General features: G+C 66.1%; 48 protein-coding genes (1 of these 48 cut by a window edge). 13 read left to right on the top strand and 35 right to left on the bottom strand.

What is annotated here, in order from left to right; genetic code table 11:
• The 11 genes from RSO68_RS00740 to RSO68_RS00690 all read right to left on the bottom strand — a co-directional run.
• Positions 1-665, bottom strand: partial view of a cytosine permease gene (locus RSO68_RS00740; RefSeq protein WP_315585073.1) — the 5' portion only. It extends 589 nt beyond the left edge of the window; only the first 665 of its 1,254 coding nucleotides appear in the window; it begins with the start codon at positions 663-665; its stop codon lies off the left edge, out of view.
• Complete coding sequence (locus RSO68_RS00735) at positions 662-1,051, bottom strand: allophanate hydrolase-related protein (RefSeq protein ID WP_089848716.1); 390 nt, start codon at positions 1,049-1,051, stop codon at positions 662-664. The genes RSO68_RS00740 and RSO68_RS00735 overlap by 4 nt, the downstream gene beginning before the upstream one ends.
• Positions 1,044-2,018: a carbamate kinase gene (locus tag RSO68_RS00730; RefSeq protein ID WP_315585072.1), complete on the bottom strand. Its 975-nt coding sequence runs from the start codon at positions 2,016-2,018 to the stop codon at positions 1,044-1,046. The genes RSO68_RS00735 and RSO68_RS00730 overlap by 8 nt, the downstream gene beginning before the upstream one ends.
• 9 nt (positions 2,019-2,027) lie before the next feature.
• Positions 2,028-3,437, bottom strand: coding sequence for a YlbE family protein (locus RSO68_RS00725; RefSeq protein ID WP_315585071.1), 1,410 nt, complete (start codon positions 3,435-3,437; stop codon positions 2,028-2,030).
• A 46-nt stretch (positions 3,438-3,483) separates the two neighbouring features.
• Positions 3,484-5,019, bottom strand: coding sequence for an acyl-CoA synthetase FdrA (fdrA, locus tag RSO68_RS00720; RefSeq protein WP_315585070.1), 1,536 nt, complete (start codon positions 5,017-5,019; stop codon positions 3,484-3,486).
• A 24-nt stretch (positions 5,020-5,043) separates the two neighbouring features.
• Positions 5,044-5,892, bottom strand: a complete 849-nt coding sequence (locus tag RSO68_RS00715) for a DUF2877 domain-containing protein (RefSeq protein WP_315585069.1) — start codon at positions 5,890-5,892, stop codon at positions 5,044-5,046.
• Between the two features lie 9 nt (positions 5,893-5,901).
• Positions 5,902-6,564: a cysteine hydrolase family protein gene (locus tag RSO68_RS00710; RefSeq protein WP_315585068.1), complete on the bottom strand. Its 663-nt coding sequence runs from the start codon at positions 6,562-6,564 to the stop codon at positions 5,902-5,904.
• Positions 6,565-6,850: 286 nt separating this feature from the next.
• A complete protein-coding gene (locus tag RSO68_RS00705) occupies positions 6,851-7,753 on the bottom strand; it encodes a LysR substrate-binding domain-containing protein (RefSeq protein ID WP_089852499.1) in 903 nt (300 codons plus the stop codon).
• A gap of 265 nt (positions 7,754-8,018) precedes the next feature.
• A complete protein-coding gene (locus RSO68_RS00700; protein WP_315585067.1) occupies positions 8,019-8,822 on the bottom strand; it encodes a universal stress protein in 804 nt (267 codons plus the stop codon).
• On the bottom strand, positions 8,806-11,244 hold the full coding sequence (locus tag RSO68_RS00695) for a Lon protease family protein (RefSeq protein WP_315585066.1): 2,439 nt from the start codon (positions 11,242-11,244) through the stop codon (positions 8,806-8,808). Before RSO68_RS00695 ends, RSO68_RS00700 begins: the two co-directional genes overlap by 17 nt.
• A 53-nt stretch (positions 11,245-11,297) precedes the next feature.
• Entirely contained in the window at positions 11,298-11,882 is a 585-nt protein-coding gene (locus RSO68_RS00690; RefSeq protein ID WP_315585065.1) for an anti-virulence regulator CigR family protein, read from the bottom strand.
• 147 nt (positions 11,883-12,029) lie between these two features.
• Between RSO68_RS00690 and RSO68_RS00685 the strand changes: the two genes are divergently transcribed.
• A complete protein-coding gene (locus RSO68_RS00685; protein ID WP_315585064.1) occupies positions 12,030-12,875 on the top strand; it encodes a glycine betaine ABC transporter substrate-binding protein in 846 nt (281 codons plus the stop codon).
• A gap of 145 nt (positions 12,876-13,020) precedes the next feature.
• Here RSO68_RS00685 and RSO68_RS00680 read toward each other — a convergent pair whose 3' ends face one another.
• The 5 genes from RSO68_RS00680 to ppsA form a co-directional block, all read right to left on the bottom strand.
• Positions 13,021-13,650 carry a nucleotidyltransferase family protein gene (locus RSO68_RS00680; protein WP_315585063.1) on the bottom strand — a complete coding sequence of 210 codons (630 nt, stop codon included), beginning with the start codon at positions 13,648-13,650 and terminating at the stop codon, positions 13,021-13,023.
• On the bottom strand, positions 13,647-14,657 hold the full coding sequence (locus tag RSO68_RS00675) for an XdhC family protein (RefSeq protein ID WP_315585062.1): 1,011 nt from the start codon (positions 14,655-14,657) through the stop codon (positions 13,647-13,649). Before RSO68_RS00675 ends, RSO68_RS00680 begins: the two co-directional genes overlap by 4 nt.
• Positions 14,658-14,758: 101 nt before the next feature.
• Complete coding sequence (locus RSO68_RS00670; protein WP_315585061.1) at positions 14,759-17,080, bottom strand: xanthine dehydrogenase family protein molybdopterin-binding subunit; 2,322 nt, start codon at positions 17,078-17,080, stop codon at positions 14,759-14,761.
• A complete protein-coding gene (locus RSO68_RS00665) occupies positions 17,067-17,597 on the bottom strand; it encodes a (2Fe-2S)-binding protein (protein WP_315585060.1) in 531 nt (176 codons plus the stop codon). The genes RSO68_RS00670 and RSO68_RS00665 overlap by 14 nt, the downstream gene beginning before the upstream one ends.
• A gap of 216 nt (positions 17,598-17,813) precedes the next feature.
• Complete coding sequence (ppsA, locus tag RSO68_RS00660; RefSeq protein WP_315585059.1) at positions 17,814-20,186, bottom strand: phosphoenolpyruvate synthase; 2,373 nt, start codon at positions 20,184-20,186, stop codon at positions 17,814-17,816.
• 321 nt (positions 20,187-20,507) lie between these two features.
• Between ppsA and ppsR the strand changes: the two genes are divergently transcribed.
• Complete coding sequence (gene ppsR / locus RSO68_RS00655; protein WP_089850851.1) at positions 20,508-21,341, top strand: posphoenolpyruvate synthetase regulatory kinase/phosphorylase PpsR; 834 nt, start codon at positions 20,508-20,510, stop codon at positions 21,339-21,341.
• Here the strand turns inward: ppsR and RSO68_RS00650 are convergent.
• The 6 genes from RSO68_RS00650 to RSO68_RS00625 form a co-directional block, all read right to left on the bottom strand.
• Positions 21,338-22,531 (bottom strand): CaiB/BaiF CoA transferase family protein, encoded by a 1,194-nt coding sequence (locus RSO68_RS00650; protein ID WP_315585058.1) that lies wholly within the window; start codon positions 22,529-22,531, stop codon positions 21,338-21,340. The two genes, ppsR and RSO68_RS00650, sit on opposite strands and share 4 nt — an antisense overlap.
• Positions 22,532-22,794: 263 nt before the next feature.
• Positions 22,795-23,976 (bottom strand): acyl-CoA dehydrogenase, encoded by a 1,182-nt coding sequence (locus RSO68_RS00645; protein ID WP_315585057.1) that lies wholly within the window; start codon positions 23,974-23,976, stop codon positions 22,795-22,797.
• A gap of 138 nt (positions 23,977-24,114) precedes the next feature.
• Positions 24,115-25,503 carry an MATE family efflux transporter gene (locus tag RSO68_RS00640; protein ID WP_315585056.1) on the bottom strand — a complete coding sequence of 463 codons (1,389 nt, stop codon included), beginning with the start codon at positions 25,501-25,503 and terminating at the stop codon, positions 24,115-24,117.
• Positions 25,504-25,605: 102 nt separating this feature from the next.
• A complete protein-coding gene (gene mmsB, locus RSO68_RS00635) occupies positions 25,606-26,517 on the bottom strand; it encodes a 3-hydroxyisobutyrate dehydrogenase (protein WP_089850860.1) in 912 nt (303 codons plus the stop codon).
• 66 nt (positions 26,518-26,583) lie between these two features.
• Positions 26,584-27,750 carry an enoyl-CoA hydratase/isomerase family protein gene (locus tag RSO68_RS00630; protein ID WP_089850862.1) on the bottom strand — a complete coding sequence of 389 codons (1,167 nt, stop codon included), beginning with the start codon at positions 27,748-27,750 and terminating at the stop codon, positions 26,584-26,586.
• A 37-nt stretch (positions 27,751-27,787) separates the two neighbouring features.
• On the bottom strand, positions 27,788-28,954 hold the full coding sequence (locus RSO68_RS00625) for an acyl-CoA dehydrogenase family protein (protein ID WP_315585055.1): 1,167 nt from the start codon (positions 28,952-28,954) through the stop codon (positions 27,788-27,790).
• Positions 28,955-29,233: 279 nt separating this feature from the next.
• On the opposite strand from RSO68_RS00625, the gene RSO68_RS00620 reads away from it, so the two are divergent.
• Both RSO68_RS00620 and RSO68_RS00615 read left to right on the top strand, forming a co-directional pair.
• A complete protein-coding gene (locus tag RSO68_RS00620) occupies positions 29,234-29,677 on the top strand; it encodes a MerR family transcriptional regulator (protein WP_315585054.1) in 444 nt (147 codons plus the stop codon).
• 89 nt (positions 29,678-29,766) lie between these two features.
• Complete coding sequence (locus RSO68_RS00615; RefSeq protein WP_315585053.1) at positions 29,767-31,482, top strand: AMP-binding protein; 1,716 nt, start codon at positions 29,767-29,769, stop codon at positions 31,480-31,482.
• A gap of 90 nt (positions 31,483-31,572) precedes the next feature.
• Here RSO68_RS00615 and RSO68_RS00610 read toward each other — a convergent pair whose 3' ends face one another.
• Positions 31,573-32,148, bottom strand: coding sequence for a hypoxanthine-guanine phosphoribosyltransferase (locus RSO68_RS00610; RefSeq protein WP_089850869.1), 576 nt, complete (start codon positions 32,146-32,148; stop codon positions 31,573-31,575).
• Positions 32,149-32,203: 55 nt separating this feature from the next.
• Positions 32,204-33,217, bottom strand: a complete 1,014-nt coding sequence (nagZ, locus tag RSO68_RS00605; RefSeq protein WP_315585052.1) for a beta-N-acetylhexosaminidase — start codon at positions 33,215-33,217, stop codon at positions 32,204-32,206.
• Positions 33,218-33,362: 145 nt separating this feature from the next.
• On the opposite strand from nagZ, the gene RSO68_RS00600 reads away from it, so the two are divergent.
• The 4 genes from RSO68_RS00600 to RSO68_RS00585 all read left to right on the top strand — a co-directional run bounded on the left by RSO68_RS00600 (position 33,363) and on the right by RSO68_RS00585 (position 36,061).
• Positions 33,363-34,214 (top strand): prepilin peptidase, encoded by an 852-nt coding sequence (locus RSO68_RS00600; protein WP_245781548.1) that lies wholly within the window; start codon positions 33,363-33,365, stop codon positions 34,212-34,214.
• A gap of 85 nt (positions 34,215-34,299) precedes the next feature.
• Entirely contained in the window at positions 34,300-34,914 is a 615-nt protein-coding gene (coaE, locus tag RSO68_RS00595) for a dephospho-CoA kinase (protein ID WP_315585051.1), read from the top strand.
• Positions 34,915-34,955: 41 nt separating this feature from the next.
• A complete protein-coding gene (gene yacG, locus RSO68_RS00590; RefSeq protein ID WP_089850877.1) occupies positions 34,956-35,189 on the top strand; it encodes a DNA gyrase inhibitor YacG in 234 nt (77 codons plus the stop codon).
• Positions 35,186-36,061 carry a DNA replication terminus site-binding protein gene (locus RSO68_RS00585; RefSeq protein ID WP_315585050.1) on the top strand — a complete coding sequence of 292 codons (876 nt, stop codon included), beginning with the start codon at positions 35,186-35,188 and terminating at the stop codon, positions 36,059-36,061. Before yacG ends, RSO68_RS00585 begins: the two co-directional genes overlap by 4 nt.
• Before the next feature lie 15 nt (positions 36,062-36,076).
• On the opposite strand, the gene RSO68_RS00580 is transcribed toward RSO68_RS00585, so the two are convergent.
• From RSO68_RS00580 to RSO68_RS00540, 9 genes are all read right to left on the bottom strand, one after another.
• Positions 36,077-36,391, bottom strand: a complete 315-nt coding sequence (locus RSO68_RS00580; RefSeq protein ID WP_089850881.1) for a hypothetical protein — start codon at positions 36,389-36,391, stop codon at positions 36,077-36,079.
• A 233-nt stretch (positions 36,392-36,624) separates the two neighbouring features.
• Positions 36,625-37,005 carry a histone-like nucleoid-structuring protein, MvaT/MvaU family gene (locus RSO68_RS00575; protein ID WP_315585049.1) on the bottom strand — a complete coding sequence of 127 codons (381 nt, stop codon included), beginning with the start codon at positions 37,003-37,005 and terminating at the stop codon, positions 36,625-36,627.
• Between the two features lie 378 nt (positions 37,006-37,383).
• Positions 37,384-39,057 carry a 30S ribosomal protein S1 gene (gene rpsA, locus RSO68_RS00570; protein WP_089850885.1) on the bottom strand — a complete coding sequence of 558 codons (1,674 nt, stop codon included), beginning with the start codon at positions 39,055-39,057 and terminating at the stop codon, positions 37,384-37,386.
• A gap of 182 nt (positions 39,058-39,239) precedes the next feature.
• Positions 39,240-39,929, bottom strand: coding sequence for a (d)CMP kinase (gene cmk / locus RSO68_RS00565; RefSeq protein WP_315585048.1), 690 nt, complete (start codon positions 39,927-39,929; stop codon positions 39,240-39,242).
• Positions 39,926-42,259 carry a bifunctional prephenate dehydrogenase/3-phosphoshikimate 1-carboxyvinyltransferase gene (locus RSO68_RS00560; RefSeq protein ID WP_315585047.1) on the bottom strand — a complete coding sequence of 778 codons (2,334 nt, stop codon included), beginning with the start codon at positions 42,257-42,259 and terminating at the stop codon, positions 39,926-39,928. Before RSO68_RS00560 ends, cmk begins: the two co-directional genes overlap by 4 nt.
• A gap of 2 nt (positions 42,260-42,261) precedes the next feature.
• Positions 42,262-43,353 (bottom strand): prephenate dehydratase, encoded by a 1,092-nt coding sequence (gene pheA, locus RSO68_RS00555; protein ID WP_089850892.1) that lies wholly within the window; start codon positions 43,351-43,353, stop codon positions 42,262-42,264.
• 4 nt (positions 43,354-43,357) lie between these two features.
• Positions 43,358-44,476 (bottom strand): 3-phosphoserine/phosphohydroxythreonine transaminase, encoded by a 1,119-nt coding sequence (serC, locus tag RSO68_RS00550; RefSeq protein ID WP_315585046.1) that lies wholly within the window; start codon positions 44,474-44,476, stop codon positions 43,358-43,360.
• Between the two features lie 15 nt (positions 44,477-44,491).
• Positions 44,492-47,215, bottom strand: a complete 2,724-nt coding sequence (gene gyrA / locus RSO68_RS00545) for a DNA gyrase subunit A (RefSeq protein WP_315585045.1) — start codon at positions 47,213-47,215, stop codon at positions 44,492-44,494.
• A 106-nt stretch (positions 47,216-47,321) separates the two neighbouring features.
• Positions 47,322-47,741, bottom strand: coding sequence for an acyl-CoA thioesterase (locus tag RSO68_RS00540; RefSeq protein ID WP_315585044.1), 420 nt, complete (start codon positions 47,739-47,741; stop codon positions 47,322-47,324).
• Positions 47,742-47,917: 176 nt separating this feature from the next.
• Here RSO68_RS00540 and RSO68_RS00535 point away from each other — a divergent pair, with 176 nt between their 5' ends.
• From RSO68_RS00535 to RSO68_RS00515, 5 genes are all read left to right on the top strand, one after another.
• Positions 47,918-48,850 (top strand): recombination-associated protein RdgC, encoded by a 933-nt coding sequence (locus RSO68_RS00535; RefSeq protein WP_315585043.1) that lies wholly within the window; start codon positions 47,918-47,920, stop codon positions 48,848-48,850.
• A gap of 26 nt (positions 48,851-48,876) precedes the next feature.
• Positions 48,877-50,043 (top strand): 1-acyl-sn-glycerol-3-phosphate acyltransferase, encoded by a 1,167-nt coding sequence (locus RSO68_RS00530; RefSeq protein ID WP_315585042.1) that lies wholly within the window; start codon positions 48,877-48,879, stop codon positions 50,041-50,043.
• Between the two features lie 67 nt (positions 50,044-50,110).
• Positions 50,111-51,262 carry a cation diffusion facilitator family transporter gene (locus RSO68_RS00525; RefSeq protein ID WP_315585041.1) on the top strand — a complete coding sequence of 384 codons (1,152 nt, stop codon included), beginning with the start codon at positions 50,111-50,113 and terminating at the stop codon, positions 51,260-51,262.
• A gap of 99 nt (positions 51,263-51,361) precedes the next feature.
• On the top strand, positions 51,362-52,078 hold the full coding sequence (locus RSO68_RS00520; RefSeq protein ID WP_315585040.1) for a transglutaminase-like cysteine peptidase: 717 nt from the start codon (positions 51,362-51,364) through the stop codon (positions 52,076-52,078).
• 3 nt (positions 52,079-52,081) lie between these two features.
• Entirely contained in the window at positions 52,082-53,998 is a 1,917-nt protein-coding gene (locus RSO68_RS00515) for a bifunctional diguanylate cyclase/phosphodiesterase (protein WP_315585039.1), read from the top strand.
• Between the two features lie 66 nt (positions 53,999-54,064).
• Here RSO68_RS00515 and RSO68_RS00510 read toward each other — a convergent pair whose 3' ends face one another.
• Both RSO68_RS00510 and RSO68_RS00505 read right to left on the bottom strand, forming a co-directional pair.
• Positions 54,065-54,403 carry a tryptophan synthase subunit beta like protein gene (locus tag RSO68_RS00510; protein WP_315585038.1) on the bottom strand — a complete coding sequence of 113 codons (339 nt, stop codon included), beginning with the start codon at positions 54,401-54,403 and terminating at the stop codon, positions 54,065-54,067.
• 91 nt (positions 54,404-54,494) lie between these two features.
• The coding region (locus RSO68_RS00505) for a BapA/Bap/LapF family large adhesin (protein WP_315585037.1) at positions 54,495-57,671 on the bottom strand (3,177 nt) is incomplete at its 5' end.

The raw sequence follows: 57,671 nt of genomic DNA, 5'->3' as shown, positions 1-57,671 counted from the left end.
ATGATGGCGTGCTTGCGGTTGTGGACGAAGGCGCCAAAGTCCGGCGAGGTGGCCACCAGCACGATGATAGTGCCCACGATGGAAGACACTGCGGCACCAAAGCTAAGATCACTGACTTTTTCCGCGATGGCCGGCGGCACCTCGCTGGTCAGCGCCAGGTACAGGATGTAGAACATCAGCAGCGCGATGATGGGCACCGCGAACCTGGCCACCTTGCCAAGCGCCTCGAAGCCGAAAGCGGTGGAGGCGACAAAGATCACGCAGCCGAAGGTCACGATGGCGGGTATTGGCAGCTCCAGGCCAAACTGGCGCGCCAGCAGATCATGGGCGCTATGGCCAAAGGTGTTGGCGGTGACCGCAATCCAGCCAAACAGGCTGATGGCCATCAGAATATTGATGGCAACCGCGCCCTTTCTGCCGAACGAGTATTTCACAATACCGTAGGTGGGCATTCGTGCCCGCTCACCAATGGAAATATTGATGGCCGCCAGCAACGCCAGGATGATGCTGCCGGCGGCGATGGCGATGGCCGCCGTCCCCAGGGTGAGCTGGCTGCCCAGGCTCGAGGACGCCAGCACCACCGGCGTCACCAGTATACCCAGCAGAATAAGGGCGACCTGAAAGCCGGAGGCGGAATTACCGGTTGCTTCTGTCGCGCGGCTCATATTCCCTCTCCTTCGGTATAGCGACGCCAGCCGCCGGTGTCGGTGATTTCACGCTGGCCCTCCACCAGCCAGGGCTCGCCCAGGACACCCAGCACTTCGCTGCCGTCGGCCAGTTTCACCTTACCGATGGAGAGACCCGCCGGTTCGTTGCTGAGCACGGCGGCAAAGGCCGCCATCGGCAGCTCCCACACTTCCAGTTCCACTTGCGCGGCAGGTTCCAGGGTGCGGATCATCGCCGGATGGTCGTCGTTGATGGACCACAGGCGGTAATAACCGTCGGTTTTGTCTTCTCGCACGAAGCGGCCACCGGCGTTGGTCAGATTCGGATTCAGTTTCAGACCGCGCATCAAAGTGCCGTTCACGGCCAACAGGGCTGTCTCAGTCATGGTGCTTCTCCATCGGGTTGGTGCCAATCCAGGTGCCGGTGTGACGATCCATCGCCTGCATCAGGGTGCTGGCTTTGGTAATCAGGCCGCTGCCGTCAGGGTTGCCCTGCAGGAATTTCAGCAGGGCGTCCACCTTCGGTTTCATCGAGCCTTCGCCAAACTGGCCCTGCTCACTGAGGGCGCGAGCATCTGCCGGGGTCAGGCTGTCCAGCCACTGCTCGTCGGGTCGGCCGAAATTGATCGCCACTTTTTCCACACCGGTGGGAATAATCAGCATGTCGGCGTGCAACTCGCTGGCCAGCAGGGCCGAGGCAACGTCCTTGTCGATCACCGCTTCCACGCCGCGCAGGTTGCCGTCGTCGTCGCGCTCAACCGGAATACCGCCACCGCCGCAGGCAATGACCAGCGAGCCACTGTCGACCAGGCTGCGAATGCTCTCCAGTTCGATGATCTCCTGGGGCTGCGGGCTGGCCACGCAGCGCCGCCAGCCACGTCCGGAATCTTCCATGATGTGCCAGCCCAGCTCCGCAGCGCACTGCTCGGCGGAGGCCTTGTCCATGAACGCCCCGATGGGCTTATTGGGGGTGGCAAAGGCCGGATCCTGCCGGCTGACTCGGGTCTGGGTGACCAGCGTCACCACCGGGCGCTGCAGGTTACGACGCTGCAGCTCGTTCACCATGGCCTTCTGGAACATGTAGCCGATGGCGCCCTGGGTATCGCCCACCGCGTAGTCCACCGGCACCGGGGCCACCTCGGGAGCGGCCAGCTCTGAGCGTCGTAAAATGAAGCCCACCTGGGGACCGTTGCCGTGGGTCAGCACCAGCGACCAGCCCTGCTCGATCAGGTCCACCAGATAGCCCACGCTGTTGCAGACCATCTGGTACTGGTCGTTGATGGAGCAGTGAGCGTCGTCGTCAATCAGCGCGTTACCACCGAAAGCAACGATCGCAAGCGGTTTTCTGGTCATGATGTTCTCCTAGCGGCTGATCTGCCGAGCCAGTGCGTTCAGGGCATCAACGAAACAGGACATGGGAGCAGTGGTGATGCCGGCGCCAATCTGGCCGACACCGGCCTCCTTGTGGGCGATACCGGTGTTGATAATGGGCAGTACCGAGCTGTCCAATACCTTGCGCGCATCAATCCCCGCAGCGGTGGGCGCAAAGTTCAGCGCCGGCAGAGTGAATGCCGGGTTGCTGCCCAGGGTGACGTGCTGCATGGAGCGGCTGTTCTGAGTAGCATCGGCGGGAGTTCCGCCAACGAATTTCACGATGGCGGGAGATGAGGCCATGGCAAAGCCACCCACTCCGGCGGTTTCGGTGATGGCGCTGTCGCCGAGATCGGCGGCAGCATCGTCGACGCCATAGCCGGGGAAGAACAGGCCGTCCACCGGATTCGCCGGCGCCTGGAACCAGGTGTCACCGGTGCCGGACAGGCGAATGCCGAAGTTCACGCCGTTGCGCGCCATCACCGTGACCATGGTGCTGCCGGGCACGCCTTCGGCGGCCTTGAGCATGCTCTTGCACGCCGCCATGGACAGGTTCAGGAAAAAGTGGTCGTTGGCGGTAATGAAACGGATGGCGCGCTGGATCTGCTCTATTGGTAACGCGGTGCTAAGCAGCGCCGGCAGTAGCTGCTTCAGCAGCAGGCCGGTGGCGGCAATGTTGCGGTTGTGCACTTCGTCGCCCATGTGCAGTGCCTGGGCCATGATCGGCTTCAGCTCAATCGGGCCGGATTCTGCCAGCATGGCTTTCATGGCCTCAGCCAGTTCGGTTCCCATCCAATGCAGGCGTTCAATCACTACATCGCCGTTGGCACCAAACCGCAGCACCTTGCCCAGGCCTTCGTTGAAGTTGCTGTACACACGCTGACTGTTTTCGGTGTTCTCGACCACCCACAGGGGCATCGAGCGGCTGATGATGCCGGCCATGGGGGCCACGGCATCGTAATGGTGGCAGGGCTCAAAGCTGACCTCGCCCTGTTCAATCAGCGCTTGCGCCTGCTCCAGGGTGTCGGCCCACTGCTCGTAGAGGATGGCCCCGAGAATGGCGCCCTGCACCGGGCCGCACATATCGTTCCATGCAATGGGCGGGCCCGCGTGCAGGATGCGCTTGTGCTTATCCAGGGCCGGTATGGCTTCTCCAGCGCGCATGACGTCAACCAGCATCGGCTGGGCGGCCAGATACTGCGCCATGGCCTGTTCATTGGCCGCTTCAATCTGCGGATGATTCAGCAGGCTAGCCAGCACCATGCCACCTTCGCGGTCGCCGCCGGCCGGGGGCTGCCAGCTCAGCGCGACGGCCTCGCCGCCGGCGCAGGTGATGTTATCGGCAAAGCTTTGCAAACCGGCGTTCAGAACCGTCAGTTGCTGAGTAAAAAGTGCGTTCACTGTGCTCACCATCTCGCTAAAAAAATTAAATCAGGGCAAAGCGCGATTACAGACTGGCCACCAGGCTGGCGGCCAGATGCGACGCGTGAGCGTTGCTGTCGGCCAGTTGCACGCCGGCGTCACGCAAGGCCATTTGGATCTGCTGACGGGATTGCGGGTCGGCATCGGTACCACATACATGGGCGATAAATACCGGCGGCGCCGTCTGTTGCCGAGCCTGTTCGATCACCGTCAGCAGGTCGGTCAGCGGCTCTTCCGCAGCGCCGTAGCCCAGCACCAGATCAAACAGCACAGCCGCGGTTTCCGGGTCTTGCGCCTCCTGCAGTAAACGCTGGTTGCGCAGCGTGGGGTCGATCATTGGATGCGGACATCCCTGGGTGAAGGCGTCATCTCCCAGGTCCACGATGGTGTGGCCCTGGCTACGCCAGAGATCGGTCAGTTCGCTGTTACCTTTCGACGGCGTGTTGGAACTTGCCCGCAAGTCATAGCTCGCGGCAATGATCTGTGCCTCATAGCAGAAGGTGCCGCCGGCAAACACGCCGCGAATATAGCGCTGGGCGTCGCTCAAGCCCGCCGCAAGCCGCGATACGGTGTCGCTATCGGCCTGGCTGCACGACTGTGCGGCCGGCTCCATCTGGTTGCGGTAAAGCGCCACGGCCACCTCGGCCGAGTGGGCCAGTGAGTCGGCGAAGTAAACGCCGTCCATTACCGTTGCCGGACTGCCCTGCCCCAGGAAGTTGACCACCACCGGTTTGGTGATGGAGGCGGCCCTGGCAAGAATCTTGTCGGCGATGGCCTGTGCGGGGGGTTTAGAAATGAGCACGACGACATCGGTTTGCGGGTCGTCTGCCAGCGCTTGCAGCCCATGCAGCATGGACAGTCCTCCCACGTCCTGATGCAGGTCGTGGCCGCCGGTGCCCAGCGCCTGCGACACGCCCTCACCCAGCTGATGAATGCGGCAAGTGGCTTCCTGCAGGCCGGTACCAGAGGCAGCCACCACGCCAATCGCGCCACGGCGCACCACATTGGCAAAGCCCAGGGGAATGCCGTTGATGATGGCGGTGCCGCAATCCGGCCCCATTACCATCAGGTTCTTTTCCTGGGCCAGATGCTTGATGGTCCGTTCGTCGGCGATGGAGACATTATCGCTGAACATCATCACGTTAAGGCCACAGTTAAGCGCTTTGATGGCCTCCGCCGCGGCGTACTCCCCGGGCACAGAAATCAGTGCCAGGTTGGCCTGCGGATGCTGCTCCAGCGCCAGGGCAAAGCTGCGCACAGGCTGGGCAGTGGATACACCGTCACCGCTGTCATCGGGCTTTGCCGCCAGGGCCTGCTCAGCGGCAACCATGGCAGCATCGCAGGCGGCGGCGTCGCCCTGCACCGCAATCACCAGGTCGCTGGGCTTGGCGCTGATGCTCTCACCAAAACCGGCGTCCGCTATGCGCGCCAGATTGGCCTCGGTACCCATCACCACGGACGCACCTTCGATGCCGTCCATCTGATCCAGTCGGGAAGAAACCTGCATCAGCGATACCGAATCCTGATACAGGTTTTTAAATACTTTGTGTTGCGTTGCCATAGGAAACCCCGTTCTTTCTAAGTTTCAAAGCGCTGACAGCTGATGGATGGCATAAACAATGCCGGCGCATGTGTCGGCGCCGGAACTGGCGCCAATGGCCAGGGTGGCGTGCAGCGAATGCTGTAACGTTGAGTCGTCAGTACCGTGCAGCAGGTGGTACACCAGCCACTGCACCGGTTGCGAGAAATGCCCGGCCAGCGCCAGCTGCAGGTAATGGGCGCTGACATCGGTGGTCCGACAGGTGTTGAGCAATCCCGGTGTGGCCAAGCGCTGAAACACCTGGTCCGCCTGGGGCCATAAGGGCCGTAAACAGTGGGCTGCAGCCAGCACGCCCAGCAGGAAATCATCGCCGGCCGGCGTCAGCCCCTGGCCCTTTCCCAGGTTGCCGAACAGCGCTTCAGGACGCGCCCCAAGCTGCGCGGGCACGCTCAGCCCGGCGGCATTCAGATAGTCATCCAGACTGGCATCGGGTCGGCCCGACACCGAGCTCACATGCCCAAGTAACGCCTGCTCGAGCGCTGCCAGATTGTGTTGCAGCCGTGAATCATCCAGTGCGGCGATCGATGGTGCCCGCTGCCAGGGCTGCGCCGTGACCGTATTCACCTGCACCCCCCGTGACGGCCTGAAGCGGATGACACCGCCGCGCATGAACGCCCCGTCGCCCGCCCGTAGTGCGGTCGCCAGATTGCCAAACGTCATTAGAGCGCCCTGGAAGGCAGTGGGTGTGGCGGGCAACGAAGTGTCCAGAATCGACAGCCAGGGTGTAGCGCGCAGGCCGGTAACGATATTCACCGAGCGCTCGAATACGCTGTGCACCTGGCCATCAAATGACTGGCGGGGGCACAAATAGCCGCAGCTCTGGGCGATGATCATCGTATCGGTCTACTTCAGTCCGGCAATGATGTTGTCGGCGCTGGTTACCCAGCCACAGATGGCGCCCTGGGCCTTGATCATCTCCAGCGCGTACTTATGGAATTTCGGGAAGTAGGAGCCGGTGCAGTCTTCCGGAATGATGCACTCGTAGCCGCGATCGTTGGCTTCACGCACGGTGGTGTTCACGCACACCTCGGTGGTTACACCGCAGACAACCAGGGTTTTGATGCCGCGGCTTTGCAGGATCAGATGCAGATCGGTCTGATAGAACGCGCCCTTGCCCGGCTTGTCGATAATCGGCTCGCCGGCCACCGGGTAGAGCTCCGGAATGATGTCGTGGCCATTCTCACCACGCACCAGAATGCGGCCTTTGGGGCCTTGCTCGCCGATAAACGTTTTACCACCGCGGGTCAGTTTGGCCGGTGGGCAGTCGGTCAGATCCGGGCGATGACCTTCACGGGTGTGAATCACCATCAGACCGGCGTCACGGGCAGCTTGCAGAACACGGCCACAGGGCTCGATGGCACCGCGTACCAAGGAGACGTCGTTACCCAGGGCTTCTCCGAAACCGCCTGGTTCAACGAAATCTCGCTGCATGTCAATCACCACCAGTGCGGTGGTTCGCGGATCAAAATCCAGGGCAAACGGATCGGCTTGGAATGTTTTCTTCATGATGCAATTCCCCTTCGGCTATGGGTGAAAGTGGCTCGTCGTCAAGAGCTGAAAACGATACTAGACCCGCCGATACAGCGGCAAAAGTGAGCAAATCTGAGTGGTGAGAACAATTAATTTGATGAATGACGAGGGAAGCTGACAACAGGGGGGAACTTAGAGCGGAGTGAAACAGGGGAAGATCAGAGTCGAGCTTGATTCGACCGTATCATCGAATCTTTTGATCGTTGGTTTCGACTTTTTTGTCTAGTGCAGTGGCAATAAGCTGATCCAGATCACGAGTGGATCACTGGCACCAGCGCAGCCGGTTCTCGCTGCGGGTCAGATAGTCAGTGCACCATTGCAGAACCGGACTTTCGCGATTGGCGTGCCAGGCATAAAACAGCTGGGTAGGCTGCTTGTGTTCGACGATCGCTTTTTTGAGCAGCCAGCCTTCGTCCAGCCATTCGCGAATACGGTGATGGGGCACGTAGCCGATGCCAATGCCCCGCTCGATCATGTTAATGGCAACGGTCAGATCCGGCGCATAAATGATTTTCTGCCCCGCCAGGGACCAGGTATCCTGCGGCAGGATATGCAGCGAGGTATCTTTCACCACAATCGCCGGATAGGCTCGCAGCGCCTCGGCGCCGAGCACTGCCGTGCGCCGGGCCAGCGGATGCTGACGGGACACCACAAAATCCCAGTCAATATGGCCAATCGACTGGTGCACGATACCCTCGAGTTTCGGCGCAGCGTGTGGCGCACCAATCACCAGGTCAGCTCGGCGGTCGTAGAGCGCGTCCCAACAGCCGTTGTACACCTCAGTTTTCACGCTGATACGGGTGGCGGGAAACTGACGGTCCAGCTGCTCGATAAAATCCACCAGCCCTTCCCGGTTGACGATGTTATTGATGGCCACCGAGAACGACACCTCTGCGCCAGCGCTGATCATCGCCGTATTGCGCACCAGTTCGTCGTACGAATCCACCAGCCATTGGCTCTGGTCAATAAAATACTGCCCGGCATCGGTCAGGCGCGCCTGGCGGCCGCTGCGGTCAAATAGCGGAAACCCCAGCTCGTCCTCTAGCTTTTTAACCGTGTAACTCACAGATGACGGCACCCGGTTCAGGCGCTCGGCGGCCACAGCGAAACTGCCACATTTGGCAATCAGGTGAATGGTGGTCAAAACGTCGCGGGAAAAGGGCATAGGATAGATAGCATCGCATCAGTTGAAATGGCACCCGGCTGACGGGATGTGAACCAGTGCGCCATTATGGCAGCTATTACTGTGCCGAACAGCGGGCGGCCAACAGCCAGTCCGCGCGCCCCTATCAACAGCAAGTATGTCATCCCGATCGGTTCCCGCATCGCCTGTTCAGGGGGCGCCATCTTGCCGAATTCCCGCCGCCCTGTGGGGCGGTATCGTTCAGGACAATGCCTGGGCCACTGCGACGTCGCTCAGGGCACCGCGATCAGGGCACCACAATCAGGGGAATCGGCAGCCGCGCCAGCAGGTCGGGGTCCTGCTCGGCCAGCCGCGCGAGCCGAGGGCGATGCAGCAGCAGCGCGCCGCTGGTCGCCCGTCGGAGCCGGTGCTCGAGCTCACGCGCATTACTCGCCTCCAGGACCTCCTCGCCCTCGAACAGCCGCGCCAGGACCTCGGGGACCTCCATGCGGGAGGGCGCCTGCGCTTCCGCTTCGGCCAGGGTGCGCAAGGGGCCGTGAGCCAGCGGCAACCGCTCATCCCAGATGATCACCGTGCAGGGCGCCTCCAGCATCAGGGCGCGGCTGGTGGAGCCCAGCCGCACGCCCCAGTGGCTCGAGAAGCCTGCCTTGCCGAGCATCAGCACGTCCCCTGGCCCGGCCAGGGCCTGCGCCTCGCTGACGATGGCGCCACGACTGATCCTGAGCTCGTGGCGAAGCTCCCGACCGGACACCGCGGCCTCCAGCGCCTCGGCCACACGGCGGGCCTGGCGCGCCTGGCCGACCACGAGGTCGTCGCGAGAGCGCCGGCGCGCCCGCCCGGAGACCGCCCCGATCTCCCGGGCGAAGGGGAAGCCGGCGCTGCTCACGAGCTCCTGATCCTCGACGAACAGCGCCACCAGCTCGGCGTGGGGGGCCACGGCAAGATCCACCGCGGCGGCCAGCGCGGCCAGGCTGTGGCGCGAGGCATCGAGCAGGGTCAGCACCCGGACGACCCTGACCGCCTGGCCGGCCGAGCTGGGGCCCGGATCGTCTCCGAGCGGCGGTCGCGCCTCGTCAGGGGGCATCGTCATCCTCCTCGTTCTCTTCCTCTATCTTTTCCTCTTGCGCGGCCTCGCCGTCGGCAAGGCCGCGCTCCGCCCGCCGGGCGTGCGTCACCGCTTCGCGGAACTGTGCCAGGCGCTCGGCCACCCGCGCCTCGAGACAGCCTTCGGGGAAGCGCCCCTGTGCGTCGAGTTCGCCGATGGGCAGCCCGGTGAGCAGTGACAGGGCCTCGTCCATTCGGGAGATCGCGAAGACCCGGAAGCGCCCCTGCTCAATGGCTGCACGCACCTCGGCCTTGAGCATCAGGTGCTCGACGTTGGTCCTCGGCAGGATCACCGCCTGACCCGACAGCGTGCCGCGGGAGCGGCAGACATCGAAGAAGCCCTCGATCTTCTCGTTCACCCCGCCCACCGCCTGGACCCTGCCGTGCTGGTCGATGGAGCCGGTCACGGCGAAGGCCTGGTCGAGCCCCACGCCGGCGATGGCCGAGACCAGGGCACAGGCCTCGGCCACCGAGGCGCTGTCGCCCTCGACGCCCCCGTAGGACTGCTCGAAGGCGAGACTCGCCGAGAGCGACAGCGGCTCCAGGGCGGCGTAGCGGCTGGCCAGGTAGCGGGAGAGGATCATCACCGCCTTGGCATGGATCCGCCCGCCGGTGCGCGCCTCGCGCTCGATATCGACCACCCGGCCCTCGCCGGGACGCGCCGTGGCGGTGATGCGCGTGGGCTGGCCGAAGGCGGACTCGCCCAGCTGCATCACCGCGAGGCCGTTGACCTGGCCGACCACGTGTCCCTCGGTCGCGACCATCAGGGTGCCGCGGGTGAACAGCTCGTGGCTGCGCTCGCGCAGACGCCCCGCCCGCCAGAGCTGCTGCGCCACCGCCTTCTCGACATGGGCACGATCGATCACCCGGTCCTCCGCCTCGCCGGCCCAGTGATCGGCCTCCAGCAGCAGGTCATGGAGGTCGCGGTGGCGCGCCGTCAGCTTGCGCTGGTCGCCGGCCAGGCGGCTGGCGCGTTCGATCACCGCGGCCACGCCCTCGCGGTCCAGGGGGCGAAGCGCCGCGGTGCGCGCCAGGGTCGCCACCATGCGGGCGTAGAAGGCCTCGTGCTCAGGGTCACGATCGAGCTCGTCCTCGAGGTCGGCCTGCACCTTGAACAGCTCGAGAAACTCCGGGTCATGCTCGCAGAGCAGGTAGTAGAGCAGGCGGTCGCCGAGCAGCACGATCTTGACGTCCAGCGGAATAGGCTGCGGCTCGAGGGTCACGGTGCTGATCAGGCCATAGGCCTGCTCGAGGGACTCGGTGCGGATCTCGCCGGCCCGCAGCACCCGCTTGAGTGTCTCCCAGGCCCCCGGCTGGGTGAGCACGCCACGCACGTCCAGCACCAGGTAGCCGCCGTTGGCGCGATGCAGGGCACCGGCGCGGATCAGCAGGAAGTCGGTGAGCAGGGTGCCGTTGTGCACGTGGTGCTCGATGCGTCCCACCAGGTGCTGATGGCTGGGCAGATCCTGATGGATCACCGGCGCTCCCTTGGCCTCGGCGTTGTCCACCAGCAGGTTGATCTGGATGCGGCTGTAAAGCGCCTCCGCCGGTATCTCGGGGTCCTCCTCGATGAAGGACTCGGCATTGAACAGGATCGCCTCGCGAATCGCCTCGAGATGGGTGATGACGCCCGGCTGGGCGGCGTAGCGCTCATTTAGCTCTTCAAGCGGCGCGTCGATGGCCGATTCGAGCATCTCCGCATTGAGCGCACTGGCCTGCTCGCGCAGCTGCTTGGCCAGACGGGGCATCCGGCGAATCGCCAGGGTGAGCGTGCGCTGCAGCTCCTCGACCTTGTGCTCGATGCGCTCGCGCTCCTCGGCGGGGAGTGCCTCGAAGGCTTCCGGAGCCATCATCTTGTCGCCATCGGCCGGCGCGAACGTGAAGCCGTTGGGGGTGGAAAGCAGCAGGATGCCGTGCTCGCGGGCCTCGCCACGCACGCTCTCGACGGCATCGCGCTGTCGCTCGCCCATGGCCTGCTTCAGCTCGTGGAGGCGGTTCTGGTACTCCTCGCTCTCGAAGACTGCGGGAATGGCGCTACTCAGCTCCTCGATCAGGCCGTCCAGATCCTCGCGCAGCGTGCGACCCATGCCGGCCGGCAGGGAGAGCACCAGCGGCACGGCCGGATCATCGAAGTTGTAGCGAAAGCACCAGTCCCCGGGCGCGGGGCCACGCTTGGCCCGCTCGGCGAGAAAGCGCCCCACCAGGCTCTGCCGGTCGTGTCCAGGCGACCCCAGCACGAAGAGGTTGAAGCCGTCGCTGCGCATCGCGGTGCCGAAACTCAGCGCGTCCCGGGCTCGCTCATGCCCGCTGAGCAGGTCCAGCGACTCGAGTTCGCTGGTGATCTCGAACGCGAAGGCCTCGGTGGCACAGCGTCGATAGACCTGGGTGACCTCCAGGGGCTCCAGCATGGTCGCTCTCCTCTACCCTTCCCCCTTATAACTGGCTCGCCGTCATCGCGCCGTCAGCGCAGGATGTCGTGGATCACCTCACGGATGATGTCGTTGGTGATATCGACCAGCACGGCATCGGCCCCCACGCGACGCCACTCGTACCCCTCGTAGTAAGGCAGTTCGCGGCGCAGGCGCGGGTCGAAGTTCTTGGCGATCCCCGGCGGCAGGGGCTTGCCGCGCGCGAGGTTCTTGCGAATACCAGGCGGCAGGCGATCGCGCTCATCCAGATCGAGAGCATCGCGACGGCGATGGAAGATGTCGCGGATCTCGCGCTCATCGATGCGCAGGCGGCGAGCTTCCCGAACATCACGGTCGCGGTCCTGCTCTCGATCCCGGCCTCGATCCCGGTATCGATCGTCATCACGCCTCGCCTGGCGGTAGCGCTCGTCGGACCGGCCCTGACCCCGCTGGTCCTGCCCGTGCTGGCTCCGTCCCTGTCTACCCTGAACCGTCTCCTGACCCTGGCCCCTTTGCTGAACGCCGCCCTTGCCGACACCCTGTCCGTTGCCGGGTTGCGCCAGCAGCGGCGCGGCGACGAGCGCCAGCCCCAGGGCGGTGACGAACGCCAGTAAAGAGCCACAGCCGGCATATCTCATGAGACAACTCCTGATTGAGAAACGTACCCAGAGTCTAGTCACACCGGGCGCAGAACACGGGTAGAGACGGATTCGTCATCGTGCGAGAACAGGTATCATGTCAGCGATCCGAAATCGCTTTCCCTGCCTCTGCTGGAGATGTTTGAGATGATTCTGCGTTCGCTGCTCGCTTCCACCGGCCTGCTGCTCGGGGCCGTCAGCCCGCTGGCCCAGGCCGACACTCTGCGCCTGGGCATCGGCGAGTGGGCCACCGGTCAGGCCAGCACCTATGTGCTCAAGGCGGTACTCGAGGACGCCGGCCATGAGGTGGAGATCCGCTCGGTGAGCCTGGCCGCGATCTGGCAAGGGCTCTCCGTCGGCGAGCTCGATGCCTTCACCGGCGCCTGGCTGCCGGTCACCCAGGCCAGCTATTACGAGGGCCTGGCCGATCAGATCGATGATCTCGGCCCCAACCTCAACGACGCCCGCGTCGGCCTGGCCGTGCCCAGTTACGCCGAGGCGACCTCGATGGCGGACCTGGCCGAGGCCGGCGACGCCTTCGGCGAGCGTATCCACGGCATCGACCCGGGCGCCGGCATCATGGCCCTGACCGAGCGGGCCATGGAGGCCTACGGTCTCGACGACTGGCGACTGATCGCCGGCAGCGATGCCGCCATGAGCAAGACCCTGGAGACCGCGATGGGCCGCGAGGAGCCGATCGTCGTCACCGCCTGGGCGCCGCATCCGGTGTTCTCGGGGCAGTCGCTGCGCTACCTGGAGGATCCCGAGGGCCTCTACTCCCAGGACGAGCGCATCCACACCGTGACGCGCCAGGGGCTCGCAGAGGATAAGCCGGCGATCACCGCGATCCTGGATCGCTTCGCGTGGAGTGCCGATGACGTTCAGGGCCTGATGGAGGCCAATCAGGCCAACGGCGACTACGAGGCCAACGCCCGCGCCTGGGTCGAGGCGCACCCCGAGCTCGTCGCCGAGTGGCTGGGCGAGAACGACTGAACCCGCCCCCTCTGGTACGCGGGTCTGCCCGACGCGACACCAACAGCACCGCTTAACGACATCGCCCGGCCACACTGGCCGGGCGATGTCGCATCTGGCAATCGCCTACCGGCGCGGCCGCATTGGCGGCGCCGTCACGTTACCCTCAGGGGGTGCCGGGCTGGCTTGCAAGCATCGCCGGTGTATCGATATCCCGGTGCACGCCGTCGTCCTCGACCTCGATCTCCCGGCAGGCTTGGGGGTGGTCGGCGATCACGCCGCGGGCGCCCTGCTCGCCAGCCAGCCTGGCCAGGTGTGGCCAGAAGGCCCGGCCGAAAATCACCGGGTGTCCGGGACGCCCGCCGTGGCGGGGCCGCACGATGCGTTCAGGCGCTGCGGCCGCTGCCAGGCGCCGGCAGGTCCAGGGCGCGATGGCCGGCATGTCACCCAGCCACACCGCCGCCGCCTCGACGTCGCGCATGCCGGGATCCTCGAGCAGCCGCGTGAAGGCATCACCGAGACTCGCCCCAAGCCCCTCGTCGGCTCGCGGGGCGACCAGCAGGCCAAGACTCGCAGGCTCGTGAGCGTCGAGCGCCAGCGAGGCGAGGCTCTCGCCGGCCCGCACGACCAGCACGCGCCGCGGCGACAGGGCGAGGCTTGCCTGAAGGCTCGCCGCCAGCAGGGGCCGACCACCCGGCAGGCGTGCCAGCCGCTTGTCGGCGGGCCCGAAGCGCCGCGAGCGCCCCGCCGCCATCATCAGGATGACGAGGCGGTTCGCGTCGTGATTCGCCCTCACAGGTCATCCCGGGCGCGGCCGCGGCGTACCCGTACGATATCGGCCATCACCGCCAGGGCGATCTCCGCCGGCGTCTTGCTGCCGAGCCCCAGGCCGATCGGCATGTGGATGCGTGCCAGCGCCGCCTCATCGAGGCCGCCGCTGCGTTTCAGGCGCTCGGCGCGGGCGGCAGAGGTCTTGTACGAGCCCATCACGCCGATATAGAAGGCCTCGCTCGTCACCGCCTCGATCATCGTCAGGTCATCGAGGCGGGGGTCGTGGGTCAGCGCCACCACCGCGGTGGCCGCATGGCAGCCGCCGTCGGCAATGTAGGCCGAGGGCAGCGTCGCGACCCGCTCGACGCCGGGCAGGCTGAGCGCGTCGAGCGCCTCCGATCGCGGGTCGCAGACGATGACCTCGAATCCCAGCCGCTGGGCGAACTCGGCGCAGGCCTCGGCGACCGGCGACATGCCCGCCAGCACCAGCCGCGCCACGGGTCCGACTCTCAGCTGCACATGCCCCGGCCGGGCGCGGCCCGGCGCCTCGCCGTTCGACGCGGGCGGCCAGATCACCCGCTCACCGAGGCCCGCATCGTCTTCGAGATACGCCGCGCCGCCTGTCAGGTAGACGTGACGCAGCGCCGGCCGCTGGCCGGTCAGCGCCGCCTCCAGGGCCGAGAGATGCGCGAGTGTCTCCTCGCCGGGCGACAGGCGTTCGACCAGCACCTCGAGGAGGCCGCCGCAGGGCAGCGTGACCCCGGGCCCGTCGAACTCTCCGCCCTCGCCATAGCGCACCCGCTGCACCGGCGACTCGAAGGCACCCTCGGCGAGGCGCTCGAGAAAATCCTCCTCGACGCAGCCCCCGGAGAGCGAGCCCACGTGGGCACCATCGCGGCGTGCCACCAGCCAGGCACCCGGCTCCCGGGGCGAGGAGCCGAAGGTCGAGAGCACCGTGCATAGCCACAGCGTCTCGCCCTGCCGCGCCCAGGCCAGCGCCTGGCGGATCACCGTCAGATCAAGGTGTTGCATGAAAGGTCTCATTCAAGAGGCCCCACCCCGGAGGCTCCGGGGCGGGGCGTGACAGCACGGGGGCGCTGCCCTGATGGAAGGCGGTCCGAGAGAACGCCCCTCTAGAGCGCGGCCTTGAGCGCCTCGGCGCGCATCGGCATGTCGCGCAGGCGCACGCCGACGGCATGCTGGATGGCGTTGGCGATGGCGGGCGCCACCACCGTAGTGCCCGGCTCGCCCAGGCCCACCGGCATGGCGTCGCTGTCGACGAACTCCAGGTCCATCTGGGGCACCTGATCCATACGCAGCGGCGTGTAGGCGTCGAGGTTCAGCGCCTTGGGCTTTCCCTTCTCGATCTCGGTGCCCTCGTAGAGCGCCATCGAGAGCCCCCACAGCAGCGAGCCCTCGAGCTGCGCCATGGCACCGTCGGGGTGTGCCAGGGTGCCGGCATCGGCCACCGTGGTCAGTCGCTCGACCTTGACCGTGCCGTCGCCGCGATCGACCCGGACTCGGGCGATGCAGGCGACCCAGGTCGGCATGCTGCGCTCCTGGCCGAAGGTCAGGGCCACGCCCATGCCGACATCGTCGGGCAGGCTGTCGCGGTCGTCCCAGCCTGCCTTGGCCATGGCCCGCTCGAGTACCGCCTTCAAGCGCTCGGCGCCGCCGAGGCTATGCGGCGCCTGGCCGGCGTTGCGGCCCTCGGCCTTGAGCAGGTTCAACCGGAACCGCGCGGGATCCTCGCCGGCGGCCAGCGCCAGCTCGTCGATGTGCTGCTCCACGGCCCAGGTCGTCCAGCCCGGCCCCACCGAGCGCAAGTAGCCCGGCACGAACACCTCGTGGGCCTTGTGGTTCTGCTGGGCCCAGACGCGCTGATCACCGACGTCGTACCAGTGATCGGCGCCGCTGATGGCGAAGGAGTCGACCTTGCCACCGTTCTCGACCGTTTCGGCGAGAAACGCCGGCGCCATGGCGGCCGACGGCCAGCCGGCGGCGGCGGCATGCTCGGAGGCTACCACGCGGCCGCTGTCGTCGAGCCCGGAGCGCAGGCGCTGCACCGAGGGCGAGCGCACGCAGTCGAAGCGGGTGTCGTCGGGACGCGTGAAGAGCATCTTCACCGGGCGCCCCAGCGCCTTGGCCGCCAGCGCCGCCGGGATGGTGTAGTCGCCGTAGAGACGCCGCCCGAAGCCGCCGCCCAGGTAGTACTGGTGCAGGGTGACCTGGCTCTCATCGACCTCCAGGGCCTTGGCCAGCATCCCCACCGCCAGCGTCTGCTGCTGGTTGCCGCAGTGCACGTGCCAGTGGCCGTCTTCCTCGACCACGGTGGCGTTGACCGGCTCGAGCTGGAAATGCAGCACGCTCGAAGTGGTGTAGGTGGACTCGACCACCCGGCTCGCCCCCTCGAGGCCGGCGGCGGCGTCGCCGATGTCGACGAACAGCGAGCCGTTGTCGCGGCTCGGTGCCTCGACCAGGGCATGGCCCTGCTGCTGGATGTCTGCCTCGGTGACGACATAGCTGTCGCCGCGCTGCCACTCGACCTTCAGGGCGTCGGCGGCGCGCATCGCCGCCGAGGTGCTGTCGGCGATCACCGCGAGCCAGCCCTGGCAGACGCCGGAGGGGTCGTTAAGCTCGATGGTCTGGCGATAGCCCTCGATCTGCTTGGCGGCGCTGTCATCCACCGAGGTCGGCTTGGAGCCGAAGCGGGTCGGCGGCAGCACCGGGCGCGCATGGAGCATCCCCTCGACGCTGACGTCGATGCCGTAGATCGCCTCGCCGTTGACCTTGGCCGGCACGTCCAGGGCGCCGCCCTTGGTGCCGAGCACCCGGCGCTCGGCGGCGGGCTTCAGGGAGATCTGCTCGAGCTCTTGCTCTGTGAAGGTGCGCTCGAGCCCGGCCTGGGCGACGATCTCGCCATAGCCGATCGACTGGTCACCGCTGATGACCCGGCCATTGCGCGCGCGGCAGTCGGCCGCGTCGACGCCGAGCAGTTTGGCACCGGCCTCGATCAGCGCCATACGTCCGGCCGCGCCGGCCCGGGACAGCGGTAGATAGCTGTGATGCACCGACCAGCTGCCGCCGGTGACCATGTAGCCCCACTTGGGGTCGCTGTCGACGTAGACCACCTCGATGGAGGACCAGTCGGCCTCGAGCTCCTCGGCGACCAGTCGCGCCAGGCTGGTAGCGACGTGCTGGCCCATCTCGGCCTTGGTGATATGCACCGTCACGGTGCCGTCGGGCGCAATGGCGTACCAGATCGTCGGCTCGTAGCGCCCGGCGGCCAGCGCCTCGCTGGCGGAGCCGCTCGCCGCGCCGGCGATGCCGGAGAGACCGAAGGCGAGCATCGCCGAGCCGGCCATGGTGCCGATCAGAAAGCCGCGGCGCGAGATGCCCCGCGCGTCGTCCTGGCGCGCCTCGACGGCCGCCAGCTCATCGTCAAACCTGGCCATGGGTCACCTCCTCTGCGCGGGCCGGATCGAAGACGCCGACACCGGCGGTGCTCGCCTCGCGGGCCTGAGTGATCTCGGCGGCGCGCTTGACCGCCCGATGAATACGCCGGTAGGCCATGCAGCGGCACAGGTTGCCGGCCATCGCCTCGGTGATCTCGTCGTCGTCAGGATCGGCGTTGCGGCTCAGGAAATCGGCCGCCTGCATGATCTGGCCCGACTGGCAGTAGCCGCACTGGGGCACCTGCTGCTCGCGCCAGGCCTGCTGCAGGGGATGGTCGTCGTCGGCCGACAGCCCTTCGATGGTGACGATCTCGGCGCCTTCGGCGGCGGAGACCGGCAGCACGCAGGTACGGGTGGCCGCGCCATCGAGATGCACAGTACAGGCGCCGCACTGGGCGATGCCGCAGCCAAACTTGGTGCCGGTCATGTCGAGATGATCCCGCAGCACCCACAACAGGGGGGTCTGGGGGGATACATCAACGCTGACCGGCTCGCCGTTCAGGGTAAAACTGGCCAAGGGACTTCTCCTCAGGTGGTCGACAGGGCGGCGACTGGCGCCGCGCATGCGCCGTGAGCCGGCGTCTCTTGTAGGAAATTGATCAGGGTCAATGTTAGCAGGCTGACAATTCATGTCGAATCCGCCCCGAAATCACCCTCAACGCCTCGCTCACGCGCCCATGAAAAACCCCGCCTCGAGAGGCGGGGTCGGTGACCGCGAAGAGCAGACGATGGCCTAGCCGAGTGTCTCGCCAGCCAGCATGAACCAGGTCTCGAGGACCGCGTCCGGGTTCAGGGACACCGAGTCGATGCCCTGCTCCATCAGCCACTTGGCGAGGTCCGGGTGATCCGACGGCCCCTGGCCGCAGATGCCGATGTACTTGCCTTGGGCGCGGCAGGCCTGGATAGCCATGGAGAGCAGCTTCTTGACGGCCGGGTTACGCTCGTCGAAGAGGTGGGCGACGATGCCCGAGTCGCGATCAAGCCCCAGGGTCAGCTGGGTCAGGTCGTTGGAGCCGATGGAGAAGCCGTCGAAGTGCTCGAGGAACTCGTCGGCCAGCAGGGCATTGGCCGGCAGCTCACACATCATGATGACCTTGAGGCTATTCTCGCCGCGGACGAGGCCGTTGTCGGCCAGCAGCCCCACCACCTCGCGAGCCTCGTCGGGGGTACGCACGAAGGGCACCATGATCTCGACGTTGTCCAGGCCCATCACCTCGCGGACTCGCTTCAGCGCCCGGCACTCCAGCTCGAAGCAGGGGCGGAAAGACTCGGAGATGTAGCGCGCCGCGCCACGGAACCCAAGCATGGGGTTCTCTTCGCCGGGCTCGTAGAGCTTGCCGCCGATCAGGTTCTCGTATTCGTTGGACTTGAAGTCCGACAGTCGCACGATGACCCGCTGCGGATAGAAGGAGGCGGCCAGGGTGGCGATGCCCTCGACCAGCTTCTCGACGTAGAACTCGACCGGGTCCGGGTAGCCGGCGGTGCGCAGGTCGATGGTCTGCTGCAGATCGGCGGGCAGGGTGTCGTATTCGAGCAGCGCCTTGGGGTGCACGCCGATCATGCGGTTGATGATGAACTCGAGGCGCGCCAGGCCCACGCCGGCGCTTGGCAGGCTGGCGAAGCTGAAGGCGCGATCCGGATTGCCGACGTTCATCATGATCTTGAAGGGGATCTCGGGCATGGCATCGACGCTGGTCACCCGGCGGTCGAAGTCCAGCAGCCCCTCGTAGACGTGGCCGGCGTCGCCCTCGGCGCAGGAGACGGTGACGTCGCGGCCGTCGGCCAGCACCTCGGTGGCATCGCCGCAGCCGACCACGGCGGGAATGCCCAGCTCGCGGGCGATGATCGCCGCGTGGCAGGTGCGTCCGCCGCGGTTGGTGACGATGGCGGAGGCCCGCTTCATGATCGGTTCCCAGTCCGGATCGGTCATGTCGGTGACCAGCACGTCGCCGGGATGGACCTTCTGCATGTCGTCCGGGGAGAAGACCACCTTCACCGCCCCGCTGCCGATGCGCTGGCCGATGGCCCGGCCGGAGACCAGGGTGCGGCCCTTCTCCTTGAGCTGGAAGCGCTCGAGCTTGCCGCCCTCCTGCTGGGAGACCACGGTCTCGGGACGCGCCTGGACGATGTAGAGCCTGCCGTCATCGCCATCCAGCGCCCACTCGATGTCCATGGGACGCTCGTAGTGCTGCTCGATGGTCATCGCCTGGCGGGCCAGGTCCATGATCTGCTCGTCATTGATACAGAAGCGCCCGCGGTCGGCCAGCGGCACGTCGACGGTCTCGACCGACTTGCCGGCGCTGGTGTCGTCGGTGTAGATCATCTTGATCAGCTTGGAGCCGAGGTTACGACGCAGCACCGCCGGACGCCCCGCCGCCAGGGTCGACTTGTGCACGTAGAACTCGTCGGGGTTCACGGCGCCCTGCACCACCGTCTCGCCCAGGCCCCAGGAGGCGGTGACGAAGACCGCGTCGCGGTAGCCGGACTCGGTGTCCAGGGTGAACATCACGCCCGCGGCCCCCGTCTCGGAGCGCACCATCTTCTGGATGCCCGCCGACAGCGCCACGTTCTCGTGGGCATAGCCGCGGTGCACGCGGTAGGAGATGGCCCGGTCGTTGAACAGCGAGGCGAACACCTCGTGGACGGCGCGCTTGATGTTGTCGAAGCCCTCGATGTTGAGGAAAGTCTCCTGCTGGCCGGCGAAGGAGGCGTCGGGCAGGTCCTCGGCGGTGGCCGAGCTGCGCACCGCCACCTTGAGGTTGGGGTGCATGGCGGAGAGCTTCTCGTAGCTCTCGCGCAGATACTGCTCAAAGGTCGGCGGCAGCGGGGTATCGATGACCCACTGGCGAATCTGGGCGCCCACGCGGGCGAGCTCATTGACGTCGTCGACATCCAGAGTCGAGAGGGCCTGGTTGATGCGATCGTTCAGCCCCTCGTGGGAGAGGAACTCCCGGTAGGCATGCGCCGTGGTGGCGAAACCGCCGGGGACGGTGACGCCCGCTCCGGCCAGGTTGGAGATCATCTCGCCCAGGGAGGCATTCTTGCCGCCGACTCGCTCGACATCGCCCATGCCCAAGTGCTCGAACCACTGAATGTAATCGTCCATGAGACCTCCCAGAAAAATCGTCGACGAGTGCATCACGCCGGTGGGACCGCTCGCGGGACCGACTCACAGGTCCAGCTCGCGGGCTCCCTCGCAGGTCTCCCTCGAGGCACCGGGACATGATGGGATGTTGGCGACTCTACCAGCGACCTTCCATATTCGCCATTGGTCTAACATCGAAGTCACTGGAGGATTTTTACAACAGCGGCCCCATCGGCCCGTTTCCTGTAGTGGCGGGCCTCAGGAGCCACATCTCCGGGCCTTGTCGCGGCCGCGACCAGCGCCGACAATGGAGCTTCACTCGACCGGACGACAGCGACCGCCATGACCCGCACCGCCTTCTTCATCTCCGACGGGACCGGCATCACCGCCGAGAGTCTCGGCCGCAGCCTGCTGGCTCAGTTCGAGAGCGTCGAGATCCGCATGCTCACCAAGCCCTACATCGACTCTCTCGAGAAGGCCCGCACCCTGGTGGCGATCATCGAAGCCACGGCGGTGCGCGACGGCGAGCAGCCGATCATCATCGACACGGTGGTCGACGAGCAGATCCGCGCGGTGATCCGCGAGGCGCCGGGCTTCAAGGTCGACATCTTCTCGACCTTCCTGAAGCCGCTCGAGGAAGAGCTGGAGGCCCACTCCTCCTACAGCGTCGGGCGCACCCACGCCATCGGCCGCGACGACGTCTACATGGACCGCATCCACTCGGTGCACTTCGCGCTGGACAACGATGACGGGGCGCGCACCCACCAGTACGACCAGGCGGACATCATCCTGGTCGGGGTCTCACGCTGCGGCAAGACGCCGACCTCGCTCTACCTGGCGCTGCAGTTCGGCATCCGCGCCGCCAACTACCCGCTCACCGAGGACGACCTGGACGAGGACGGCAGCCTCAAGCTGCCCAAGGTGCTGGCCCAGCATCGCCACAAGCTGTTCGGCCTGACCATCGATCCGCGGCGGCTGGCGGCGATCCGCCACGAGCGGCGTCCCAACAGCCGCTACAGCTCCATGGATCAGTGCGTCCAGGAGGTCGAGCAGGCCGAGGGGCTCTACCGCCAGCTGCACGTGCCCTACATCGACACCACCCGCTTCTCGGTGGAGGAGATCTCCACGCGGATGATCGCCGAAACCGGCCTGACCCGGCGCTTCTCCCCGCGCTAGCGGATCACCCCTTCCCGCCTCAACCGGGCGATGTCCTCCGTCGTCAGCCCCATCTCGGCCAGAATGGCATCGCTGTCCTGGCCGAGCCGGGGCGGTGCGACGTCGCTGGTCAGCGCCTCGCCGTCGAAGCGCAGCGGATTGGCGACCTGGGGCACGCCGTCGACCTGACGCGCCATGCCGCGGTGGCGCACCTGGGGATCGTCGAACACCTCGGTCAGGGTATTGATGGGCCCCGCCGGAATGCCACGCACCTCCAGCTCGGCGAGCCAGTCGTCGCGGTCGCGGCCGAGCAGCCGCGACTGGATCATCGCCACCAGCACCTCCCGATTGCCGACCCGAGCGGCATTGGTGGCATAGGCGGGATCATCGGCCCATTCGGGATGCCCAAGCAGGTTGGCCAGGCGGGCGAACTGGGCATCGTTGCCCACGGTGAGCACCAGATGGCCGTCGGCGCAGGCGAAGGCCTGATAGGGCACGATATTGGGATGGGCGTTGCCGTGACGCCGTGGAGATGAACCGCTGGTCAGCGCATTGAGGGCCTGGTTGGCCAGGGTGGCGACCTGGACATCGAGCAGCGCCACGTCGATGTGGCGCCCCCTCCCCGTCCGCGCGCGCTCATGGAGAGCCGCCAGCACCCCGACCGTGGCGTAGAGGCCGGTCATCACGTCGGTGATCGCCACGCCGGTCTTCATGGGCATGCCGTCGGGCTCGCCGGTGAGGCTCATCAGGCCGCCCATGGCCTGGATCATGAAATCGTAGCCGGCGCGATGCGCATAGGGCCCGTCCTGGCCGAAACCGGTGATCGAGCAGCCGATCAACCGCGGGTTGAGTGCCTTCAGGTTCGGGTAGTCGAGGCCGTACTTCGCCAGTCCCCCGACCTTGAAGTTCTCGAGCAGGATGTCGGCGCCCTTGGCCAACTCCCTGACCAGGGCCTGGCCGCCCTCGCTGGCGATGTCCACTGCCAGCGACTGCTTGCCGCGGTTGGCACAGAGATAGTAGGCCGCCTGGCGCTCGGCGCCGTGATCGCCCTCCAGCCAGGGGGGGCCCCAGCCGCGGGTATCGTCGCCGCGGGTGGGATGCTCGATCTTGATCACCCGAGCGCCCAGATCGGCCAGCTGCTGGCCGGCCCAGGGGCCGGCCAGTACCCGCGACAGATCCAGCACCACGATGCCATCCAGCGGTCCGCTCATCTTGAGCTCCTTGCTCACTCTCACTCGGGGCTGATCCGGCAACAAGCCCCGGTGTGCCATACCATCGAGGAGGCGCTGTGAATACCTCCCTGTACGCTACCGACGCCCTGCGGCGCTCTCGCATCCTGCGCCGCTTGCAGGGCCGGTGCTGGCCATCCATGGCCAGCCCGTTCGGAGCGGTGCTCCTCACCCATGGCGTAGGACCTCCCCTTCGGCTTGTTCCCGACGCCCCTCGTGAGACGCATGTCATGTGGCCTACCGGGTCAGCCAGTAAAGGCCTGGAGGCCGGTCTGAGCGCGCCCGAGGATCAGGGCGTGGACGTCGTGGGTGCCCTCGTAGGTATTCACCGCCTCGAGGTTCATCATGTGACGGATGACGTGATACTCGTCGCTGATGCCGTTGCCGCCGTGCATGTCGCGGGCCATGCGGGCGATATCCAGCGCCTTGCCGCCGTTGTTGCGTTTGATCAGCGAGACCGCCTCGGGCACCAGCTGATCCTCGTCGATCATCCGCCCCACCCGCAGCGCGGCCTGCAGTCCCAGGGCGATCTCGGTCTGCATGTCGGCGAGCTTCTTCTGGATGAGCTGGTTGGCGGCCAGGGGGCGGCCGAACTGCTTGCGCTCCAGGGTGTAGTCGCGGGCGGCATGCCAGCAGGCCTCGGCGGCGCCCATGGTGCCCCAGGCGATCCCGTAGCGCGCCCGATTGAGGCAGGAGAACGGTCCCTTGAGTCCCTTGACGCCGGGCAGGCGGGCATCGTCGTCGACCTCCACGTCCTGCATGGCGATCTGACCGGTGACGGAGGCGCGCAGGCTGAACTTGCCCTCGATCTTGGGCGCGGAGAGGCCCTTCATGCCCTTCTCGAGGATGAAGCCGTTGACCACGCCCTCCTCGTCCCGGGCCCAGACCACGAAGACGTCGGCGATGGGCGAGTTGGTGATCCAGGTCTTGGTGCCGTTCAGCCGCCAGCCGCCGTCGATGCGGGTGGCGCGGGTGCTCATCCCGCCCGGGTCGGAGCCGTGATCCGGCTCGGTAAGGCCAAACGCCCCCACCCACTCGCCGCTGGCCAGCTTCGGCAGGTACTTCTCGCGTTGAACCTCGCTGCCGAAGGCGTGGATCGGATACATCACCAGGCTCGACTGCACGCTCATCGCGCTGCGGTAACCGGAATCGACCCGCTCCACCTCGCGGGCGATCAGGCCGTAGCTGACGTAGTTGAGCCCGGCGCCGCCATAGCCGTCGATGGTCGCGCCGAGCAGGCCCAGCTCGCCCATCTCGTTCATGATCTCGCGGTCGAAGCGCTCGTGACGGTTGGCCTCGAGCACCCGCGGCAGGAGCTTCTCCTGGCAGTAGTCATGGGCCGTCTGGCGGACCATGCGCTCCTCTTCGCTGAGCTGGTCGATCAGGCGGAGGGGGTCGTCCCAGGTGATAGGGGTGATCTGACTCATGGGGCATCCTCGAAAGGGGTGGCATTAATTTCTACATTTTCGACAAATGTAGACCAATAGTGCCTTGCTGCCAAGCCCGACGCACCTGCCACCCTCCCTTTCAGCGCCTGCTTATCGGCGCCCCGGTCGGCGCATGCGTCAGGAGGCCCGCGGCGGCAGCTGGCGACGAATCTGCCACCAGGCCAGCAGCCCGACCAGCAGATTGGCCGCGAGCAAACCGGCAAACACCCCGCTGCTGTCGGCCAGGCGACCGCCCACCCAAGCCAGCGGCACGGTGAGCACGAACAGCCGGATCACCGACAGGCGCATGGCCAGCGCCGGCCGATGCAGGGCATTGAGCGACGAGACGGCCAGGATCACCACGCCCTGGGCGCCCAGCCCCAGGGGCACTAGCCACAGGAAGCTGCGCAGCACCCCGGCCACCTCATCCGTTTCGGCATAGCCCGCCACCAGCCAGGGCGCCAGCCCCTGCAACGCCCCCCAGATGAGCAGCTGCCAGGCCAGCACGAAGACGAAGCAGCCGAAGATTGCCCGGCGCACCCGGTCGTGCTGGCCGGCCCCGGCGTTCTGGCTGACCAGCGGCGACAGGGTCATCGAGAGCGCCAGCACGACGATCTGGGAGATCGCCTCGATGCGGCTGCCGACGCCGTAGCCCGCCACGGCGGGGTGACCATGATCGGCGATGATGCGGGTCACAAGTCCCAGGGCGATAGGCGTGAAGACGCTGGTGAGCGCCGCCGGGCCGGCGATGCGACCGAGCTCCCGCCAGGAGTCGGCAAGTCCCTTCGCATCGAGGCCGGCCAGGTCGAAGAGCGCACGCAGCTCGCGATGAAAGGCCAGCACCATCGCCATCAGGCCCCAGCTGAGCACGGTGGCGAGCGCCGCGCCGCTGACGCCGAGCGCCGGGAAGGGCCCTGCCCCGAAGATCAGCCACCAGTCGAGCAGCACGTTGATGCCGGCGGCCAGCGCCATCATCAGCCCCTGGGTGGCGGTGTTGCCGTGGGCGCGCAGGATGCTGTTGAGCACCCGTGGGACGATCATGGCGGCCGCGCCCAGGTACCAGATGCCCATGTAGTCGCGGATATGCGGCATCAGCACGTCGTCGGCGCCCATCAGCCGAAACAGCGGCTCCAGGGTCGCGAGGCCCAGCAGCGTCATGGCGACGCCCACCACCACGGCCAGCAGCGCCGCATCGGTGGCACGGCGGCGTACCGTGTCGAGCTCGCCCCGCCCCAGCCGACGGGCCACTACCGCCGAGGTGCCGATGCCCAGGCCAATGGCCAGGCTGATCACCGTGAACACCACCGGGAAGGTGAAGGAGACCGCCGCCAGCTCCTCGGTGCCAAGCCGGGAGATGAACCAGGCATCCACCAGGTTGAAGCTCATCATGGCGAGCATGCCGACCACCACCGGCAGGCTCTTGCGCAGCAGGGTGGCGGCGATAGGGCCCTCGAGCAGCTCGCGACGCACGGGGCGCGACGACTGGGGAGCGGAGGACGAGGAGGGGCTGGAAGGCGGTGCGCTCATGGGGACTCTCGACGAGAAACGGGCACGAAAGTGTGCCCGTTTTCGCCATGACCGTGTAGGCATGGGGGCGCGGAATGCCCCTGGCGGTGTGACCCGCGCGTGCTACTTCTTGCCCTGCTCCTCACCCTGGCGATAGAGGGTCTGGATGCTGGAGAAGTCGCGCTGGCCGCTGCCCTGGGCGCTGTGCAGGGCGAAGAGATTGCGCGCCTGGGAGCCCATCGGCACGCTGGACTTCGAGCCCAGCGCCAGTTCCCAGGCAAGCCCCAGGTCCTTGGCCATCAGGTCGGTCAGAAAGCCGCCCTGGTAGTCACGGGAGGCCGCCGAGCCCTCCATCACCCCCGGCCAGGGGTTATAGACGTTGAGCGCCCAATTGCCGCCGCTGCTCTGCTTCATGATCTCGGAGAGCACCGCGGGATCCATGCCGTTCTTCACGCCCAGCGCCAGCGCCTCGGCGGTGCCCGACATCAGGATGCCCAGCAGCATGTTGTTGCAAATCTTGGCCACCTGGCCGGCGCCCGACTCGCCGGCATGAAAGATGTTCTTGCCCATCGCCTCGAGCAGCGGCTTGCCCTGCTCGAAGCCGGCCTCATCCCCGCCGACGATGAAGGTCAGGGTGCCGGCCTTGGCGCCGCCCACCCCGCCGGAGACCGGGGCGTCCAGGTAGGTGAAGCCGCGCTCGGCGGCGGCGGCGCCCACCAGGCGAGCATCGTCCGGCGCGATGGTCGAGGAATCGATCAAAAGCGGCCTGCTGTCCAGGGCATCGAGCAGGCCCGGCGCGCCGTCGCGCCCGAGATAGAGGCTCTGCACGTGGGCGCCGGCCGGCAGCATGGAGATGACCACCTCGGCGCCCGAAGCCGCGACCTCGGCGCTTTCCGCGCGGCTGGCACCCTCGGCTTCAAGGGCCTGGATGGTCTCCTCCACCAGATCGAAGACGATCACGTCGTGCCCGGCCTTGAGCAGATTGATGGCCATGGGAGCACCCATGTTGCCGAGGCCGATAAAGGCGATGTTCATTGGCGTGGCTCCTGTTTCATTGTGAGTTGTTCAGGACAAGCGTTCATGTGAGTCGATCACGGGGCCTCAGCCCACGCGATGGCCCGAGTCGATGGGATGGCCCAGATCGCGCAGCGGGTGTGACTCGGCGGACCAGCGCGTGCTCATCAGCGACTGGATATCGGCCTCGGGCACCTCGGCCACCGTGGCGTGAGACCAGCGCGGCGCCTTGTCCTTATCGATCAGCAGGGCGCGCACGCCCTCGACAAAGTCCCCCTCGCGGCAGCACTGCACCGAGAGACTGAGCTCCTCGCGGAAGGCGTCGGCGAGGCCGGTGTGCGCATGGCGCTCGAGCATGCGCCACACCAGCTGGGCACTCACCGGACAGCCGGCCTCAAGCCGCGCGCGGTTGGCGGCGAGCCAGGCATCCTCGGTGGTGTCGCGCAGGATGCGCTTGACGGCGCACGCGGCGTCGACGCGTCCCACCAGCGACTGAAGGTGATCCAGATGCGGCCAAACCTGCGCCGGCGGGGCCGCTCCGCGATCCTCATGATCATCGAGTACCGACTGCACGCCGGCACGCAGGGCCCGCGGGGCGCGGTCGCCGTAGTCGGCCTCCTGCAGCGCGCCTAGCAGCGACTCGCGACGCTCGCGCGGAATGAAGCGATCGGCCATGCCCAGGTCGAGGGCGTCCCGGGCATTGAGCTGGGCGCCGGTGAGGCCCAGATAGGCACCCACGCCCGGCGGCATGCGCCCCAGGAACCAGCTCGCGCCGATATCGGGATAGAGGCCGATGGTGATCTCGGGCATGGCGATGCGGGTGGTCTCGGTCACCAGGCGCTGGAAGCCGCCGGCCATCAGGCCCAGCCCCCCGCCCATGACGATGCCGTCGCCCCACACCATCAGCGGCTTGGGGTAGGTGTGGATGCGGTGGTCGAGGCGATACTCCGCCGTGAAGTAAGTCTCGGCGAAGAGGCCGTCGCGCCCGGCGCCACGATTCTCCCCCTCCTCGGTCAGCGAGCGGTAGAGGGCCACCACGTCGCCACCGGCGCAGAAGGCCTTGTCGCCGCTGCCCTCGAGCCACACGGCCACCACGCTGCGGTCCACCGCCCAGGCGTCGAGCTTGGCCTCGAGCTGGCGGATCATCTCCAGCGACAGGGCGTTGAGCGACTTCGGGGCATTCAGGGTGGCCACGCCGATACGGCCGCCGTCGCGGGTGGGCAACTCGTCGAAGAGCACTGCGAGGTCCGACATCCGGGGATCTCCTGGATCTGATAAAGGGGTGTAACGGTTACTGGAGCGACTCGATGACGCCGTCGGCCAGCAGGCGGCGGGCGACGATCAGGCGCATGATCTCGTTGGTCCCCTCGAGGATCTGGTGCACGCGGGTGTCACGCACCAGTCGCTCCAGGGGGTATTCACGAATGTAACCATAGCCGCCGTGCAGTTGCAGGGCCTCGTTGCAGACGTTGAAGCCCATGTCGGTGGCGAAGCGCTTGGCCATGGCGCAGTGGGCGGTGGCCTCGGGGTCATTCTGGTCGAGGCGCCAGGCGGCGTGGCGCACCATCAGCCTGGCGGCGGTGAGCTCGCTGGCCATGTCGGCAAGCTTGAACTGCAGGGCCTGGAAGCTCGCGAGGTCGCGACCGAACTGCTTGCGCTCGGACAGATAGTCCCGAGACAGGGTCAGGGCCTGCTGAGCGGCGCCCAGCGAGCAGCTAGCGATGTTCAGACGCCCGCCGTCGAGGCCCTTCATGGCGAACTTGAAGCCCTCGCCTTCCGCCCCGAGGCGATGGGTGACCGGCACCCGCACGCCATCGAAGCTCACCAGGCGGGTCGGCTGGCTCTTCCAGCCCATCTTCTCCTCGTTCTTGCCGTATTCCACGCCCGCGGCATCCGCCGGCACCACGATCGCCGAAACGCCGCCGGCGCCGCTGTCGGGCGCGCCGGTGCGGGCCATCACCACCAGCACCTCGGTGGCGCCCGCGCCGGAGATGAACATCTTGCTGCCCGAGATGACGTAGTCGTCGCCGTCGCGGACGGCCTTGGTGCGCAGGCTGGCCGCGTCGGAGCCGGCGCCGGGTTCGGTCAGGCAGTAGGAGCCCAGCGCCTCACCGGCTACCATGGCGGGCACCCAGGCCTCGCGCAGGGCGTCGTCGCCCCAGCTGGCGATCATCCAGGTGACCATGTTGTGGATGGTCAGATAGGCGGTGGTGGCGACGCAGCCCTGGGAGAGCTGTTCGAAGATCAGCGAGGCCTCGAGCCGCGAGAGGCCGAGGCCGCCGTGTTCCTCGGGGGTATAGATGCCGAGAAAGCCGGCCTCGCCCGCCCGGCGGATGACGTCCACCGGGAAATGGGAGGTCGCGTCCCAGTCGGCCGCATGGTCGGCCAGCTCAGCGCGGGAAAAGTCGGCGGCGGCCGCGGCCAGCGCCTTCTGATCATCGGTCAGGGAGAAGTCCATGGGGGAGTCCCTCTTGTTTAGCTATGAATGAGTTCGGATATGAATGGATAACGGTTCGAGGTGGTGGTCCGCTCCGCGCTGCCCGAGGGCCGGTCGTCGCGGCGCCCGACGGGCGCCATCGACCAATCCAGCCGGTTGGACCCCAACCTAGCACTTGCTAGGTTTATCCCATATCACCCCATGGTCGAACAAGCACTTTACGTTAACGTCAACCTCGTCTAGTGTTTCCAGACGAGGTGGGAAACCGCCGGTTCACCACCCGGTCACAGGATCAACGTCATGACACAATCAACCTCCCCGGACACCGCGAGCGGCCAGGACGCTCTGCCGCGCCAGCACCGCCAGTACACCATCGGTGAGCTGGCGAGGATGTTCGAGGTGACGCCACGCACCATCCGCTTCTATGAGCAGGAGGGTCTGCTGGCCCCGCACCGCGAGGGACAGAAGCGTATCTATCACGAGAAGGATCGGGTTCGTCTGAAGCTTACCCTGCGCGGCAAGCGCCTGGGATTCTCGCTGGGCGAGATCCGCGAAGTGGTGACGATGTATGACGCCATGCCCGACGGTAATGCACGCCAGCTGCGGCGCCTGCTGGAGATACTGGCCGACAAACGCGCCAACCTCGAGCGCCAGCTGGAAGACATCCGCCTGATGCGCATGGAGCTCGACGACGTGGATCACCGCGCCCGGGAGGTACTGCGCGGCCTCGGCCACGAGGCCTGAGCGCCCGGCCCCGATCGAACACTCACCACGACGTCATCCTGCGTTTCACGTACCCCGTCACAGGCCAACAACAAGAGACGAGACACTTCATGACACGCCAACACCCTTCGATCAGCTACGTCAGCGGTATCAGCGACACGCCCCTCAAGGGTCAGACAATCGGTGACTGCTTCGACGACACCGTGACGCGCTTCGCCGAGCGAGACGCCCTGATCAGCCGCCACCAGGGGCTGCGCTACAGCTGGAGAGAGCTTCAGCAGGCCGTCGACCGGGCGGCCCGCGCCCTGATCGCCCTGGGGGTCACGCAGGGCGAGCGCGTCGGCATCTGGTCGCCCAACTGCGCCGAATGGACGATCACCCAGTTCGCCACCGCGAAGATCGGCGCCATCCTTGTCAACATCAACCCCAGCTACTGCACCCATGAGCTCGACTATGCGCTCAAGCAGTCCGGCGCCACGACGCTGATCCTGCAGGGCGCCTTCAAGAGCTCCGACTATGTGGCGACGCTGGCGGAGCTGGTTCCGGAGCTCCATGAAGAGCGGGCGCCGGAGCTGCGCGAGGGAAGCCCCGACACCTTCAAGAGTGCCAGGCTCCCCGCGCTCGAACGGGTGGTGTGCCTGGATGCCGACCGCGCCCTGCCCGGCATGTTCAGCTGGCAGTCGATGCTGGACCACGCCGACAAGGTCTCCGCCGAGCGCCTCGCCGAGGTTCAGGCCGGCCTGCAGTTCGACGACCCGATCAACATCCAGTACACCTCGGGCACCACCGGTGCGCCCAAGGGCGCCACCCTCTCCCACCACAACATCCTCAACAACGGCTTCTTCGTGGCGCGCACCATGAACCTCGACGAGACCGATCGCATGGTGATCCCGGTGCCGCTCTATCACTGCTTCGGCATGGTGATGGGCAACCTCGGCTGCGTGACCCACGGCGCCACCATGATCTATCCCGGCGATGGCTTCGAGGCGGGCGAGACGCTGCGTGCGGTGGCCGAGGAACGCGCCACCACCCTCTACGGGGTGCCCACCATGTTCATCGCCGAGCTGGAGCACCCCGAATTCGAGAGCTTCGACCTCTCCTCCCTGCGCACCGGCATCATGGCCGGCTCCATCTGCCCCATCGAGGTGATGCGCAAGGTCATCGACAAGATGCACATGCAGGACGTGACCATCTGCTACGGCATGACCGAGACCAGCCCGGTGAGCTTCCAGACTCAGACCGATGCCCCGCTCGAGAAGCGCGTCACCACGGTCGGCACCATCCACCCGCACCTCGAGGTCAAGCTGGTCAGCCCGGACACCGGCGCCGTGGTGCCGCGTGGCGGCACCGGCGAGCTCTGCACCCGCGGCTACAGCGTGATGCTCGGTTACTGGGAGAACGAGGAGGCCACCGCAAAGGCCATCGATGCGGCGGGCTGGATGCACACCGGCGACCTCGCCACCATGGACGACGAGGGCTATGTGGCGATCGTCGGGCGCATCAAGGACATGATCATCCGCGGCGGCGAGAACATCTACCCGCGCGAGATCGAGGACTTCCTCTACACCCACCCGGCCATCTCCGACGTGCAGGTGATCGGCGTGCCCGACGAGAAGTACGGCGAGGAGGTGATGGCCTGGGTCAAGCTCAGCGAGGGCGAGAGCCTCGACGAGGAGGGCCTCAAGGCCTTCTGCAAGGGCCAGATAGCCCACTACAAGGTGCCGCGCTACGTGAAGTTCGTTGACGCCTTCCCGATGACCGTCACCGGCAAGATCCAGAAGTTCAAGATGCGCGAGGAAGCCACCCACGAGCTGGGATTGGCGTAAGCGCCGAGCAGGATATTCCGCGCATTACGAGAAAACCTCCAGCAGATCAGTCTGCTGGAGGTTTTTCTTGGCCGCTTGGCTGCTTAGCGCTTACAGCCCCTTGGGCGCGTAGATGCCCGGGGCGTTGCGCCAGTAGCCCTTGTAGTCCATGCCGAAGCCGAACACGTAGCGGTCGGCGACCTCCAGGCTGCAGTAGTCCGCCTTGAGCCCCGGCACCGCCTTGCGCTCGTGCTGCTTGTCGACCAGCACCGCGGTGGAGATGCTCGCCGCCCCGGCCTCGCGGCAGTAGTCGAGGATGGCGGCGAGGGTCGAGCCTTCGTCGAGGATGTCGTCGACGATCACCACGTGGCGCCCGGCCATGGGCACCTCCGGGGAGACGCGCCAGAACAGCTCGCCGCCGCGGATGCCACCGCGATAGCGGGTGGCGTGGAGATAGTCGACCTCGACCGGAAAGCCCAGGCGGGTGAGCAGGTGGCCGGTGGTGATCAGGCCGCCGTTCATCACGCAGTAGAAGACCGGCAGTTTGTCACCCAGGTCACGGGTGATCTCGTCGGCCATGCGGTCCAGGGCGAGCTCGACCTCGGACTGCGAGATCAGGCAGTCGGCGTTGTCCATGAGCTCGCGCATGTCGTCCAGCGACGGATGGAAGGTATCGAGTGTAGGCATCGGTTAGCGACTCGTCATCGGCAAGTGGAATCGGTGGTGTAGAAGCGGTATAGCGTCAGCTGGCCGCCAGAGCTTCCAGGCGGGCATGAACGCGGCGCCAGCGCGACAGCGCGCCCAGTGCCTGAAGATCGGGCCGAGCGCGGGCATAGCGCAGCCGGGACAGGCGCCGTGCCTGTTGGCCCTGGCAGGCCTCGATGACCTCCAGCGCCGCGGCGCGGTCGTTGCACACCAGCAGCATGTCGCAGCCCGCGGCCAGCGCCGCCCGAGCCCGCTCGCCGGGCGTGCCGGCGAAGGCCGCGCCGGCCATGCTCAGATCATCGGAGAAGATCGCGCCCTTGAACCCCAGGCTTTCGCGCAGCATCCCCAGCCACGCCGGCGAGAAGCCGGCCGGGCGATGATCGAACCCGGAATAGACCACATGCGCCGGCATCAACGCGTCGAGGCGCGGGGCCAGCCGAGCGAAGGGCACCAGGTCATGCTCGTGCAGCGCTTCTAGCGGCCGCGCATCCACCGGAAGCTCATGGTGGGAGTCGGCGGCGACCCCTCCATGGCCCGGGAAGTGCTTGCCGACGCCGACCATGCCCGCCTCGTGCAGGCCGTCGAGGAAGGCACGTCCCATGCTCGCCACGGCCTCGGGGTCGGCGGAGAAGCTGCGATCCCCGATCACGCTGGACGTGCCGCCATCGACATCGAGCACGGGCGCGAAGGAGAGATCCAGGCCGCAGGCGGCCATCTCCATGCCCAACAGCCAGCCGGCATCCTGGCAGAGCCGCAGGGTGACCTCGGGCTGCGCGGCGAAATCACGCCCCAGGCGCCCCATGGCCGGCAGGCGCGTCACGCCCTCGCGCAGGCGCTGTACGCGCCCGCCCTCCTGGTCGACCGCCAGCAGCAGGTCGGGACGGATACGGCGAATCTCGTCGCTCAGGGCGCGGACCTGAGCCGCGGAGGCGATGTTGCGGGCGAACAGGATCACCCCGCCGACCTCGGGACGCGCCAGCAGCTCGCCCTCTTCGGGCGTCAAGCTCTGGCCCTCCAGATCCAGCATCACCGGTCCGAGCATCTGGGTCATGATCGTGCCCCTGGAAGTAGAAAGGGAGCAGATTCTAGACCAAAGCCGAACGCCAGGACAGCCCGGGCGCGACGCCGGAAGCCGGGCATTCGATGCCATCCCCCGATACAATGGCGCTTTGGAACCGACCGGACAGGAGTCACCCTTGCTCGCCGACCTCCCCCCCTCGCTGCTCTGGCCGCTCGCGGCCGTCCTGGGCCTGTGCCTGGGCAGTTTCCTCAACGTGGTGATCACGCGGCTGCCGGTGATGCTGATGCTGGGCTGGCGCGCCGAGGCCCGAGAGGCGCTGGAGTTCGAACCGGAAGAGACGCCGCGCTTCAACCTGCTCACCCCCCGCTCGCTCTGCCCGCGCTGCGAGGCCCCCATCGCCTGGCACGACAACATTCCGCTGCTGGGCTGGTTCAAGCGCCGCGGGCGTTGCGCCAGCTGCGAGGCGCGCATCAGCCCCCAGTACCCGCTGGTCGAGCTGGCCGGCGGCGTGCTGGCGCTGGCGGTACTGGCGCTCTTCGGCCCGACGCTCGAGGCCCTGTTCATCCTCGGTGCCTGCCTGGCGCTGCTGGCCATGGGGGTCATCGACCTGCGCACCCAGCTGCTGCCGGACCTGCTCACGCTGCCGCTGCTGTGGGCGGGCCTGCTCTACCAGCTGCTGTTCCAGCCGCTGCTGCTGCCCTCGGCGGTGATCGGCGCCATGGCCGGCTACCTGGTGCTGTGGAGCTTCTACTGGCTGTTCAAGCTGGTCACCGGCAAGGAGGGCATGGGCTATGGCGACTTCAAGCTGCTGGCCGCTCTCGGCGCCTGGCTGGGCTGGCAGACCCTGCCGCTGGTGCTGATCCTCTCCGCCGGGGCCGGCGCGCTGGTGGGCATCCTCATCCAGCTGGCGGTGCCGCGTCTGCGCGGCGCCCCACTGCCCTTCGGGCCCTGGCTGGTGATGGCCGGCTGGCTCGCCCTTCTGGCAGGTGAGCCGCTGATGGCGCTCTATACTGGGCTGCTCTATTGATAACGGGCGTATTGGTACCGGGACCATTGATGCCGGACTCATCCATCCGGCCCTCGAGACCCACGATGAATCACGGGAGACGACGATGATCATTGGCGTGACGGGCGGCATCGCCTCGGGCAAGTCCACGGTGGCGCGCGCCTTCGCGGCGCTGGGCGTTCCCTGGGTGGATGCCGATGACGTGGCCCGCGAGATCGTCGAACCCGGCGAGCCGGCCCTGGCCGAGATCGCCGCGCATTTCGGCGCCAATGTCATCGCCGCGGATGGCCGCCTCGATCGCCGCGCGCTGCGCGCGATCGTCTTCGACGATGACGCCGAGCGTCACCGGCTCGAGGCTATCACCCACCCGCGCGTCCGGGAGCGGCTCATCGCTCACCTGGCAAGGCTCGAGGCCCAGTCGGTGCCCTATGTGCTGCTGGTCTCGCCGCTGCTCTTCGAGTCGGGCCAGGCGGCACTGGTCGACCGCTGCCTGGTCATCGACGTCCCCGAGTCGCTGCAGATCACGCGTACCGCGGCGCGGGACGACGTCGACGAGTCCCAGGCGCGCGCCATCGTCGCCGCCCAGATGCCGCGACAGGCCCGCCTGGAACGCGCCGACGACGTGATCGACAATGCCGCCGACGAGGACGCCCTGGCGCGTCAGGTGGCCGAGCTCGACCGCCGCTACCGGGCCGTCGCCGACTTGCCTCCGGCGCCCTGAATCCCCATCCTTTCCCGACATTCCGCCCAGGACGATATCCCATGAGCACGCAAGACACCGCACGCCCCCTGGAAGTCGCCTGCCCGCAGTGCCGTAAGAAGGTGCTGTGGCGCGAGGAAAATGCCTACCGCCCCTTTTGCAGCAAACGCTGCCGCCTGCTCGACCTCGGCGCCTGGGCCGACGAATCTCACCGTATCGCCGGCGAGCCCGCCATGGACGAGACCGACCTCGACGCCCTGCTGGCGCGCGCCGACCGGGATGGCAACGCCTCGTGACTCAGGGCAGCCAACGCCCGGAATACCGGCTGCTGGCCGAGCTGGAGGCGCTCTTCGACCGCCTGCTCGAGCAGACCGATGCCCTGGTAGCGCACTGGCAGGCCTGTGGCGGGGCGGCCTGGTCTTTCGAGGACGCGACGGCCGACGCCGGCTGGCTGCGCCGGTGTCTGCTGGATGTCTGGTATCAGGACGGCCAGGACGGCCGGGCGACGCGCAGCCATGTCGGCCTGGTGGCCGCCACGGAGCGCGTGATGGAGGCCGCCCAGGAGGTCAACGCCACCAAGCAGGCCTTCGCCGCGCTGCTCGCCGAGATCCGCCGCGAGGTGCCCTCGCTGATCCCGGAGATCAAGGCGGTGCTGCCGTTTCGTCACCCGGCCCTGCACGATCACCTGCGCGGCACGGGCCTGGCACGGCTGCACCTCAAGCAGTGCTGGCGCTCGATTCCTCTGGCCGAGGCCCCGGTGGCGCGCGTGCGACTCGCCTGGTACTCGAGCGGACGCTCGATCAAGCGGCTGACGGTGCGCGAAGCCGAGCAGAAACTGCTGGCACTCGACAGCGATGCCCCCCACGTTCGCATCCAGCTGCGCCAGCTTGCCGGCATCCCCGATGGCGAGCCGCTGGCCCAGGTGCAGACTCAGGCCCCGCTGATGCGCGCCAACCTCTTCTACCGCGAGCCGCTCGAGGATGGCCGCACGCGCCGGGCCATGAACGTCGCCCTGCCGCTGTTCGTGCCGAGCCCCGACGGCCGCCTGCCCGACCACAACCATCCCTCGCCGACGCCGCCCGCCACGCGAACCCGGGCTCGTCGCCGCGACGAGCGGCTGGAAGACGTCGCCTTCCTGCCAAGCCTCAGGGTGTTTCGCTACCGGTAAGGTGCCAGTATCGCCTCAGGCGATGCGTCCGAGGGATTTGAGCGTCTGCAGTAACCGGCTGACGTGTTCCGCAGGCTGAGCGTATTCGCTCATCAGCGCCGCAAGGCGGTCTTCGAACAGACGCTGGCGACTCTTCTCGTCCTGCGGCTCAACGGCCGCGTCCCGCTCTTGGCCGTCGAGTTCACGCACGGACGCGTCGCTGGTACCGCCCGACTTATCGTCGGAAGCATCGAGACTGCGTAATGCCTCGGCGAAGGCATCGTCGAGTTCGCGGAACTTGCGCAACTTCTCACGCTCGTCCACGGGCTGTCGGGAGTTCTGCTGTTTCATGTGAGTCCAATAGCGTCGAGGCGACGGCCGGGCGGGAATAGGTAATACGAGCCATCGCCGTTAATCGGGGATGTGATAATTATACCGCCTCAGGCCGAGTGAATCACCTTCCCATGATCGCCCGGCTACGCCATATAAAAGCCTGGAGCGACGAAACCCTGCCGACAACAGGGAAGCCCGATACGACGACGCCGCCCCACGGGGCGGCGTCGTGAAGGCGATAGCGGCGAGGATCACTCCTCGACGCGAACCAGCCAGGATTCGACGGTATCGGAGCCGTGCTCATCCTTCCACGCCTTGAGCGTTTTCTGATTACCGCCGCGGGTTTCCACCACGTCGCCGGTATGCGGATTCTTGTAGATCTTCAGCTTGCGCTTGCGACGGGTGCCGCCGCTTGCCGGGGCAGCCGCGCTGGGCTGGGCGGCCGGCTTGGGATTGAGAAGCTCGATGACGTCGGCGGCGCTCTTGTCGAACTCGCGCATCAGCGCTTCGAGCTTTTCCTTGAACTCGAGTTCAGCCTTGAGGCGATCATCATTCTGCAGCTTGTCCAGTTCCGACTGGAGTTGCTTCAGTTGCTGCTCCATCTGCATGTAGTTGCTGAGCATCGATGACATCTAAAAGATTCCTTATTGGGCATTAGGGGATGCAAGGCATTATTGCCTGTTTAAACTTCTTTGGCAAGTGTATGAACACTCATTCCCAGTTCAGGAATTAATAGTCTCAAACACTGCCAATCAATACGCCGAAGCATTGCCCAAAACTTGAAGGAAGCCTTATTTGATAAGAAGCCCCACATATTTTTCGGAACTTCGTTCTTCGCCACGCCTACGCCACATCTGGCATCGATGCCACGCATCAATGCCAGCGAAACAGCGCCCCCGAAACAGCACCTCCGAAACAACACCACCGACCAAAGCACAAACAAACGAAAGGCGCCGCCCCGAGGGGCGGCGCCTTTTATCGACCGATAGGCGGGAGAAATCCCGCGGGTATCAGTCCTGACCCATCTGCTGCTTGATGAGGTCGCCGATGGTGGTAGCACCGGAGTCGGAGCTCTCTTCACGCAGCTTCTTCAGGTTCTGACGGGTGTCATCCTGATCCTTGGCCTTGATGGACAGAGCGATCTGGCGGTTCTTACGATCGACACCGATGATACGGGCCTCGACGCTGTCGCCTTCGTTCAGCGCGTTGCGAGCATCCTCGACGCGGTCGGCGCTGATCTCGGACGCCTTGAGCACGGCGACGACATCGGTAGCCAGTTCGACCTGAGCTTCCTTGGCATCGACCTCGACCACACGGCCGGTGACGATGGAGCCCTTGTCGTTGACCGCCAGGAACTCGGAGACCGGATCGGTATCGAGCTGCTTGATGCCTAGGGAGATGCGCTCACGCTCCGGATCGATGGAGAGGATGACGGCTTCCGCATCGTCGCCCTTCTTGAAGGAGCGAACGGCTTCCTCACCGGTGTCGGTCCAGGAGATGTCGGACAGGTGCACCAGGCCGTCGATACCGCCTTCCAGGCCGATGAAGATGCCGAAGTCGGTGATCGACTTGATGGTACCGGTGACGCGATCGCCCTTGTTGTAGCGCGCGTTGAAGTCTTCCCACGGGTTGGTGGTGCACTGCTTGATACCCAGGGAAATACGACGACGCTCTTCGTCGATGTCCAGCACCATGACGTCAACATCGTCGCCGACCTGCACGACCTTGGACGGATGGATGTTCTTGTTGGTCCAGTCCATTTCGGACACGTGGACCAGACCCTCGACACCCTCTTCCAGCTCGGCGAAGCAGCCGTAGTCGGTGAGGTTGGTGACGGTAGCGTGCACCTTGGTGCCTTCCGGGTAACGATCCTTGATGTTGACCCACGGATCTTCGCCCAGCTGCTTCAGGCCCAGGGAGACACGGTTGCGCTCGCGGTCGAACTTGAGCACCTTGACGGTGATCTCGTCGCCCACGGCAACGATCTCGCTCGGATGCTTGATGCGCTTCCAGGCCATGTCGGTGATGTGCAGCAGGCCGTCGACGCCACCGAGGTCGACGAAGGCGCCGTAGTCGGTGAGGTTCTTGACGATACCGATGATCTGCTGACCTTCCTGCAGGGTGGCCAGGAGCGCCTCACGCTCGGCGCTGTTCTCGGCTTCGAGCACGGCACGACGGGAAACGACGACGTTGTTGCGCTTCGGGTCGAGCTTGATGACCTTGAAGTCGAGTTCCTTGTTCTCGAGGTGGGTGGTGTCGCGCACTGGGCGGACATCCACCAGAGAACCCGGCAGGAAGGCACGGATGGAGTCGACGTCGACGGTGAAGCCGCCCTTGACCTTGCCGTTGATCACGCCCTTGACGATCTCTTCCTTCTCGAAGGCCGCTTCCAGCACCTTCCACGCTTCGGCACGCTTGGCCTTTTCGCGGGACAGGCGGGTCTCGCCGAAACCGTCTTCGACGGCTTCCAGGGCGACGTGGACTTCGTCACCGACGGCGATGGAAAGCTCGCCGTTTTCGTCGCGGAACTGCGACGAGGGGATCTGACCTTCGGATTTCAGGCCGGCATTGACGGTGACCCAGTCGCCGTCGATGTCGACGATGGTAGCCTGGACGATGGCGCCCGGCTCCATGTTGATGTCCTGGAGAGACTGTTCAAACAGTTCAGCAAAGCTTTCGCTCATGATGTTCCTACGTGATCAACGTTGAGTACGGCGTTACCGCCATCTCCGCACCACCAGCGAGTGCGGGCCTTATTTACCAGGCCCCCGGGGATGTTAGCGCTGGTTCGACCTGGCCCGGCTTACGGCACATGAAGGTGCCGGACCACGTCATCACATCTTCCCGGGGACGCCGCAAGGGAGTGTCAGGTGTCGGGTGCCAGACCACGCTCGGTCAGCAGTTCCGTCAGCCGATCCACCACTTCCGGTATCGTCAGGCGCGTGGTGTCAAGCGTAATGGCATCATCGGCCGGCTTGAGCGGGGCCACGCTGCGCTGCATGTCGCGTGCATCGCGCGCCTGAATCTCCTCTAAAAGACTCGATAGACTAGCATCGACCCCCGCTTCCTGCAACTGACGCTGACGCCGATGGGCCCGCTCGGAGGCCGAGGCGGTGAGGAAGATCTTGAGGGGCGCCTCGGTGAACACCACGGTGCCCATGTCCCGCCCGTCGGCGACCAGCCCCGGGGGCTTGCGAAAGTCGTGCTGGCGCTGCATCAGGGCATGGCGCACCGCCGGCAGGGCCGCGACCCGGGAGGCCGCATCGCCCACCTGCTCGGTGCGAATGGTCGTGGTGGCCTCCTCGCCCTCCAGCAGCACGCGAGTCGTTTCTGGCTCGGCGACGAAGACCACGTCGAGGCCGCGGGCGACCTCGGCGATACGCGCCTCGTCATCCAGCGGGACTTCGTGCTTGACCGCCGCCAGGGCGGTCAGGCGATAGAGCGCGCCGCTGTCCAGCAGATGCCAGCCCAGACGCTCGGCGACCAGGCGGCTGATGGTGCCCTTGCCGGCCCCCCCGGGGCCGTCGATGGTAAGTACCGGTGCCGCACTGCTCATGATGCCTCCTGCTCCTCGATAGCCAGCCCGACGCGACACGCCAGGTCGATGAAACCGGGGAAGGAGGTGGCTACGTTGGCGCAGTCGTCGATATCGATCGGCTCACCGGCGCGCAGGGCTGCGATGGCAAACGACATCGCGATGCGGTGATCGCCCAGGCTGTCGATGCGCCCGCCGCCGTAGTTGGCCCCTTGCGCCTGGCCGCCGCCGACGATATCGATGCCGTCCTCGAGCAGGGTGTGCTCGACGCCGATGGTCGCGAGGCCGTCGGCCATGGCCTTCAACCGGTCGGACTCCTTGACGCGCAGCTCCTCGGCCCCGCGCAGACGGGTCGTGCCCGCGGCGTTTGCGGCGGCGATGAACAGCGCCGGGAACTCGTCGATGGCGAGCGGCACCTGGTCCAGGGGAATATCGATGCCCGTGAGCGGCGCGTAGCGAATGTGCAGGTCGGCGACCGGCTCACCGCCCACCTCATGCTCGTTCTCGAGGCGCAGGTCGGCGCCCATCAACCGCAGGATATTGATCACCCCGACCCGGGTCGGATTGATGCCGACGTGATCGAGCACCAGATCCGAGCCCGGGGTGATCGCCGCCGCTACCAGGAAGAAGGTCGCCGAGGAGATATCCGAGGGCACGTCGATGGGCGCCGCGCTGAGCCTGCCTCCGCCCTCTAGCCAGCAGGTGTCGCCCTCACGCTGGACGGCGTAGCCGAAACCGGCCAGCATCCGCTCGGTATGGTCGCGGGTCGGCGCCGGTTCGCGAACGCGGGTCTCGCCCTCGGCGTAGAGCCCGGCGAGCAGCAGGCACGACTTCACCTGGGCGCTGGCCATGGGCATGTCGTAGGTGATGCCCGTGAGGGGCTCGCCGCCATGAAGGTGCAGCGGCGGACGCCCACCCTCGGCAGTATCGATCCTGGCCCCCATCAGGCGCAGCGGATCAGCCACGCGTCCCATGGGGCGCTTGGTCAAGGAGGAGTCGCCGGTGAGCTCGGTATCGAAGGCCTGACCGGCCAAAAGCCCGGCGAACAGCCGCATGGCGGTGCCGGCGTTGCCCACGTAGAGCGGGCCGACGGGTGACTTGAGGCCGTGCATGCCGACGCCGTGCACCGTCACGCGCCCCTGATGGGGCCCTTCGATGGCCACACCCATCTCGCGGAAGGCCTGCAGCGTGGCCAGGCTATCCTCACCCTCGAGAAAGCCCTTGACCTCGGTGACCCCCTCGGCCAGCGCCCCGAGCATGATGGCGCGATGGGAGATCGACTTGTCGCCGGGCACGCGAATCCGCCCGGCGACGTTGCCGCCGGGGCTCGCCCGGAAGCGCAGCTTGCCGTGTTGTTGCATCTGATACTCCGCCTGGTAACTGGTCTGGTTGAGCAGGGATTCGAAATAGTGCCGGGCATGACTGGCGCGATCGAAGGTCGCCAGCATGGCATCGCCGTCGCCGCTCTCCACTGCCCGGCGCAGCCGCGCCACGCCCGCCTCGAAGTCATCCAGGGAGGCGAGCACCGCGTCGCGATTGGCGATGAAGATGTCCCGCCACATCACCGGGTCGCTGCCGGCGATGCGGGTGAAGTCGCGAAACCCGCCGGCGGCGTAGCGAAAGATCTCCAGCCGCTCGTCCTGGCGGGCCAGGGTGTCGACCAGCGAGAAGGCCAGCAGGTGCGGCAGATGGCTGGTGCGGGCCAGCACCTGGTCGTGGCGCTCCACGGCCATCTCCAGCACCTCGGCATGACAGCTTTCCCAGAGCCGCCGCACCCGGGCCGTGGCGGCCGGGTCGGTATCGGGCTCCGGGGTGAGGATCACCTTGTGACGCGCATAGAGGGCGGGATCGGCGGCGGCCACGCCGCTCTTCTCCGAGCCGGCGATGGGGTGTCCCAGCACCAGGTTGGCCGGCATGCGCCCGAAGGCGGCGATGGCCGAGCGGCGGATCGCCGCCTTGGCACTGCCCACGTCGGTGACGACGACGTCGGGCGCGGCCCGCTCCAGGCATCCGGCAAGCTCTCGCATTACGCCGGCCATGGCCAGCACCGGTACCGCCAGCACCACCAGCGACACGCCCTCGATGAGCGGCGCCAAGCGGGTGTCGCCGCGATCGATCAGGCCCATCTCGACGCCGCGGGCGATCTCCCCGGCATCGGGATCGCAGGCCAGGATTTCGGCTCTCTTCACCGGCCCGCCCCCGCCGGCATCGTCGCTATCGCGACGACCGAAGCCGGCCGCATCTTTCTTAGCGGCCCCGAAGCCGGCCGCGCGCAGGGCGGCGGCCAGCGAGCCGCCGATCAGGCCGAGTCCGACGATCAGGATCCGCGCTTCGCGCACCTCCACCGCCATGCCTAGAGCACGCCGACCGGGTAGGAGCCCAGCACCTTCACTTCGGCGGCGCGCAGCTTGACCTCTTCGAGCATGGCCGCGACCTGCGGCTCCTCGCGGTGCCCCTTGAAGTCGATGAAGAAGACATAGTTCCACACGCCGCTGCGCGACGGACGGGTCTCGAGACGCGTCATGTCGATATGGTGGCGATGGAAGGGTTCGAGCAGATCGTGCAGCGCGCCGGGCTGGTTGCGCATCGCTACCACCAGCGAGGTCTTGTCCTCGCCGGAGATCGGCACGTCCTGGTTGCCGATGATCAAAAAGCGCGTGGAGTTATCCGGGCGATCCTCGATCTTCTCGGCCAATTTGGACAGGTCGTAGAGCTTGGCCGCCATATCGCCGGCGATGGCCGCGCTGTGCCACTCGGTCTTGACCAGGCGCGCCGCCTCGGCGTTGGAGGAGACCGGCACCCGCTCGGCGTGGGGGAAGTGGGCGTCGAGCCACTTGCGGCACTGTGCGAAGGACTGCGGATGGGAGTAGATCCGCGACACCTTGTCCCGACGGGTGGTCTCGCCCACCAGCAGATGATGGTGGATGCGCAGCACCACCTCGCCGCAGATGCGAAGCGAGGAGTCCATGAAGGAGTCGAGGGTGTGGTTGATCACGCCCTCGGTGGAGTTCTCCACCGGCACCACGCCGTAGTTGACGGCGCCGGCCTCCACCTCGCGGAACACCTCGTCGATGGCGGCCATCGGCAGGCTGATGGCGCTCTCGCCGAAGTGCTTGAGCGAGGCCTGCTGGGTGAAGGTGCCTTCCGGCCCCAGGTAGGCGACCTTGACCGGCTGCTCGAGGGCCAGGCACGCCGACATGATCTCGCGGAACAGTCGCGCCATCTCTTCGCTGTCCAGCGGGCCGTGATTGAGCTCCATGACGCGACGCAGCACCTGAGCCTCGCGCTCGGGCCGGTAGAAGACGCCGCCGGACTCATGTTCGGCCTTGATCGCGGCGACCTCCTGGGCACAGGCGGCGCGTTCGCTGATCAGGCGCAGAATATCGTTGTCGAGGGCGTCGATGCGCTGGCGCAGCGCCTCGAGGCTGACGGAAGGCTCGGTCATGGAGTTATCCCCTGCGTTTCTCGAAATCGGCCATGAAGGCAATCAGCGCGTCGACGGCGGCCTCGGGCACGGCGTTGTAGAGGCTGGCCCGCATGCCGCCGACGCTGCGGTGGCCCTTGAGGTTCAGGAGCCCGGCCGCCTCGGCCTCGGCCAGGAAGGCCGCATCGAGGCTCGCGTCGGCCAGCACGAAGGGCACGTTCATGCGCGAGCGATTGCGAAGCGTAATCGGGTTGGCATAAAGAGCGCTTGAATCGATCGCCGCGTAGAGCTTGTCGGCCTTGCGCGCGTTGAGGGCGTCCATGGCGGCCAACCCGCCGATGTCACGCTTCAGCCACTCGAAGACCAGCCCGGCAAGGTACCAGCTGTAGGTGGCCGGGGTGTTGACCATGGAGCCGGCATCAACCAGCGCCCGGTAGCCCAGGAGAGAAGGCATGTCATCGCGGGCGCAATCCAGCAGATCATCACGCACGATGACCACCACCAGGCCCGCCGGCCCGATGTTCTTCTGGGCGCCGGCGTAGATCACGCCGAACCGCGAGACATCGAGGGGCCCCGAGAGGATGCTCGAGGACATGTCGCAGACCAGCGGCACCTCGGTGCCATCGGGGCGGCGCAGCCCTCCCTCTTTACTGCCGGGAATATAGTCGAACTCGAGACCGCCGATGGTCTCGTTGGCGGTGTAGTGCAGGTAGGCGGCGTCCTCCGAGAGGACGATCTCCTCCTCGCGCGGCACCGCACTGTGGCCGTTGCTCTCGCTGCTGGCGGCGACGTGCACGTCGCCGACCAGATGGCGAGCCTCGGCGATGGCCTTCTTGCCCCAGATTCCGGTATGCAGGAAGTTGGGGCGGCCGCCGTGACCCAGCAGGTTGTAGGGCACCGCGGAGAACTGCAGGCTGGCGCCCCCCTGGGTGAACAGCACCCGGTAGTTATCCGGAATGGCCAGCAGCTCGCGCAGGTCGGCCTCGGCCTGCTCGGCGATGGCCACGTACTCCGACGAGCGGTGGCTCATCTCCATCACCGAGAGGCCGCGCCCCCGGTAGTCCAGCATCTCGTCGCGGGCACGCTCCAGCACGGCGGCCGGCAGGGCCGCCGGACCGGCGCAGAAGTTGTAGTGACGTGTCATCAGCGTTGGGTGTCCTTATTGCTCGCCGGTCTCGCCGCCGGCATCCGCGTCACCGGTCGAGGGCGCGTCGTCGCCCGTCGGCGCGGTGTCTTCCTCGATCTCCGGCTCCACCGTCTCCTCGGGCTCATCGACGCGCACGGTCTTGACCAGCTTCTCGTCGTTGCCGAGGCGGATCAGCATCACGCCCTGAGTATTGCGCGAGGTGGTGGACACCTCCTCGACGCGGGTACGCACCAGGGTGCCGCGATCGGTGATCAGCATCATCTCGTCCGCGGAGTAGACCTGCATGGCGGCCACCAGGGCACCGTTGCGTTCACTGGTCTGCATCGCGATCACGCCCTGGCCGCCGCGGCCGCGCAGCGGGAACTCCTCGAGGCGGGTGCGCTTGCCGTAGCCGTTCTCACTGGCGGTAAGGATGTAGATCTGACCACCGTTGCCGGCCTCGACGCTGGCGCCCTCCTCCGCTTCGGCCTCGGCCTCATTCTCCAAGCCGGCCTCGGCATCGATCTGCTGGCTCTTCGGGATGATCAGGCTGATCACCTCCGCACCCTCGAGCAGGCGCATGCCGCGAACGCCGCGGGCGGTGCGGCCCATGGCGCGCACGTTGGACTCCTCGAAGCGGATCGCCTTACCGTTGGACGACAGCAGCATCACGTGATCGGAACCCGAGGTGATGGCAGCGCCGACCAGGCGGTCGTCCTCGTCGAGATCGATGGCGATCAGGCCCACGCTGCGCGGCCGTGAGAACTGCTCGAGGCTGGTGCGCTTGACCGTACCCTTGGCGGTGGCGAAGAGGATGTAGCTCTGCGCGTCGTAGTCGCGCACCGGCAGGATGGCGTTGATCGCCTCGCCCTCGTCCAGCGGCAGCAGGTTGACCAGCGGCTTGCCGCGCGAGCCGCGGCTGGCCACCGGCATCTCATAGACCTTCAGCCAGTAGACCTTGCCGCGGTTGGAGAAGAGCAGCACGGTGTCGTGGGTCGAGGCCACCAGCAGGTGCTCGATGACGTCCTCGTCCTTCATGGACGTGGCCGACTTGCCGCGACCGCCACGGCGCTGGGCCTGGTAGTCGGAGAGCGGCTGGGTCTTGGCATAGCCGGTGCGGGACACGGTAACCACCATGTCCTCCTCCGCGATCAGGTCCTCGAGACGCAGGTCCAGATGGCTGGCCTGAATCTCGGTCTTGCGCGCATCGCCGAACTGGTCGCGCACCGCGGTGAGCTCCTCGCGGATCACCTCGAGCAGGCGATCGGCGGAGGCCAGGATGGCAGTGAGCTCGGCGATCTTCTCGAGGATCGAGAGATACTCGTCGAGAAGCTTCTCGGTCTCGAGCCCGGTCAGACGGTGCAGACGCAGTTCGAGGATCGCCTGGGCCTGGGCCGGCGACAGGCGGTAGTCGCTACCGGTCTGGCTGAGGCCGAAGCCCTCTTCCAGATCCTCGGGCTTGCACGAGGTGGCACCGGCCCGCTCGAGCATTTCGGTGACCTGCCCCGGCTGCCAGGTGGCGGCCAGCAGCTTCTCCTTGGCCTCGGAGGCATTCGGCGAGGCCTTGATCAGCTCGATCACCTCGTCGATGTTGGAGATGGCGACCGCCAGGCCTTCGAGAATGTGACCGCGTTCGCGGGCCTTCTTGAGCTCGAACAGGGTGCGCCGGGTGACCACCTCGCGGCGGTGGCGAATGAAGGCCTCGAGGATCTGCTTGAGGTTCATGATCTTCGGCTGGCCATCCTCGATGGCGACCATGTTGATGCCGAAGACGGTCTGCAGCTGGGTCTGGGCGAAAAGGTTGTTGACCACCACCTCGCCCGACTCGCCGCGCTTGACCTCGATCACCACCCGCAGGCCGTCCTTGTCGGACTCGTCGCGCAGCTCGGCGATGCCCTCGATCTTCTTGTCCTTCACCAGCTCGGCGATCTTCTCGATCAGCCGCGCCTTGTTCACCTGATAGGGCAGCTCGCTGACGATGATGTGGTCGCGACCGGTCTTGTCGTCATGCTCGATGGTGTGACAGGCGCGCACGTAGATGCGCCCGCGGCCCGTGCGGTAGGCCTCGAGGATGCCGGCACGGCCGTTGATGATGCCCCCGGTGGGGAAGTCCGGACCGGGGACATGCTCGATCAGGTCGTCGACGCTCAGGGTGTAGTCGTCGATCAGCGCCAGGCAGGCGTTGATGATCTCGCCCATGTTGTGGGGCGGAATGTTGGTCGCCATGCCGACCGCGATGCCCGAGGAGCCGTTGATCAGCAGGTTGGGCACCTTGGTCGGCAGCACGTCGGGAATCCGCTCGGTGCCGTCGTAGTTGTCGACCCAGTCGACGGTGTCCTTCTCGAGGTCGGCCAGGAGCTCGTGGGAGAGCTTGGCCATGCGCACCTCGGTGTAACGCATGGCGGCGGCGCTGTCGCCATCAATGGAGCCGAAGTTGCCCTGGCCATCGACCAGCACGTGGCGCATCGAGAAGTCCTGGGCCATGCGCACGATGGTGTCGTAGACGGCACTGTCCCCGTGGGGATGGTACTTACCGATGACATCGCCCACCACGCGGGCGGACTTCTTGTACGGCTTGTTCCAGTCGTTGCCGAGCTCGTGCATGGCGAACAGCACGCGCCGGTGCACCGGCTTCAAGCCATCGCGCACGTCAGGCAGCGCACGGCCGATGATCACGCTCATCGCGTAATCGAGGTACGACTGCTTGAGCTCGTCCTCGATATTGACTGGCAGAATCTCTCTGGCGATGTCACCCATGGGTCGTCGAATCCTTTGCACTGCAACAGGTTGGCGCGTCACGTGGCCGTGACATGGCGCGCAATAACAGCCTTACATCATACCATCCCGGATACTGATAAGGGAGCTAGGCGAGCACCAGCTGCGCCATGGCCTCACGGATCTCGCCATCGATCGTTACCGCCCTGCCGGTCGCCACGTCGAGCAGCACGAAGGTGATGTCGGCAATGGCCACCACCTTGCCATCCCCGACGCGACTAATTTCCTGATGGATGCGGGCACGACGCGAGCCAATCTCGGAGAGCCGGGTCAGCACCTCCAGGTCATCGCCGGCCACGGCGGCTCGCCGATAGTCGATGTTGAGGTTGACCGCGACGAAGGCCAGATCGCCGCGCGACAGGAAGGCCGCCAGGCCAGGCCGCTCATCGAAGTAGGCCCAGCGTCCCTCCTCCAGGAACTCCAGGTAGCGCGCGTTGTTGACGTGACCGTAGCCATCGAGGTGATAACCCCTGACGCGCAGGGTGGTACGGGAGAGGCGAGAATCCATGCTGACGGCTCCTGGGCTTGAACGATGAACAACGAAAAGAACATCGATTCTAGCCAGCCGGGGCGCCGGCGTTCAAACCACCGTTTGAACACGACGCCTCGGCGATGGCCTAGGGCGCTGGCACCCGCGCCGCCCTTTGGCCATAATATGCCCCCTTTTCTCCCGGGAAATGCGCCATGTGGTTCAAGCACTTGCATCTCTACCGCCTGCACGACGCCCCTGAGCTGGATGCCGCCAGCCTGGAAACCGCCCTCGACGAGCAGGCCTTTCGTCCGCTGGGCGGCAGCGAGGCACGCCGCCTGGGCTGGTGCGCGCCGGCCGGACGCACCGGGACGCAGCTGCTCCACGAGCTGCAGGGGCAGCGACTGCTGACCGCGCTGCGCCAGGAGCGCATCCTGCCCGCCTCGGTGGTTCGCGAGGAGGTCGAGGAGCGCAGCGAGGCGATCGAGGCCAGCGAGGGTCGCAAGCTGCGACGCCAGGAGAAGCTCACCATCAAGGAGCAGGTCTACGAGGAGCTGCTGCCCCGCGCCTTCGTGCGCAGCCAGAAGGTCGATCTGTGGTGGGACAGCCGCCGCCAGCTGATCGCCATCAACTCAAGCTCGCGTACCCGCGCCGAGGAGCTCCTCGACCTGCTGCGTGAGACCCTGGGCAGCCTCAAGGTGACGCCGCTGGCCAGCCAGACGCTGCCGATGCGCGCCATGACCACCTGGCTCGGCGACCCCGGCTCGCGGCCGGCCGACCTGGTGCTCGGCGACCAGGTGGAGCTGAAGGCCAAGGGCGACGACGGCGTGCTGCGCGCTCGGCAGGTCGACCTGGACAGCGACGAGATCCAGCAACTGCTGGAAAGCGGCCGCCAGGCCAGCAAGCTGGCCCTGTCGATCGAGGGACGGCTAAGCTTCGTGCTGCATGACGACCTCGCGATCAAGTCGCTGCGATTCGACGACGCCCTCATTGACGAGGCCTCCCAGACCGACGACGGCGACGATGCCCTGGTGCGTCTGGAGACCGACTTCATCCTGATGACACAGGCGCTGGCAGAGAACATCGAGCGCCTGATCGAGTGGCTGGGTGGCGAGGCCGGCAGCGCCGGCGACGCCCCGAGCGCCTGATCGCCCACGACCACAGCCTGGAAGACATGACCGAGACACAAGACACCACCGCAGCCGATCCCTGGGCCGACATTCGCCCCTACCAGGACGACGAGGTGGCCGAGGTGCTCGAGCGCCTCGTCCACGACGGCGAATTGCTCGACGCTCTGACCCGCTATCGGCTGCCGCGCCTGGCCCGCGTCATGCCGAGGCTCTCGCGGACCCTGGCCAGCTTCGCCATCCGCCGCGAGACCCGCGGCGTGGCCAGCGTGTACGACTTCCAAATGCGCATCGCCAGCTACATGCAGCGCATGCTCAGGAACTCAACCGACGACTTTCGGGTGGAGGGGCTGGAGCAGCTGGATCCGAACACCGCGTATCTCTTCATCGGCAACCATCGCGACATCTCGATGGACCCGGCCTTCGTGAACTATGCCCTCTATCTGGCCGGGCGCGACACGGTGCGCATCGCCATCGGCGACAACCTGCTCAAGAAGCCCTACGTCAACGACCTGATGCGCCTCAACAAGAGCTTCATCGTGCCGCGTAGCGCCCGGGGCAAGCGCGCCATGCTGGCCGCCTACCAGAAGCTCTCCGCCTATATCCGCCACTCCATCCTCGGAGACAACCACTCGATCTGGATGGCCCAGCGCGAGGGGCGCGCCAAGGACGGTATCGACCGCACCGATCCGGCGATCATCAAGATGCTGACCATGGCGCGGCGCGGCGAGGATCGTCAGGCCGCGATCGGCGAGGCCGTCGCCGAGCTGCGCCTGGTGCCGGTGTCGATCAGCTACGAGTACGATCCCTGCGATCTGCAGAAGGCCCGCGAGCTGCGGGCCCTCGAGGACAGCGGCAACTACGAGAAGAGCGAGTTCGAGGACATCAGCTCCATCGTCGCCGGCATTACCGGCCACAAGGGACGGGTTCAGCTGACCTTCGGCACCCCGCTCTCGGCCGATCTCGCGGGTCCCGAGGAGGTAGCCGCCGAGGTCGACCGCCAGGTGCTCGCCGGCTACCACCTCTTCCCCAGCCACTACCTGGCCCTGGAGGCGTTGGGCGAGGCGCCGGAGCTGCTGGAGCTGAGCGAAGTCAGCGATGCCGACCGTGCCCGCTTCCAGGCACGGCTGCAGACGGTGCCCGAGGAGCTACGTCACTGGTGGCTGACCCAGTACGCCAACCCCGTGCTCAACAAGGCCGGACGCTGCCAGTGAGACGCACGGCATGAGGGACGAGTCATCGAGCGCACATGAACCGCCCAGGAGCGAACGCGGCAGCGCGATGGAACGCGCCGCCCAGACCCGCGAGGCGCATCGGGTCACGCTGATCGGCGCCGTCATCGACTTCGCCGTCGGCGTCGCCAAGATGATCGCCGGCGTCATGGTGGGCTCGGCGGCGCTGGTGGCCGACGGCATCCACTCCTTCTCCGATATCCTGACCGACCTCTTCGTCGTCGCCGCCACGCACTTCGGCCGCCAGGAGCCCGACAGCAATCACCCCTACGGCCACGGCCGCATCGAGACCCTGGCGACCCTGTGGCTCGGCAGCGTGCTGATCTTCGTCGCCGGCGGCATCGCCTGGGCGAGCATCGGCCGGCTGCTTGAGGGCGAGCCCATCCCCGCCCCGGGGTTCTGGGCCATCGGTATCGCTGTTATCGCCCTGCTCGCCAAGGAGTGGATCTTTCGCTACACCATGCGGGTGGCCAGGCGCGTCAATTCGCGGCTGCTCGAGGCCAATGCCTGGCACTCACGCTCCGACGCGCTCTCCACCGTGGTGGTACTGATCGGCCTGGTGGCGGCCCAGATCGGCGTGGGCTGGATGGACGCCCTCGCCGCTATCGTGGTGGGCGTCATGGTCGGCCAGGTCGGCGGACGGCTGCTGTGGGAATCCGGCCGGGAGCTGATCGACACCGCCCTGCCGGCCGAGGAGCGCGATGCCATGCAGCGTGCGGCCGAGGAGGTCGCGGGAGTGCGCAGCGTGCATGACCTGCGCGCCCGCAAACTGGGCAGCGACATCCTGCTCGACCTGCACATCGTGGTGCCTCCCCGGGTCACGGTGTCCGAGGCGCACGAGATCGGTAACGAGGCCAGCCGCCGACTGCGTGAGACCTTCCCCAACCTCCACGACGTGACCTTCCACATCGACCCTGAAGACGACGCGGGAGAAACCGAACACAGCCTGCGCCCGGCCCCGCCGCTGCGTGCCGATGTCGAGGGCGTGCTCGACCAGGCCTGGCACGACCTGCCGATCTGGCAGGCGTGCGTGGATCTGGATCTGCACTACCTGGACAACCAGGTCGACGTCTCGCTCTACGTCGACACCCTGCCGCCGGGGCAGGATCTCGACGCGGCGGCGCAGGCGCTGCGCCGGGCCGCCAGCCGGCTCGCCTGGATCGGGCGCCTGCGGGTCTGGCTCGGGCCGGGCAAGGGATAGGCCGCCAGCCTCGCATAGGCCGTGCTGAAACGGCCACCCCGCTCGCATTAGGTGCCTGCTCCCCCTAGACTTGAGCAAGTGCTCATTCAGGCCGACTCCATGTCTCCCCCGTCATACCGGACACTCGACTCGCCCGTGCGTCGCCGTTTCCTGGCGGGCTTGGGAAGCTTGTGGCTGCTCGCCGGCCTGGGGCTTGGCCCATCACCGGTGGCGGCCAGCCTCTCGCCGCAGCAGCTTCGCCGCTCCATGCAGGCGGAGTACGGCGCCCAGGGCGTCGCGGTCCTCGAGGAGTGGTTTGCCCTGCTCGACCGGCTGCGCCCGGCCGACCTGGAGGCTCGCCTACGCGGGGTCAACGACTTCTTCAACCGGCGCATTCGCTGGCTCGAAGATATCGATATCTGGCGTCAGGAGGACTACTGGGCCACGCCGCTGGAGACGCTGGGGCGCGGTGAGGGCGACTGCGAGGACTTCACCATCGCCAAGTACGTCACCCTCAAGGAGCTCGACGTATCGGAGGAGGAGCTGCGCCTGATCTACGTGCGTGCGCGTATAGGCCGCAGCAGCATCACCCAGGCGCACATGGTGCTGGGCTACTACGAGACGCCCGGGGCGGACCCGCTGGTGCTGGACAACCTGGTGCCCTCGATCACCCGCGGCTCGCGGCGCACTGACCTCGATCCGCTGTTCAGCTTCAACGGCCGCGGCCTGTGGGCTGCCGGCTCGTCGCAGTCACGCGCCGACCCGGTGGCCCGGCTATCGCGCTGGCGGCGCGTGATCGATCGCATGCGACAGCAGGGATTCATTCAAGGGGAGTAGGACATGTCACTCATCAAGCAGCTCTGGCTGATCGTCGCGGCACTGCTGCTGCTCGCCTTCGGGGGCAGCCTGTTCATCGGGGTCACCGCCAGCCGGGCCTACATCGAGCAGGAAGTGCTGATCAAGAACGCCGACAACGCCAGCGCCCTGGCGCTGACGATGAGCCAGATGCCCAAGGATCCGGTCACCCTGGAGCTGCTGGTCTCGGCCCAGTTCGACACCGGGCACTACCGGCGAGTGGAACTGCGCTCCCCGAAGGGCGAGATCATCGAGCAACGCCTCGGCGGTGATGCCATCCGGGACGTGCCGGCCTGGTTCGTCGATCTGGTACACATCGAGGTGCCGCCCGGCCGCGCCGTGGTCCAGGATGGCTGGCGACAACTCGGCACCCTGGTACTGGAAAGCCAGCACAGCTTCGCCTATCGCTCGCTGTGGAGGAGCACCCTGAGCCTGGTGGGCTGGTTCGGCCTCGCCGCGGTCATCAGCCTGCTGCTCACCTGGTGGATCGTGCGCCAGATTCGCCGCCCGCTGAGCGCCGTGGTCGAACAGGCCCAGCACATCGGTCAACGCCGCTTCACGACCGTCCCCGCCCCACGGACCCGCGAGCTGCGTGAGGTGGTCGAGGCCATGAATCGGCTCTCCGCCGCAGTGGGCAACATGCTCGGCGAGGAGAGCCAGAAGCTCGATCGGCTTCGACAGCAGCTACAGCACGACCCGGTGACCGGCGTGCTGAATCGCGAGGCGTTCCTCTCACAGCTGCAGATCCACCTGGACAGCCAGGACGCGCGAGCGAGCGGTGCCCTCGCCCTGGTACGCCTGGCCCACCTGGTCGAGATCAACGAGCGGCTGGGCCGCGCCGAGACCGACGCCCTGCTCAACGAAATGGCCCATGGCCTGGAGCAGTTCGGCCAGGCTCACGGCGGCGGCATCGTGGGCCGGCTCAACGGCAGCGACTTCGTCATGCTGCTACCCGGCAAGATCGACCTGGAACAGCTCCGCCACGATCTCGGCAGGCGTCTCGCCGCGATGCGTGAACGCGGCCGCACCCCGGTGGGGCTTCCCGGCGCGCTGATCGACTATGCTCAGGGCGATCAGCGCAGCATGCTGCTGGCCAGTCTCGACGGCACCCTCTCGGCGGCCGAGACGCGCAGCGATGAGGGACTGATGATCGCCGAGGGCCCGCAGCGGCGCAGCCTCTTCACCAGCCACGACGAATGGCGCTACGCCCTGCAGGTGGCCATGGCCAAGGGTATCTACCTGGCCCACTATCCGGTACTGGATGCGACGGGCGAACTGCTGCACATCGAGTGCCCTTCGCGCCTGCGCCTCGCCGGCGAGTGGCAGCCCGCCGGGGTCTTCATACCGTGGATCTCGCGACTGGGGCTCGATAGCCAGCTCGATCTGGCGGTGATCGATGAAGCCATTCGCGACATTACTCACCGGGGCAAGCCGCTGGGCATCAACCTGTCGGTGGCATCGATCCAGGATGCGCACTTCGTTATCGAGCTGCAGTCCCGACTCAAAGCGCGTCCGGACGTCGCCAAACTGCTGTGGTTGGAGATTCCCGAAGCCATGGCCATCCACGACCTGGCGAGCTTTCGCAGCCTGTGCCGCGCCCTGCAGCCGCTGGGCTGTCGGATTGGCCTCGAGCACGTGGGCGCCTCCTTCACCCGGATCGCCGACCTGCAGGACCTGGGGCTCGCCTACCTCAAGCTCGACCGCACCCTGGTCAGGGGCATCGACCGGGTCGCCGAGCAGCAGACCATCCTGCGCGGCATGGCCACGCTCTGCCATTCGCTGGGTATCCTGGCCATCGGCGAGGGTGTCGAAAACCGGGAAGAGGCCCGTGTGCTCTTCGAGCTGGGCCTGGATGGGGCCACCGGGCCTGGCATTCGTCAGCATGAGAAGCCAGCGGACTGATCACGACAAGGGCCGACGTCCTCGCGGACGCCGGCCCTTGTTCCTGTCGAAGTATCGGCAACGGGTCTATATCACACCGCCCTCGTCATCGCTGCCGGTCACCAGCTGCAGGCCGTTAAGCCTACGCCGCAGCGTCTGGCGCTCCATCACCTTCTCCTGAGCCGGTTCCGGCAGGTCGGTGAAGCTGATCACCCCCTTGTCCATCAGCAGCTCGATCACGTCCTCGAGCACCCGCACGAAGGCGAGATCCGAAGCCTGAAAACGCGCCGCCCCCTTGCCGCTCTCCTCCTCCATCAGGAAGGCCAGCAGTTCCGGTGAGTCCGCCGACAGGTACTCCGGACATTCCGGCGTCTCCTCCCGGCTGACCAGCTCGATGCGATCTTCATTGTCGCGCTTGATGTACATAGACGGGCTCCTTGGAGAACCTGACAGCAGCCTGGAGGACAACAAACCAGCGCCCGGGCAAGGCCGGGCACTGGGGTCGGGTGGTGGACGTTTACTCGATGTTTAGCTGGCCGTTATCGATCATGTCTTGAACAATCGTTTCGCTGAAGGCGACCCCGTCCAGCTGGATAGCCTGATCAGCAGCGCTGACATCACCATCCGTAAGATTACCCTCAGTGCTGATATGCAGGATGGTATTGGCTCCGCTCTCCTCTGCCTGAATAAAGCTGGAGAGATCTGCACTGTCATCCATGTTGCTCAGCATATCAGAGACATCGAGCTTGTCGGCGTTATCATCGGTCCCGAAAGTACCGAGGGTAAAGTTCGTGACGCTATCCTCAGCCGGATCCGAGACGGAGCCTTCATCGCCAAGATGCCAGACGAAGGTATCGGCACCAAGGCCTCCGGTCAGGGTGTCGTTGCCTTCTCCTCCAACAAGAATGTCATTACCCTCTCCTCCATCAAGCTCGTCATTACCGAGCCCACCGACCAGGACATCACCGACGACGGTCCCATCCAATGTGTCAGCACTTTCGGTTCCGACATCCACATTCCATGTCTCATCGCTATCCAAATTGATAGAAAGCGACGCGGTACCAGATTCGCCATGGACATTCACCACCTGATAGGTGAAGAGATCGACCTGCCCCAGATTCGTCGGGTCGGCGTCGGGCTCGTAGGCATAGGAACCATCCGAATTCAACGTCAGCGTACCGTACTTACCGGCTACCTGCGTGCCATCCGTCACAGTCACGAAGCTGTTATCAACCTCGACCATGAGATCGAAATCATTGCTGCCAATCGAGGTCCCTAGCTCGTCGAGAACATTTCCTGAAGTCGAGTCGAACGTAGCCTGAGTGGCATTGACCGCAATGTCATCAGCAGATGCGGAAGAGTATTTCCAGCCCCAACTCAAGTCTCTCCCTTGAGCATAAGAAGTCAGTTCCAGCCTATAGGTACCAGCCTGGTTTAGATCATGGAAATTCACCTGACCGTTACTGTTATAGACCTGAGACGTTATTTCATGCCATCCACCTTCGCCATCTGACTCGTACAAGGCAGCGTTAACGAAAGCCTCTCCTCGGTCTTCAATATCAACCGCAAACGAGATGGAGGCGCTTTCAAAGTCACCAAGCGTAAACTCATGTGTCTGGGTGGTGGAAGTTTGTGAACCACGCCAACCCGCCTGAACTGAGACATCACCCCCATCCCACTCGTTGGCCTGAGATAGATTGATAAAAGCATCACTGCTGCTATCGACGAGCACGACTGGTTGATACTCCGCTGTCAGATCGAACTGGAGGTCACTAGTCGCCGAATCACCATCACCATCCGTGAGGGTATAGGTGAACTCCTCGCTCAGAGTTCCACTATCCTTGAGAGTCTGGCGCCCTTCAGGAGTCATCACATAGGAGTAGGAACCATCCGGCGCGACTGTCAGGACTCCATACTCACCCTCGATTACGACATTACCGTCAGCATTAAGCGTAGAGACGTTGCCATTAGTATGCTCAACAGTGATAGGCTCAACGCCTGCCGCAGCATCCGCCCCCCACTCAGGATTCAGATCACCTTCATAGGTGGCCGGATTACCAACATAATCGATGCTGGCATACAAATCGAAAGATGTGGACGCTCCTTCCGGTGTTGTCACTCCCAAAACGAGATCACCGCCTGAATCCTGGAAGCCAGGAATGGTGAACTCATAGCCTGCAGCAGTCAGACTATCAAGGACTGTTTGATCCGTAATTGTGACGCTCTCGATAGTAATTTCATCGTTATCACGTTCATCTCCATAACTATTCGATGTTTCATTATGATCAATGACCACCTCTACCGGTATGGAATAGAGCTGACCGTTCAGCATGACGTCGACCGTGAGACTCATCGTCACACCATTGATCGCCGTCCCTGCTGAAATCGGCTGGTTTACGTGAGTAAAGGTACCCAAAGAAATCGGAGCACCAGACACCAGACTATCTCCAGCATCAATATTTTCGGCGTATTCAAACTTGTAGCCTGAGGCGTCATCGAAGTCGTCACCTCCCCAAACGACTGCGGTACCGTTACCATCCTCGATGAGGTCATTATTTACTGTTGCTGACCCTCCTGTCGGATCCACCCAAGTTCCTTCCATACCCCTGATACCGAAGTCATCCATAGCGACATCGATATCAACTGAAGAACCTGTCTCCACGCTGGGACCGTCGTCAAAGAAGGTTACGGCTCCGCCAACCTCGGCGCTGGTACTGTCGGTGTCACCGTCGGCATCGGTCACGGTCACCGTGGCGGTGATCAGACCGGCCAGGTCGAGCGTGTCGTTGTCGTCGGTGGGATCCTGATGCTCCAGGGCGACGTTCTGGGACACGCTCAGCGTGCCGTCGGCGTTGATCGTCACCGTGAAGGCGGTCTGTGCCCCGGCGCCCGCATCGTACTGGCCGGTGATGGTGGTGGCATCGGTCGCGACCAGGGTGATCGCATGATCGCCCGCGGCGGTCGCCAGGCCGGTGCTGCCGTCACCGCTCAGTGCGAGTCCATAGACGGTGGCATTGCTGGCCGCGGCGCCGTCGGCACCGAAATCGGTGTCGAGGGTGAGAATCACTGCGCTGCTGGTGGCACTGATCGAGCCATTGGCGAAGGCTTCGCCGGCAACACTCTCGTCGAGGCTGACGCTGCTGTCTACTGCGTCGATGCTGACGCTCGGCGCGTCGTCGACGATCTGGATGTCCAGCGAGGCGTCGGCACTGCTGCCGTCGGTGTCGACGACGCTGACCGCGAAGCTGTCCAGGTAGCCCGTGTCGGTCGCGTCCGTGACGCTGTCGTTGTCGACGGGGGCGGTCAGGGTGTAGCTGTAATCCAGCGTGCCGCCGGCGGCATCGCCGCTGAAGCCGGTCAGGGTCAGCGTGCCGAAGGCGCTGGTCAGGGTGACCGGCGTGCTGGCGGACAGCCCCTGCAGGTCGGCCAGGCCCAGGCTCTGGCCGCCCACGCTCAGGCTGCCCAGCTCGTCCAGGGCGGTGAAGCTGAAGCTGCCGCTCTGGGTCAGCGCGGCGGCATCCGGGCTGGAGCCATCCGCCAGGGCGGCTTCGTCAACGCTCTGCTCGGCGCCTTCGGCGCTGAGGCCGGTCAGCGTCACGCCATCGTCCTGGCCGGTGATGGTCACCGTCAGATCGGCGGTGTCCGTGGCACTGCCATCGGAGAGCGTGTAGGTGAAGGATTCACTCAGGGTCTC

The sequence above is a fragment of the Halomonas saccharevitans genome, from assembly GCF_032333995.1.
Classification (GTDB): domain Bacteria; phylum Pseudomonadota; class Gammaproteobacteria; order Pseudomonadales; family Halomonadaceae; genus Halomonas; species Halomonas saccharevitans.
Note: the sequence above shows the minus strand (reverse complement) of the source record. Positions and strands in the feature narration are given on the sequence as shown.

Coding starts and splice junctions, on each gene's coding strand:
- RSO68_RS00735 (WP_089848716.1), bottom strand. CDS start 1,051: ATGACTGAGACAGCCCTGTTGGCCGTGAACGGCACTTTGATGCGCGGT.
- RSO68_RS00730 (WP_315585072.1), bottom strand. CDS start 2,018: ATGACCAGAAAACCGCTTGCGATCGTTGCTTTCGGTGGTAACGCGCTG.
- fdrA (WP_315585070.1), bottom strand. CDS start 5,019: ATGGCAACGCAACACAAAGTATTTAAAAACCTGTATCAGGATTCGGTA.
- RSO68_RS00715 (WP_315585069.1), bottom strand. CDS start 5,892: ATGATCATCGCCCAGAGCTGCGGCTATTTGTGCCCCCGCCAGTCATTT.
- RSO68_RS00710 (WP_315585068.1), bottom strand. CDS start 6,564: ATGAAGAAAACATTCCAAGCCGATCCGTTTGCCCTGGATTTTGATCCG.
- RSO68_RS00705 (WP_089852499.1), bottom strand. CDS start 7,753: ATGCCCTTTTCCCGCGACGTTTTGACCACCATTCACCTGATTGCCAAA.
- RSO68_RS00700 (WP_315585067.1), bottom strand. CDS start 8,822: ATGACGATGCCCCCTGACGAGGCGCGACCGCCGCTCGGAGACGATCCG.
- RSO68_RS00695 (WP_315585066.1), bottom strand. CDS start 11,244: ATGCTGGAGCCCCTGGAGGTCACCCAGGTCTATCGACGCTGTGCCACC.
- RSO68_RS00690 (WP_315585065.1), bottom strand. CDS start 11,882: ATGAGATATGCCGGCTGTGGCTCTTTACTGGCGTTCGTCACCGCCCTG.
- RSO68_RS00685 (WP_315585064.1), top strand. CDS start 12,030: ATGATTCTGCGTTCGCTGCTCGCTTCCACCGGCCTGCTGCTCGGGGCC.
- RSO68_RS00675 (WP_315585062.1), bottom strand. CDS start 14,657: ATGCAACACCTTGATCTGACGGTGATCCGCCAGGCGCTGGCCTGGGCG.
- RSO68_RS00670 (WP_315585061.1), bottom strand. CDS start 17,080: ATGGCCAGGTTTGACGATGAGCTGGCGGCCGTCGAGGCGCGCCAGGAC.
- ppsA (WP_315585059.1), bottom strand. CDS start 20,186: ATGGACGATTACATTCAGTGGTTCGAGCACTTGGGCATGGGCGATGTC.
- ppsR (WP_089850851.1), top strand. CDS start 20,508: ATGACCCGCACCGCCTTCTTCATCTCCGACGGGACCGGCATCACCGCC.
- RSO68_RS00650 (WP_315585058.1), bottom strand. CDS start 22,531: ATGAGCGGACCGCTGGATGGCATCGTGGTGCTGGATCTGTCGCGGGTA.
- RSO68_RS00645 (WP_315585057.1), bottom strand. CDS start 23,976: ATGAGTCAGATCACCCCTATCACCTGGGACGACCCCCTCCGCCTGATC.
- RSO68_RS00640 (WP_315585056.1), bottom strand. CDS start 25,503: ATGAGCGCACCGCCTTCCAGCCCCTCCTCGTCCTCCGCTCCCCAGTCG.
- mmsB (WP_089850860.1), bottom strand. CDS start 26,517: ATGAACATCGCCTTTATCGGCCTCGGCAACATGGGTGCTCCCATGGCC.
- RSO68_RS00630 (WP_089850862.1), bottom strand. CDS start 27,750: ATGTCGGACCTCGCAGTGCTCTTCGACGAGTTGCCCACCCGCGACGGC.
- RSO68_RS00625 (WP_315585055.1), bottom strand. CDS start 28,954: ATGGACTTCTCCCTGACCGATGATCAGAAGGCGCTGGCCGCGGCCGCC.
- RSO68_RS00620 (WP_315585054.1), top strand. CDS start 29,234: ATGACACAATCAACCTCCCCGGACACCGCGAGCGGCCAGGACGCTCTG.
- RSO68_RS00615 (WP_315585053.1), top strand. CDS start 29,767: ATGACACGCCAACACCCTTCGATCAGCTACGTCAGCGGTATCAGCGAC.
- RSO68_RS00610 (WP_089850869.1), bottom strand. CDS start 32,148: ATGCCTACACTCGATACCTTCCATCCGTCGCTGGACGACATGCGCGAG.
- nagZ (WP_315585052.1), bottom strand. CDS start 33,217: ATGACCCAGATGCTCGGACCGGTGATGCTGGATCTGGAGGGCCAGAGC.
- coaE (WP_315585051.1), top strand. CDS start 34,300: ATGATCATTGGCGTGACGGGCGGCATCGCCTCGGGCAAGTCCACGGTG.
- yacG (WP_089850877.1), top strand. CDS start 34,956: ATGAGCACGCAAGACACCGCACGCCCCCTGGAAGTCGCCTGCCCGCAG.
- RSO68_RS00580 (WP_089850881.1), bottom strand. CDS start 36,391: ATGAAACAGCAGAACTCCCGACAGCCCGTGGACGAGCGTGAGAAGTTG.
- RSO68_RS00575 (WP_315585049.1), bottom strand. CDS start 37,005: ATGTCATCGATGCTCAGCAACTACATGCAGATGGAGCAGCAACTGAAG.
- rpsA (WP_089850885.1), bottom strand. CDS start 39,057: ATGAGCGAAAGCTTTGCTGAACTGTTTGAACAGTCTCTCCAGGACATC.
- cmk (WP_315585048.1), bottom strand. CDS start 39,929: ATGAGCAGTGCGGCACCGGTACTTACCATCGACGGCCCCGGGGGGGCC.
- RSO68_RS00560 (WP_315585047.1), bottom strand. CDS start 42,259: ATGGCGGTGGAGGTGCGCGAAGCGCGGATCCTGATCGTCGGACTCGGC.
- pheA (WP_089850892.1), bottom strand. CDS start 43,353: ATGACCGAGCCTTCCGTCAGCCTCGAGGCGCTGCGCCAGCGCATCGAC.
- serC (WP_315585046.1), bottom strand. CDS start 44,476: ATGACACGTCACTACAACTTCTGCGCCGGTCCGGCGGCCCTGCCGGCC.
- gyrA (WP_315585045.1), bottom strand. CDS start 47,215: ATGGGTGACATCGCCAGAGAGATTCTGCCAGTCAATATCGAGGACGAG.
- RSO68_RS00540 (WP_315585044.1), bottom strand. CDS start 47,741: ATGGATTCTCGCCTCTCCCGTACCACCCTGCGCGTCAGGGGTTATCAC.
- RSO68_RS00535 (WP_315585043.1), top strand. CDS start 47,918: ATGTGGTTCAAGCACTTGCATCTCTACCGCCTGCACGACGCCCCTGAG.
- RSO68_RS00530 (WP_315585042.1), top strand. CDS start 48,877: ATGACCGAGACACAAGACACCACCGCAGCCGATCCCTGGGCCGACATT.
- RSO68_RS00525 (WP_315585041.1), top strand. CDS start 50,111: ATGGAACGCGCCGCCCAGACCCGCGAGGCGCATCGGGTCACGCTGATC.
- RSO68_RS00520 (WP_315585040.1), top strand. CDS start 51,362: ATGTCTCCCCCGTCATACCGGACACTCGACTCGCCCGTGCGTCGCCGT.
- RSO68_RS00515 (WP_315585039.1), top strand. CDS start 52,082: ATGTCACTCATCAAGCAGCTCTGGCTGATCGTCGCGGCACTGCTGCTG.
- RSO68_RS00510 (WP_315585038.1), bottom strand. CDS start 54,403: ATGTACATCAAGCGCGACAATGAAGATCGCATCGAGCTGGTCAGCCGG.